Source organism: Pseudoalteromonas simplex (genome assembly GCF_015278155.1).
Classification (GTDB): domain Bacteria; phylum Pseudomonadota; class Gammaproteobacteria; order Enterobacterales; family Alteromonadaceae; genus Pseudoalteromonas; species Pseudoalteromonas simplex.
Map to the genome: position 1 here is coordinate 288358 of NZ_JADILN010000001.1, position 57671 is coordinate 346028.

At 41.8% G+C, this 57671-nt stretch carries 55 protein-coding genes and 1 pseudogene (2 of these 56 only partly in view); 33 read left to right on the forward strand and 23 right to left on the reverse strand.

The window, feature by feature from the left end; translation table 11 throughout:
• The 3 genes from IRQ78_RS01290 to IRQ78_RS01300 form a co-directional block, all read left to right on the forward strand.
• On the forward strand, nt 1-912 hold the 3' end of the coding sequence (locus IRQ78_RS01290; protein ID WP_194441137.1) for a DEAD/DEAH box helicase. Its footprint begins 2232 nt before the window's first position; 912 of the gene's 3144 nt are visible here — the last part of the coding sequence; its start codon lies off the left edge, out of view; its stop codon occupies nt 910-912.
• Between the two features lie 229 nt (nt 913-1141).
• Complete coding sequence (rmuC, locus tag IRQ78_RS01295; RefSeq protein ID WP_138599771.1) at nt 1142-2608, forward strand: DNA recombination protein RmuC; 1467 nt, start codon at nt 1142-1144, stop codon at nt 2606-2608.
• 1 nt (nt 2609) lies between these two features.
• A complete protein-coding gene (locus tag IRQ78_RS01300; protein WP_194441138.1) occupies nt 2610-3587 on the forward strand; it encodes a hypothetical protein in 978 nt (325 codons plus the stop codon).
• 71 nt (nt 3588-3658) lie between these two features.
• Here IRQ78_RS01300 and IRQ78_RS01305 read toward each other — a convergent pair whose 3' ends face one another.
• On the reverse strand, nt 3659-4363 hold the full coding sequence (locus IRQ78_RS01305; RefSeq protein WP_194441139.1) for a hypothetical protein: 705 nt from the start codon (nt 4361-4363) through the stop codon (nt 3659-3661).
• A 126-nt stretch (nt 4364-4489) separates the two neighbouring features.
• Here IRQ78_RS01305 and IRQ78_RS01310 point away from each other — a divergent pair.
• Nucleotides 4490-5064, forward strand: a pseudogene (locus IRQ78_RS01310) (DJ-1/PfpI family protein).
• Here IRQ78_RS01310 and IRQ78_RS01315 read toward each other — a convergent pair.
• On the reverse strand, nt 5059-5940 hold the full coding sequence (locus IRQ78_RS01315; RefSeq protein ID WP_194441140.1) for a LysR family transcriptional regulator: 882 nt from the start codon (nt 5938-5940) through the stop codon (nt 5059-5061). The pseudogene IRQ78_RS01310 and the gene IRQ78_RS01315 sit on opposite strands and share 6 nt — an antisense overlap.
• Nucleotides 5941-6040: 100 nt before the next feature.
• On the opposite strand from IRQ78_RS01315, the gene IRQ78_RS01320 reads away from it, so the two are divergent.
• The 5 genes from IRQ78_RS01320 (at nt 6041) to IRQ78_RS01340 (ending at nt 11840) form a co-directional block, all read left to right on the forward strand.
• Nucleotides 6041-6529: a DUF2938 domain-containing protein gene (locus tag IRQ78_RS01320; protein WP_194441141.1), complete on the forward strand. Its 489-nt coding sequence runs from the start codon at nt 6041-6043 to the stop codon at nt 6527-6529.
• 9 nt (nt 6530-6538) lie between these two features.
• Nucleotides 6539-7171: a thiopurine S-methyltransferase gene (gene tmpT / locus IRQ78_RS01325; protein WP_054553346.1), complete on the forward strand. Its 633-nt coding sequence runs from the start codon at nt 6539-6541 to the stop codon at nt 7169-7171.
• A 112-nt stretch (nt 7172-7283) separates the two neighbouring features.
• A complete protein-coding gene (locus IRQ78_RS01330) occupies nt 7284-8084 on the forward strand; it encodes a DODA-type extradiol aromatic ring-opening family dioxygenase (protein ID WP_194441142.1) in 801 nt (266 codons plus the stop codon).
• Nucleotides 8085-8341: 257 nt separating this feature from the next.
• Complete coding sequence (locus IRQ78_RS01335) at nt 8342-10672, forward strand: S9 family peptidase (protein WP_194441143.1); 2331 nt, start codon at nt 8342-8344, stop codon at nt 10670-10672.
• Between the two features lie 286 nt (nt 10673-10958).
• Nucleotides 10959-11840, forward strand: a complete 882-nt coding sequence (locus tag IRQ78_RS01340; protein WP_138599764.1) for an alpha/beta hydrolase — start codon at nt 10959-10961, stop codon at nt 11838-11840.
• 115 nt (nt 11841-11955) lie between these two features.
• Here IRQ78_RS01340 and IRQ78_RS01345 read toward each other — a convergent pair whose 3' ends face one another.
• Nucleotides 11956-12804: a LysR family transcriptional regulator gene (locus IRQ78_RS01345; protein ID WP_194441144.1), complete on the reverse strand. Its 849-nt coding sequence runs from the start codon at nt 12802-12804 to the stop codon at nt 11956-11958.
• A gap of 120 nt (nt 12805-12924) precedes the next feature.
• Here IRQ78_RS01345 and IRQ78_RS01350 point away from each other — a divergent pair, with 120 nt between their 5' ends.
• Nucleotides 12925-13587 (forward strand): FMN-dependent NADH-azoreductase, encoded by a 663-nt coding sequence (locus IRQ78_RS01350; RefSeq protein ID WP_194441145.1) that lies wholly within the window; start codon nt 12925-12927, stop codon nt 13585-13587.
• A gap of 70 nt (nt 13588-13657) precedes the next feature.
• Here the strand turns inward: IRQ78_RS01350 and IRQ78_RS01355 are convergent, their stop codons facing one another.
• A complete protein-coding gene (locus tag IRQ78_RS01355) occupies nt 13658-14116 on the reverse strand; it encodes a GyrI-like domain-containing protein (protein WP_138599761.1) in 459 nt (152 codons plus the stop codon).
• Between the two features lie 192 nt (nt 14117-14308).
• Between IRQ78_RS01355 and IRQ78_RS01360 the strand changes: the two genes are divergently transcribed.
• From IRQ78_RS01360 to IRQ78_RS01385, 6 genes are all read left to right on the forward strand, one after another.
• Entirely contained in the window at nt 14309-14935 is a 627-nt protein-coding gene (locus tag IRQ78_RS01360; protein ID WP_054553353.1) for a fused MFS/spermidine synthase, read from the forward strand.
• Nucleotides 14920-15810 carry a spermidine synthase gene (locus tag IRQ78_RS01365; RefSeq protein ID WP_194441146.1) on the forward strand — a complete coding sequence of 297 codons (891 nt, stop codon included), beginning with the start codon at nt 14920-14922 and terminating at the stop codon, nt 15808-15810. The genes IRQ78_RS01360 and IRQ78_RS01365 overlap by 16 nt, the downstream gene beginning before the upstream one ends.
• Entirely contained in the window at nt 15807-16283 is a 477-nt protein-coding gene (locus tag IRQ78_RS01370; protein WP_082389267.1) for a TlpA disulfide reductase family protein, read from the forward strand. Before IRQ78_RS01365 ends, IRQ78_RS01370 begins: the two co-directional genes overlap by 4 nt.
• Nucleotides 16284-16418: 135 nt before the next feature.
• On the forward strand, nt 16419-16895 hold the full coding sequence (locus IRQ78_RS01375) for a MarR family winged helix-turn-helix transcriptional regulator (protein WP_194441147.1): 477 nt from the start codon (nt 16419-16421) through the stop codon (nt 16893-16895).
• Between the two features lie 4 nt (nt 16896-16899).
• A complete protein-coding gene (locus IRQ78_RS01380; RefSeq protein WP_054553356.1) occupies nt 16900-17961 on the forward strand; it encodes an HlyD family secretion protein in 1062 nt (353 codons plus the stop codon).
• Nucleotides 17962-17974: 13 nt separating this feature from the next.
• A complete protein-coding gene (locus tag IRQ78_RS01385) occupies nt 17975-19009 on the forward strand; it encodes a DUF2955 domain-containing protein (RefSeq protein WP_194441148.1) in 1035 nt (344 codons plus the stop codon).
• A gap of 25 nt (nt 19010-19034) precedes the next feature.
• On the opposite strand, the gene IRQ78_RS01390 is transcribed toward IRQ78_RS01385, so the two are convergent.
• Both IRQ78_RS01390 and arfB read right to left on the reverse strand, forming a co-directional pair.
• On the reverse strand, nt 19035-19352 hold the full coding sequence (locus IRQ78_RS01390) for a hypothetical protein (protein ID WP_063703816.1): 318 nt from the start codon (nt 19350-19352) through the stop codon (nt 19035-19037).
• 135 nt (nt 19353-19487) lie between these two features.
• On the reverse strand, nt 19488-19901 hold the full coding sequence (gene arfB / locus IRQ78_RS01395) for an alternative ribosome rescue aminoacyl-tRNA hydrolase ArfB (protein WP_063703818.1): 414 nt from the start codon (nt 19899-19901) through the stop codon (nt 19488-19490).
• Between the two features lie 112 nt (nt 19902-20013).
• On the opposite strand from arfB, the gene IRQ78_RS01400 reads away from it, so the two are divergent.
• Complete coding sequence (locus IRQ78_RS01400; protein WP_138617192.1) at nt 20014-20571, forward strand: short-chain dehydrogenase; 558 nt, start codon at nt 20014-20016, stop codon at nt 20569-20571.
• Between the two features lie 45 nt (nt 20572-20616).
• Here the strand turns inward: IRQ78_RS01400 and IRQ78_RS01405 are convergent, their stop codons facing one another.
• Genes IRQ78_RS01405 through IRQ78_RS01420 form a run of 4 tightly spaced genes read right to left on the reverse strand, consistent with a single transcriptional unit; the run spans nt 20617 to nt 23020 of the window.
• Nucleotides 20617-21351, reverse strand: coding sequence for a phytanoyl-CoA dioxygenase family protein (locus tag IRQ78_RS01405; RefSeq protein WP_194441149.1), 735 nt, complete (start codon nt 21349-21351; stop codon nt 20617-20619).
• Between the two features lie 3 nt (nt 21352-21354).
• Nucleotides 21355-21936 carry a uracil-DNA glycosylase family protein gene (locus IRQ78_RS01410; protein ID WP_194441150.1) on the reverse strand — a complete coding sequence of 194 codons (582 nt, stop codon included), beginning with the start codon at nt 21934-21936 and terminating at the stop codon, nt 21355-21357.
• Nucleotides 21937-21955: 19 nt separating this feature from the next.
• A complete protein-coding gene (locus tag IRQ78_RS01415) occupies nt 21956-22318 on the reverse strand; it encodes a VOC family protein (RefSeq protein WP_054553363.1) in 363 nt (120 codons plus the stop codon).
• A 9-nt stretch (nt 22319-22327) separates the two neighbouring features.
• Nucleotides 22328-23020, reverse strand: coding sequence for an aspartate/glutamate racemase family protein (locus tag IRQ78_RS01420; RefSeq protein WP_054553364.1), 693 nt, complete (start codon nt 23018-23020; stop codon nt 22328-22330).
• Nucleotides 23021-23220: 200 nt separating this feature from the next.
• On the opposite strand from IRQ78_RS01420, the gene IRQ78_RS01425 reads away from it, so the two are divergent.
• The 3 genes from IRQ78_RS01425 to IRQ78_RS01435 are packed head-to-tail and all read left to right on the forward strand — an operon-like array spanning nt 23221 to nt 25495.
• Nucleotides 23221-23565, forward strand: a complete 345-nt coding sequence (locus IRQ78_RS01425) for a hypothetical protein (protein ID WP_206769705.1) — start codon at nt 23221-23223, stop codon at nt 23563-23565.
• Nucleotides 23562-25163 (forward strand): PepSY-associated TM helix domain-containing protein, encoded by a 1602-nt coding sequence (locus tag IRQ78_RS01430; protein WP_194441151.1) that lies wholly within the window; start codon nt 23562-23564, stop codon nt 25161-25163. The genes IRQ78_RS01425 and IRQ78_RS01430 overlap by 4 nt, the downstream gene beginning before the upstream one ends.
• Nucleotides 25160-25495, forward strand: a complete 336-nt coding sequence (locus tag IRQ78_RS01435) for a DUF3325 domain-containing protein (protein ID WP_054553366.1) — start codon at nt 25160-25162, stop codon at nt 25493-25495. The genes IRQ78_RS01430 and IRQ78_RS01435 overlap by 4 nt, the downstream gene beginning before the upstream one ends.
• Before the next feature lie 212 nt (nt 25496-25707).
• On the opposite strand, the gene IRQ78_RS01440 is transcribed toward IRQ78_RS01435, so the two are convergent.
• Nucleotides 25708-26241, reverse strand: a complete 534-nt coding sequence (locus tag IRQ78_RS01440; protein ID WP_166338198.1) for a lipocalin family protein — start codon at nt 26239-26241, stop codon at nt 25708-25710.
• A 104-nt stretch (nt 26242-26345) separates the two neighbouring features.
• On the opposite strand from IRQ78_RS01440, the gene IRQ78_RS01445 reads away from it, so the two are divergent.
• The 4 genes from IRQ78_RS01445 to ggt all read left to right on the forward strand — a co-directional run bounded on the left by IRQ78_RS01445 (nt 26346) and on the right by ggt (nt 30106).
• Complete coding sequence (locus tag IRQ78_RS01445; protein WP_138599750.1) at nt 26346-26795, forward strand: YaiI/YqxD family protein; 450 nt, start codon at nt 26346-26348, stop codon at nt 26793-26795.
• The gene (locus IRQ78_RS01450) at nt 26792-27334 is read left to right on the forward strand and encodes a DUF6942 family protein (RefSeq protein WP_194441152.1); all 543 of its coding nucleotides are present in this window, start codon (nt 26792-26794) and stop codon (nt 27332-27334) included. The genes IRQ78_RS01445 and IRQ78_RS01450 overlap by 4 nt, the downstream gene beginning before the upstream one ends.
• Nucleotides 27335-27453: 119 nt before the next feature.
• Nucleotides 27454-28266, forward strand: a complete 813-nt coding sequence (locus IRQ78_RS01455; protein ID WP_138617176.1) for a substrate-binding periplasmic protein — start codon at nt 27454-27456, stop codon at nt 28264-28266.
• A 142-nt stretch (nt 28267-28408) separates the two neighbouring features.
• Entirely contained in the window at nt 28409-30106 is a 1698-nt protein-coding gene (gene ggt / locus IRQ78_RS01460; protein WP_194441153.1) for a gamma-glutamyltransferase, read from the forward strand.
• A gap of 9 nt (nt 30107-30115) precedes the next feature.
• Here the strand turns inward: ggt and IRQ78_RS01465 are convergent, their stop codons facing one another.
• From IRQ78_RS01465 to IRQ78_RS01485, 5 genes are all read right to left on the reverse strand, one after another.
• On the reverse strand, nt 30116-30778 hold the full coding sequence (locus IRQ78_RS01465) for a class I SAM-dependent methyltransferase (RefSeq protein WP_138617169.1): 663 nt from the start codon (nt 30776-30778) through the stop codon (nt 30116-30118).
• A 9-nt stretch (nt 30779-30787) separates the two neighbouring features.
• Nucleotides 30788-34441 (reverse strand): AAA family ATPase, encoded by a 3654-nt coding sequence (locus IRQ78_RS01470; RefSeq protein ID WP_194441154.1) that lies wholly within the window; start codon nt 34439-34441, stop codon nt 30788-30790.
• Entirely contained in the window at nt 34438-35670 is a 1233-nt protein-coding gene (locus tag IRQ78_RS01475; protein WP_194441155.1) for an exonuclease SbcCD subunit D C-terminal domain-containing protein, read from the reverse strand. Before IRQ78_RS01475 ends, IRQ78_RS01470 begins: the two co-directional genes overlap by 4 nt.
• Before the next feature lie 69 nt (nt 35671-35739).
• Nucleotides 35740-35976: a hypothetical protein gene (locus tag IRQ78_RS01480; protein ID WP_054553375.1), complete on the reverse strand. Its 237-nt coding sequence runs from the start codon at nt 35974-35976 to the stop codon at nt 35740-35742.
• Between the two features lie 138 nt (nt 35977-36114).
• On the reverse strand, nt 36115-36348 hold the full coding sequence (locus IRQ78_RS01485) for a hypothetical protein (protein ID WP_054553376.1): 234 nt from the start codon (nt 36346-36348) through the stop codon (nt 36115-36117).
• 267 nt (nt 36349-36615) lie between these two features.
• On the opposite strand from IRQ78_RS01485, the gene IRQ78_RS01490 reads away from it, so the two are divergent.
• The 4 genes from IRQ78_RS01490 to IRQ78_RS01505 all read left to right on the forward strand — a co-directional run bounded on the left by IRQ78_RS01490 (nt 36616) and on the right by IRQ78_RS01505 (nt 41157).
• Nucleotides 36616-39054 (forward strand): M1 family metallopeptidase, encoded by a 2439-nt coding sequence (locus IRQ78_RS01490; protein ID WP_194441156.1) that lies wholly within the window; start codon nt 36616-36618, stop codon nt 39052-39054.
• Nucleotides 39054-39557 (forward strand): DUF6702 family protein, encoded by a 504-nt coding sequence (locus IRQ78_RS01495; protein ID WP_054553378.1) that lies wholly within the window; start codon nt 39054-39056, stop codon nt 39555-39557. Before IRQ78_RS01490 ends, IRQ78_RS01495 begins: the two co-directional genes overlap by 1 nt.
• A gap of 124 nt (nt 39558-39681) precedes the next feature.
• Nucleotides 39682-40299 (forward strand): HAD family hydrolase, encoded by a 618-nt coding sequence (locus IRQ78_RS01500; RefSeq protein WP_194441157.1) that lies wholly within the window; start codon nt 39682-39684, stop codon nt 40297-40299.
• 132 nt (nt 40300-40431) lie between these two features.
• Nucleotides 40432-41157, forward strand: coding sequence for a YebC/PmpR family DNA-binding transcriptional regulator (locus tag IRQ78_RS01505; RefSeq protein ID WP_054553380.1), 726 nt, complete (start codon nt 40432-40434; stop codon nt 41155-41157).
• A 360-nt stretch (nt 41158-41517) separates the two neighbouring features.
• On the opposite strand, the gene IRQ78_RS01510 is transcribed toward IRQ78_RS01505, so the two are convergent.
• Nucleotides 41518-43692: a malate synthase G gene (locus IRQ78_RS01510; protein WP_228482470.1), complete on the reverse strand. Its 2175-nt coding sequence runs from the start codon at nt 43690-43692 to the stop codon at nt 41518-41520.
• Nucleotides 43693-43922: 230 nt separating this feature from the next.
• On the opposite strand from IRQ78_RS01510, the gene IRQ78_RS01515 reads away from it, so the two are divergent.
• A complete protein-coding gene (locus tag IRQ78_RS01515) occupies nt 43923-45524 on the forward strand; it encodes an isocitrate lyase (RefSeq protein WP_194441158.1) in 1602 nt (533 codons plus the stop codon).
• A gap of 805 nt (nt 45525-46329) precedes the next feature.
• On the opposite strand, the gene IRQ78_RS01520 is transcribed toward IRQ78_RS01515, so the two are convergent.
• A complete protein-coding gene (locus tag IRQ78_RS01520; protein WP_194441159.1) occupies nt 46330-48351 on the reverse strand; it encodes a S9 family peptidase in 2022 nt (673 codons plus the stop codon).
• A gap of 162 nt (nt 48352-48513) precedes the next feature.
• On the opposite strand from IRQ78_RS01520, the gene IRQ78_RS01525 reads away from it, so the two are divergent.
• The 3 genes from IRQ78_RS01525 to IRQ78_RS01535 all read left to right on the forward strand — a co-directional run bounded on the left by IRQ78_RS01525 (nt 48514) and on the right by IRQ78_RS01535 (nt 50865).
• Complete coding sequence (locus IRQ78_RS01525) at nt 48514-48900, forward strand: VOC family protein (protein WP_194441160.1); 387 nt, start codon at nt 48514-48516, stop codon at nt 48898-48900.
• 526 nt (nt 48901-49426) lie between these two features.
• On the forward strand, nt 49427-49687 hold the full coding sequence (locus IRQ78_RS01530; protein ID WP_138600123.1) for a hypothetical protein: 261 nt from the start codon (nt 49427-49429) through the stop codon (nt 49685-49687).
• Nucleotides 49688-49884: 197 nt separating this feature from the next.
• Nucleotides 49885-50865, forward strand: coding sequence for a WD40 repeat domain-containing protein (locus IRQ78_RS01535; RefSeq protein ID WP_194441161.1), 981 nt, complete (start codon nt 49885-49887; stop codon nt 50863-50865).
• Between the two features lie 49 nt (nt 50866-50914).
• On the opposite strand, the gene IRQ78_RS01540 is transcribed toward IRQ78_RS01535, so the two are convergent.
• The 5 genes from IRQ78_RS01540 to IRQ78_RS01560 are packed head-to-tail and all read right to left on the reverse strand — an operon-like array spanning nt 50915 to nt 56013.
• Nucleotides 50915-51772, reverse strand: coding sequence for an aminotransferase class IV (locus tag IRQ78_RS01540; RefSeq protein ID WP_194441162.1), 858 nt, complete (start codon nt 51770-51772; stop codon nt 50915-50917).
• A gap of 2 nt (nt 51773-51774) precedes the next feature.
• Nucleotides 51775-52638, reverse strand: a complete 864-nt coding sequence (locus tag IRQ78_RS01545) for a glutamate cyclase domain-containing protein (RefSeq protein ID WP_194441163.1) — start codon at nt 52636-52638, stop codon at nt 51775-51777.
• Nucleotides 52623-53354, reverse strand: a complete 732-nt coding sequence (locus IRQ78_RS01550; RefSeq protein ID WP_194441399.1) for a 5-oxoprolinase subunit PxpA — start codon at nt 53352-53354, stop codon at nt 52623-52625. The genes IRQ78_RS01545 and IRQ78_RS01550 overlap by 16 nt, the downstream gene beginning before the upstream one ends.
• Nucleotides 53355-53360: 6 nt before the next feature.
• Nucleotides 53361-54158: a putative hydro-lyase gene (locus tag IRQ78_RS01555; RefSeq protein ID WP_194441164.1), complete on the reverse strand. Its 798-nt coding sequence runs from the start codon at nt 54156-54158 to the stop codon at nt 53361-53363.
• A gap of 46 nt (nt 54159-54204) precedes the next feature.
• A complete protein-coding gene (locus tag IRQ78_RS01560) occupies nt 54205-56013 on the reverse strand; it encodes a glycoside hydrolase family 3 protein (protein ID WP_194441165.1) in 1809 nt (602 codons plus the stop codon).
• Nucleotides 56014-56363: 350 nt separating this feature from the next.
• Here IRQ78_RS01560 and IRQ78_RS01565 point away from each other — a divergent pair, with 350 nt between their 5' ends.
• Nucleotides 56364-57671 carry the 5' end (the start) of an FAD-binding and (Fe-S)-binding domain-containing protein gene (locus IRQ78_RS01565; protein ID WP_194441166.1) on the forward strand. It continues 1566 nt past the right edge of the window, so only the first 1308 of its 2874 coding nucleotides appear in the window; it begins with the start codon at nt 56364-56366; its stop codon lies off the right edge, out of view.

Here is a 57671-nt window from a genome sequence, read left to right on the forward strand (position 1 = left end):
AATAACTTATTTGAGCTTAAATCTTTGCTCGACTTTGCAATGCCTTCTTTACTTGGTTCGCAAGCACATTTTAAGAGCTATTTTCAAACGCCTATTGAGCGTGATAACGACGTTGCCCGAGCTGATGAACTTAAGTCGTTGATCATGCCATTTATCTTGCGTCGTACTAAAGCACAGGTAACGCAAGAGCTCCCAGAGAAGACTGAGCTAGTTAAAGAGTTTGAATTTGAGAGCAAACAAAAAGAAATTTACTCAGGTATCACTGAATCTTTAGAACAGAAATTAGTCGACCTATTTGCACAGCAAGGTGTACAAAAAAGTAAGCTAGCCTTTTTAGATGCATTATTAAAGCTAAGACAAATCTGTTGTCATCCAAAATTGATCGATCCTAGTTCACAGGCTGGCAGTGCTAAGCTTGAGTGGTTATCAAAGCATTTGCCTATTATGCTTAGCGAAGGACGTAAGGTGATTATATTTAGTCAATTCACCATGGCACTTGATGTGATAGCTGAGCGATTAAATGAACTTGGCATCCGCTTTAGTATGCTTACAGGGCAAACGCGACATCGCGACCGTGTAATTGAAGAGTTTACTCAAGGTGATACATCCGTATTCTTAATCAGCCTTAAAGCCGGCGGCACCGGATTAAACCTAACTCAAGCCGATACAGTGATTCATTTTGATCCTTGGTGGAACCCTGCCGTTGAAAAACAGGCGACAGATCGTGCCTATCGTATTGGCCAAACTAACCCTGTGTTTGTTTATAAATTGATTATGGCTAACTCAATCGAACAAAAAGTATTTAAAATGCAGCAGCATAAACAAGCCCTTGTTGATGCATTATTTACCGAGAAATCAATGAGTTTTACTCAGTTTGATGAAGAACAAATGCTTGCACTGATAAAAAATTAAATTTTTTTAAAGTTTTTTTGAACTAATCAAATTTTGGGGCGTCTATTATTATGCTTGTTGTTAAATTGCAGTTTACATAAGCATTATGTTGATTTCCCATTTGGTTACTAAATTTTAGTAATGTTAGAGCCAGCTCACCTTGAGCTGGCTTTTTTTATGCCTAAACCCCCTACTCTGCTGAGCGCTAATTCGTTATGATGATGTGTCTTTAAGTTATTGAGTTTTCATTATGATTACAGAGCTAATTGCACAGATTAATTGGCAAAGTGGTGTGCTTGGTGCTGCTGTAGGTGCTGTTGCAAGTGGTGTTATTTTTGCCCTACAAAATAGTCGCTTAAAAAATCAGTTAACCGAACTTCAAAATAGCCAGCAAATCCTGCAAAATCATTTAGAACAAAAGCAGCTGCAACTTGAACAAAGCCAGCTTACACTTTCGCAGTTACAGCAAGATTACGCAGAACAACGTGATGAGTCTCAACACTTTAAAACCCGCTTTGTAGAACAAGAAAAACAAGCACAACAATATAGTCAGTTTTGGCGCAAGGTCGAAGCTGAGCTTGCTGATACAAAAGCTGCACTTAATCAGCGCGATGTTGATTTAAGTACCTTACGAAGCACCGTTGAGCAAAAAGAACTGCATTTTAAAGAGCAGCTTAGCCATATCAAAGAAAGCAAAGAGCAACTCAAAAAAGAATTTGAAAATCTCGCTAATCAAATCCTTGAAGAAAAATCGCAACGTTTTAAAACCTTAAATCAAGAAAGTATTGAGCAACTATTAAAACCTGTTCAGGGTGAGCTAAAAGGCTTTCGCGATAAGATGGAATTGATCCACGTCGAAGATCTAAAGCAGCGTGCAGCGCTAAAAACTGAGTTATTGCATTTACAGGCTAAAAGCCAAGCTATCACTGAACAAGCCGATAGGCTGAGCACCGCATTACAGGGGCAAAAGAAAACCCAAGGTAATTGGGGTGAGTTAATGCTTGAAAATGTACTCGACAGCGCTGGGCTGCGTGCTGGAGTAGATTATCAGCGAGAAGTATCGTTTAACACCGAAGATGGCCGTTTACGACCAGATGTTGTGGTGTATTTGCCTCAGCAACGTCATTTAGTTATCGATGCTAAAACCTCTTTAAACGCGTATACACGCTATGTAAATGCCGATACAGAGCTTGAGGCGCAGCAAGCGCTAAAAGAGCATGTTATGGCGGTGCAATCACGTATAAACGAGTTAGCAAGCAAAGCCTACGACAGACTACCCGGTATTAACTCACCAGAAGTGGTGATCATGTTTGTACCAATAGAGTCGGCTTTTGTTGAAGCGCTTAAGTACCAGAGTGATATTTATCAGCAAGCAATCGAAAAAAACATTTTAGTTGCTACGCCAACGACCTTATTGACTAGCTTGAATATCGTAAAACAACTGTGGCGTTTTGAAGAGCAAACTAAATACTCAAAAGAGCTTGCCGCTCGTGCAGAGCGTTTTTACAACAAACTCAATGGTTTCTTAACCAGTATGGAAGGGGTTGGTAAGCAATTAGACCGCGCCAAAGAAAGTTATGATAAAGCGTTTTCTCAGCTGTACCGCGGTAAAGGAAACTTGATTAAGCAGGCCTCTGAGTTCAAAGAGTTGGGGGTTTCTGTTCAAAAAGAGTTACCCGCGGAAACTGTTGAAAAAGCCCAATTAGAGTTAGATTAATATGCAGGTTTTAAAGCTTATCGGGTTTGTTATTCTCGCATCTGTATGTTTTGCAAGTAGTGTCAAAGCTGAAAATTATGATTACGACAGCCAACTTAATAAAGCGTTACACGCTAATAAACTCGTTGCGATTGGTGATGTTCATGGCAGCGAGCATGTTGTTACTAGGCTTATAAAATACTTAGATGAGCCTAGTAACTGGCAGCAGCTTGATGATCTTGTCGTTGAATTTGGCAATGCGCGGTATCAAGATTTAGCTGATCAATATTTGTTGAGCAAACAGAATATAAGCATTGATGACGTAAGGCACATTTGGCGCGACACCTTGTATTTTATGGCATGGCAATATGATGTTTATGAGCAATTAGTTTTAAAGTTAAAACAGCTTAATAGTACCCGTTTACATAAAGTTCGTCTCGTCCTTGCTGAGCCTGCAATGAACTGGCAAACCCTCTCTAAAGAGGATTGGCAAAAGCTAGAGCGTAGCCGTGAAACTGGCTATTTAGAGTCAATAAATCAGCATGTTGTCGCTAAGCAGCGCCGTGCAATCTTACTCTTTGGTGCATTTCACACCTTTAAGCAGCCAGTGGTTATAAGTACTCAAGCTTCGCCTTTTAATTCAGTTATTACATTACTTGAACAGCAAAAGCCAGGTTCCACATACACTGTTTGGCCAGCGATGAAAAACGATGGTATTGCATCATCATACCCTGCGGATAGCTTGATCCCTTTATCGGCTTATAGTTCGTTGAATAAGCCGTTAGCGTCAATGTCTAAGCGCTTTGCTACAAGCAATAGTGTTAGCCTTGCGGATGTTGCGGACGCTTATTATGTGCTAAAAAACACAGATAGAAATGCGCCATTAAGTGATGCGGTTTTAAATGATCAGGCATGGCATAAAGAATTAAAACGCCGTGCAGAAATAGTATCACCAAGAAGTGCTAAACAAATCCACTCTTGGCTTAAGCAACATCACTAACAAAAAGCCAACGCCATGTTGGCTTTTTTGTTATACCAATTCACTTAATTAAATATTATTGCGGATCGGTATTAATTAATAAGTTCAGCTGACACGATATCGTTAAGCATTAAAAAGTGGTTAAGTACAGACTCTTCAAGTTCAAATACCTGCGCTATTTTTTCGCCACTTGCTGACATTCCTGTTTGCGCACCTGCAAACTCGATATGTAGCCCTAAACGTTTTAGGGTTTGGGTATCATAACTATAAATAGCCGCATCACGTTTCTCGGTAATACCTGGCATCATCCCTATGATAGTAACCGCTTGTTCAACATTGATGATATCGAAAAATTGTCGCTCTGCAGTTTGCCATTTAGCTATATAACTAGCTACCTCGGGCGGCTGCTCCATGGGCACGTATAATGGCTGTAATGAGCCGCCATGCCAGCCAATAACGGCTTGTGCTTCAACGAGGACATGTGGACTTGCTGTAACGACATAATTGGCGCAGGAGGATGCACAAAGCTCACGCACTACAACATTGAGTTGATATTCATGAACTAAGCCTCCGAAATGGAGACCTGCCATCACATCACCACCTTGGCTATTAATTATTAAGGTGTTGATTTGTTGATCGCTATTTACTAATAATTGTTCAAACTTTTCAACATTTTGCTTTGATGTTTTGCCGTGAAAATAAATAGTGCCCGGCGATACTTCACTAATTTCAGCAACGCTTTGCTGTGTTGTTTTACAACCAACCAGCAGCACGCTCAATAATAATAAAAAACGCATTAACAATGCCTTGAAGTTTTGTTTGTATACAGTGCGCAATTTAATAATATGTCATTAACGAACTGCAAAAATGGCATAGTACGTTTTTTTACTTGAGAAATAAATCCACATAATAGGAACAATTGTATGAATATTGGAATTTACATCTATGATGATGCCGAAGTGCTCGATTTCTCAGGTCCGTTTGAGGTGTTTAGTACGGCTAAGCGCCTAGCGAATAATGACTGGCAAGTGAGTTTAATTGCCGAAAATAATAGTCCTGTTCTTGCCCGCGGCGGTTATAGTGTAAACCCCCATTACAGCTTTGCTGACTGCCCTTTGCTTGATCTGCTTGTTGTGGTTGGGGGTGACCATACACGAGAGCTAGAAAAAGCAGAGGTTATTACTTGGTTAAAACACACAGTCACTAACACCAAGCGTGTTGCGAGTGTTTGTACGGGGGCGTTTTTGCTTGCTAAAACTGGGCTTTTAAGCGGTAAAATGTCACGACTCATTGGCAAGATCAACCTGAGCTGGCTGCTATGTTTTCTGATCTCAACGTGATTGCAGAAACTCGTTGGGTCACCGACGGTAAGTTTATCAGCTCTGGGGGGATTTCTGCAGGCATTGATATGAGCCTAGCATTAGTCGCTGAGTTTATTAGTTACGAACACGCACTACTAACTGCTAAACAGATGGAATATAAATGGCAGACGTTATAATTTCTCAGTAATGTAGTCGGTTATAAACTGCTTTAGAAAGGCAGCCTTTTTACTCAGTAAACGTGCGCTTGGCCAGATAGCATAAATGTCGCGGTTTTCCCCTCGCCAGTGTGGCAGTACTTGAACTAACTGTTGAGATTTTAATTCATCTATAACCTCAAACCGAGGTAACAAGGCGATACCTTGCTCATCACAAACTAAGTATTTTACAAATCCAGTATCGTTAAAAGTGGTAGCAAATCGGCACATGTGAGTATAAGTTGCATTCGTTTGTGTATTGGTTAGCTGCCACTTATTTCGCAACGTGGTACCAATTAATCTATGTTGTTTTAAATCAGCAGGCTCTTCTATGGCAGATGCCGAATTAAGGTATGCTTTAGTGCTTACAAATAAGGTATCAACACTGCCTAACTTTTTCTGATGGAGCATAGAATCAGCCTGCGGCCCGACTCTTATTGCTAGATCAGCTTGGCTTTTACTCAGATCTTCAAGTTTATTATTAAGCAATAACTCAAGTTGAATATCAGGGTACTGTTTAGTAAATGCGAGCCACATCGGCTTTAAGAAACCATGACTAATATTCAGAGGTGCTAAAACTTTAAGCTTTCCTGATAATTGTGCTTTTTGATCATTGAGCTGGCGGTGAGTTTGTTCAAACTGCTCAATTAATTCAACATAACTTTGAAAATATACCTCTCCTGCTTGTGTTAACGTGCATTGCCTTGCTGAGCGAGTTAAAAGCTGCTCGCCTAGGCGTTGCTCAAGTCGTTGTAAGCGTCTCGATACTGTTGCGGTAGGCAACGACAAGCTCTCAGCCGCATTACTTAGGCCGCCTTGTTTAACAATCTGTATGAATAGGGCAATATCGTCAATCATGTTCTCATTTATGCAATCATAGTTTGTTTATCTTGCTATTTTTAGCATTTTTGCAATTAGATATCATGTCTTTTATTAAATCATTTAAGAGCATCTAATTATGAGTGTTAATGATATTTATGTGATAACTTTTGTAGGCATAGCGGCGACTTTGTTCATTGATCTTTATGCTTTTTTGCTGGCTAAAGTGTTTAAGATACCGTCATTAAACCTTTGTTTAGTTGGCCGTTGGGGCTTGGGTTTATTAGCTGGAAAGTTTAAGCACCTGAATATAGCAACTAGTCCAGTTAAGCAGTTTGAGTGCGTGTTTGGCTGGTGTTTACACTACTTTATTGGTGTTTTATTTTCGTTTCTATTTATATTATTGGTCGGTATTGCTTGGCTTGAACAGCCCACCTTAATCGCTGCATGTATATTTGGATTAGCTAGCGTATCTATGCCATTTTTTGTTATGCAGCCCGCTTTAGGGATGGGGATAATGGCTACGAAAACAGCAAACCCACTTCAAGCCCGCTTAAAAAGTGCTGTAACTCACCTACTTTTTGGTGTCGGAATATATTTATCAGCTCAATTCATTCAATTTATTTAGGAGTATGTAATGGACGCAAAGCATTGGCATCAACGTTGGGAAAATAACGAAATTGGTTTTCATGAAGGAGACGTTAACCGTTATCTAGATCAGTTTTTTACTAACTTAAATTTACAGCAAGGCGATACTGTTTTTGTGCCACTGTGCGGAAAAACTCACGACATTCATTATTTGCTCGCGCAAGGTATGCGTGTTGTTGGGGCAGAACTTAGTGAGATAGCCATTAAGCAGTTATTTGATGAGTTAAAGCTAGAACCCGAAATTAGCCAACACGGCGAACTATTACGTTATCAAGGCGCAAATCTAACCGTTTGGGTAGGTGATATTTTTGCACTTACCGCGAATGAACTTGGCACTATCAACGCGGTTTATGACCGTGCTGCCTTAGTTGCGCTGCCAAAGCCCATGCGCATTCGCTATACCCAGCATTTACTAGAGTTGACCAATAGAGCTAAACAGTTAGTGGTGGTCTTTGAGTATCAGCAAAGTGAGTTTTCGGGTCCGCCGTTTAGTGTGGTCGCCGATGAGCTACATCAGCACTACGATGCTTTTTATCAACTAACATTACTGTGCAAAGAACCTCTCGAAGGTGGCTTAAAAGGGCAAGTCCCGGCTATGAACGTAGCTTGGCATTTAAGTTAGTACTTACAAACTAGTGGTGTGTAAATTCACACCCTAGTTGTGCGTTTTTGTCGCTAGTTATTCTACCTCTGTGCGTGCACTATAGTGATTACTGCATTTAAGGAGTACATTTATGCAAAAGCCACGCGTTTTATTTGTTTCACATGGCGGCGGTCCTATGCCTTTACTTGGCGATCCAAGTCATGCTGATATGGTTACTTGTTTGCAGTCTATTGCTGCAAAAATTCAAAAGCCGTCAGCTATTTTGATGGTGAGTGCGCACTGGGAAGCGAACCCAATTAGCATCACTTCGAGCGCTGCTCCTGAGCTAATTTATGATTACTATGGTTTTCCTGAGCCTGCTTACAGTATTGAGTACCCAAGCCCAGGTGAACCAGCCCTTGCCGAAAAAGTACATCAAGCATTGGCAAAGGCTAATATCGATAGCACTTTAAACCCATCTCGTGGCTTTGATCACGGTATGTATGTGCCTTTGAAGATTATGTATCCAGAGGCAGATATACCTTGTGTGCAATTGTCGTTACATCCAAGCCTTGAGCCAAACTTACACCTAGCGATAGGTGAGGCTTTACAACAGCTTGATTACGATAATTTATTGATCATTGGTTCTGGCTTTACTTTTCATAATATGCGCGCATTTTTCACCCCTGAAACAGCTGAAATTAAAGCGCAAAATATGGCTTTTGAGCAATGGTTAGTCGATGTCTGTGGCAATACTGAGCTGAGTGAACAGCAGCGACAAGCTAAGTTATTAGAATGGCAAATGGCCCCTGCGGCGCGTTTTAGTCACCCTCGTGAAGAGCACTTATTGCCGTTACATGTTTGCTATGGTGCGGCGATGCGCCCTTGTAGTGATATCTACGAACTACGTATTGCCAATAAGCAAGCCAGTATGTTCTTGTGGGACGATTAAGTTTAAGTTCAACCCCCCTGATAACACGATAAAGGCTCAGATTTTATAAGTTTATTTTGGTACGCTAGGTAATACCAATCTGCAATAATACGTAATCATTTTGAGGGATTAAACCTGTTGCTACCTGCGTTAAAAATTTCTGATTTAGAACAACTAAATAACGAAATTTTTGCCTTGTTATCAACGAGGTTTTATTGCCTCAAAATAGACCACTAAATTAAGCGAATTGGTATAAGTTAAAACCTAGGAACAACAAAATGAACTTAATAAAAACATCAACCCTTGCGTTTGCTGTGGTTGCGGGTTTAGGTTTGCAGGCATGCTCAACGACAGAGCAAGCGAGCACCCAATCAGCAACAGTGAACGCAACGGCTAATCCGCTCTCGCTTGAACAAATTTATAAAGAAAAAGACTTTAAAGCTGAGCGTAGTACCTATTTTACGTGGCTCGATGATGGTACTGGTTATACGGTACTTGAAGAGCGCGAAAGCGATAAAAACAACCAAGACGACAAAGCTGAAGACGATGAGCACGGCGTAAAAGGCAATGATATTGTATTTTATAACGCCGATGGCACGGGTCGTAAGGTACTTGTTAGCTACGAAAAATTAATTCCCAAAGGTGATAAAGAGCCACTCACCGTTGAAAGCTACCAATGGTCTAAAGATGGTAAATGGCTGATGGTTTTTACCAATGGCGAGCAAGTGTGGCGCTCACGTAGCCGTGGTGATTTTTGGCTTTTAAACCTCGAAACTGATTCGCTATATCAGTTAGGTGGCGAAAACATCGAAGCGAAAAAGCTGATGTTTGCTAAGTTCTCACCTGATAGCTCAAAAGTAGCTTACGTGCGTGATAACAATATCTACATGGAAAAAGTGGGTAGCAAGGCTGTGACTGCCTTAACCACTGATGGTAACGACACCATTGTTAATGGTAATTTTGACTGGGTATACGAAGAAGAATTTACTATTCGTGATGGTTTCCGCTGGAGTCCAGACAACAAATCAATTGCCTATTGGCAGCTTGATACCAGTGGCGTTAAATACTTCACCATGATCAATAACACCGATGATCTCTACCCTACCCTTAAAGAGTTTCCGTATCCAAAAGCTGGCGAGATGAACTCAGCGGTTAAAGTGGGTGTGGTCAGTCTTAGCGACAAGAAAACCCGTTGGGCTGAACTAGGTGGCGATAATCGCGATCGTTATATTCCACGTATTAGCTGGGCAGGCACAGGTGAATCTTTGATGATCCAAGATCTTAACCGCCCGCAAAGCCACAATAAGGTTTGGTTATTCGACTGGCAAAAACAGCAGCTGACTAAAATTCTTGAAGATAAAGACGATGCCTTTATTGAGTGGTTTTATAAAGCAAACTGGTCAAAAGACGGTAAGTTCTTTATTTGGCACAGTGAGCGTGATGGCTGGCGTCATTTGTACCGTGTATCTCGCGATGGCAAAACGGTTGTTGATTTAACACCGGGCGAGTACGACATCATAGATATGTTAGCGCTCAACGAAGATAAAAACGTTATGTACTTTACTGCATCACCGGATGATCCAGGCCAGCGTTATTTATTCCGTACCTCGCTTGATGGTAGCACTAAACCGGTGCGCGTAACGCCTGCGTCATTCGATGGCTCAAGCAGCTATTACATGTCTAAAGACACCTCTTGGGCGATGCATACCTTCTCTAAATTTGGCACCCCACCAATGAAAGAGATCATCAAAGTAAGCGATCACAGCAATGTGAAAACCTTAGTTGAGAACAAAGCATTAAAAGAGAAATTAGCGACTGAGCAGTTACCGACTCACGAGTTCTTTACGGTTAATGCGCGCGATGGTGTTGAGCTTGATGGTTACATCATGTTCCCAGCGAATATGGATAAAAGTAAAAAATACCCAATCGTTTTCTATGTTTACGGTGAGCCGTGGGGCTCAACAGTACAAGACCGCTGGGAAGGTAACAGTTACTTATACAAGTCGTATCTAACTCAGCAAGGCTTTATTGTTGCCTCAGTTGATAACCGCGGCACGCGCGCACCAAAAGGCAGAGATTGGCGTAAGTCTATCTACAAAAAAATAGGCTCTATTACCGTACGTGACCAAGTTGACGCCCTCGATGCAATGGCAAAACGTTGGGATGTCATTGATACCGACCGTGTTGGTGTATGGGGTCACTCAGGTGGTGGTAGTTCAACGCTTAATTTGTTATTCCGCCACGGTGATAAATATAAAGTTGGGATTGCCTCAGCCCCAGTGCCAGATATTCGCTTGTACGATACTATCTACCAAGAGCGCTATGCAGGTAACCCAAATACCGATCCTGAAAGTTACGACAATACGTCTCCGATCAGCTTTGCAAAAGACCTGCAAGGTAAGTTGCTACTGATCCACGGTACCGGAGATGATAACGTTCACTACCAAGGCTCAGAGCGCTTAATTAACGAATTAGTTAAGCAGAATAAACAGTTCGAGTTTTTTTCTTACCCGAACCGTTCTCACAGCCTACGAGAAGGTAAAGGCACTACCTTGCACTATCATACTATGATGGCTAACTTCTTCGAAAAGCATTTACTTAACAAGTAAATATGCTCTATAAAAAATACCGCAGCTTAGAGGTTAAGCTGCGGTTTTTTTATGCAAACTGTAAACCCCCGTTACACAAGATAGCGATTAGATGAAAGCTATCAAATGTTTGAAGTAAATTATCAGTGCTAGCAATGGCGGCTGCGAACTATTGGCTTATCTAATGAATATCCTGTATTACAGTCAAGTCGGTGAAAGGAGTTAACTAATACTCTGTTACAATTGTCTTATTAACTAATTTTTGTAATTGAAGTAGTGTCATTAAGTTATTGATTAAGGCTATAAAATGGCATTACTAAAATTTAGATTTCAGTATTTAGCTTGGTTTATTACATTTGTTTTGCTAGCTACAGGCTTGTATTTCGCGGTGAAATACCAACAGCATTATAGCTCACGCTTTATTGATGTAGATATCAAGTCCAATGCGCTTTCAGAAATGCGCAGAGTTTTCATTCGCTTGCCCAAAAACTACAACCCTAACAAAGCTTATCCGCTCATAATTAAAACTGACGGCAACTTTAACCTTGATACTTGGGATGACGCTTTAAGTATTCTTGAAAGCACTGATGACATGCATGAGGTTATATTAGTGTCCATCCCGAACCTGTTTTGGCATGACACACGGAATCGTGATTTAGTGCCACCTTACGCCCGTAAGGATGTGGCGATAGAAGCGCGCCCAATTAACCAAAATCAACGAGAAATATTTGGTAAAGCTGATGTGTTTTTAAAGTTTATTGAAACAGAGCTAATACCCTATTTAGAGGGAACATACCGTATTAGCGGGCAGCGCACGCTAACAGGTTTTTCAGCGGGAGGTAGCTTTGTGTTATATACCATGGTTACTAAACCAGAGTTATTTAATGCATACTTTGCTTTTAGCCCAGCGGCTTGGTATGACGATAATGTTGTTGTAAAACAGTTCAGTAAAAACTTACCTAATACAGTAGGCAACACTCACTATTTTTATGTCACATTAGGTGGTGATGAGAATCCAATCATAACTGGTGCATTCAATGGTTTAGTGAATGCTCTTCAAAAGCATGCACCAAACGACCTTATCTGGCAGCACCACATCAACAAAGGTGCTGACCATGAACAAAACGCAAAACAATCCGTTCGCAGTGCGCTAGATGGGGCTTTTAATCATTTTGATATGGCTCAGTAATGACGAAAAACAAAGCTACAAATAGGCGTTAAACCAATTAACTAACTCTGTTTCTAGCTGCTTTTTATGGTTCATTAAAAACTTTATAATTTAAATGATGTTTACTTTTACATTTTTAAGTTAGTAACCGCTCAAGCCATTCAATCACAGCGTTATGTGCTGATGTTTCGAAGCGAGATTTTTCGGGAATGTAGTAACACAGTTTTGATTCAACTTCTTGGTTATTAAACGATGTTAGTAACCCTGCATCTAGGTAAGGTTGTACTAAGGTTTTTGAGCAAAACACTACACCTTTATTGGCGAGCACCTGATTTATACCAAACAGCTCTTGATCGAATGTTTTTACCTTGAAACATGAATCACTTAGATTATTTACTTTTAGCCACTGCGTTAGAGGTGGGGCTGGTAGGGCATTATTTTTCCATTGGCTGGTGTATAATGTAACCTGTTTATCAAGCCAAGGGGCGCTTTGTTGTGTGTTTGCCGCAAACATATCAAAGCGCTCATATTTGATGATATCTTCTTTGTTTACTTCCTCACTATTTCCTAGCCGAACAGGCAAGGTATGCAGTTGCTTATCTAAAGTTTCACTGGTTGATATATCGAGCTGTAAATGTGGTTTTTCGCTATTTAGCTCATCTAAAGCGGGTATTAACCTTAGGGCTGCTAGAGACGATGTTGTGGTGATGCGTACTTGATTATTTGCTTGGCTCAATTGTTCAATTGCCGTAAAAATAAGTTTAAAGCCGCTAGTTGTGTTTTGACTCAGGTACTCGCCTGATGGAGTTAAGGTAATCTTTCTCACTTCGCGATGAAATAAATCTGTATTCAAGCGGCTTTCTAGATTTGCAATGTGGTGCGATACCGCTGTAGGCGTAATCGCAAGCTCAGCGGCGGCTGCTTTAAAGCTACCTAATCGCGCAGCTGATTCAAAGGCTTTTAAAGCTTGTAATGATATATGCATATTTGAACCCACCTAAATTTATAGATGAGTATAACTTACTTATAGTGAATAATAACTCGTTTGTTAAATAGCCTTCATTTATTGATGATACCAACACATTAACTAATGAGGTATTTACTTATGAGCACTCTATTACACATTGATGCTAGTGTACGTTCGGCTAAAAATGCAAACCCTAACCACGACTCAATCTCTAAAAATATTGCTAAGAAATTTGTAAATCACTTACAGCAAAATAATGCTATAGCTGAGTATATTTATCGTGATGTTGGAATGAATCCACCTTCATTTATTAATCAATCTTGGATTGGTGCTGTGTTTACGCCTGCCAATAAGTTAACGCTAGAGCAAAAAGAAGTACTGGCCGAATCAGATGAATTGATAAATGAGTTGGTTAAGGCTGATACCATCGTGATATCAACGCCTATGTATAACTATGGCATGCCTGCACAATTAAAAGCATGGTTTGATCAAATCGTTAGGATCAATAAAACGTTTGATTTTGACTTGCAGCGGGGAGATTTCCCTTTGCAACCCTTGTTAACTGGTAAACGTTTGCTGGTTATAACCTCAACGGGTGAGTTTGGCTTTGAGGCAGGTGGTATACGCGAGAGTATGAGCCATTTAGTGCCGCACATTAAAACCTTGAGTAAGTATTTAGGTGCTGAGCACATTGATGAAATAGCCTGTGAGTATCAAGAATTTAACGACCAAAGACACCAACGCTCTTTGACTAATGCCTATGCTAAAGCAGAGCAATTAGCGCTGAGATACGCCAATTAATATACACAACAAAGCCGCAACAAGCGGCTTATTTTGTAATGGGGCTTTACACTAAAAAATGGGTTTAGTGTTATTCAACCGAAATGAATACCTCAACTTCGTCACTGTTTTTATAAAACTCATAGTCAGTTTTATATGCTCGAATGTGCGGGCACTGTTCATTACTAAAGTACTGCCAAACTTGACCCCAAACATCGATAACGGTTTGTGGCATTGCCCCTTTGCCGCTAAAGCGAAGGTAGTTACCTGTGGCGAGTGTCGTTTGTTCTATCTCTGATGACGTGACTTGCAGATCAGTACACGCAAACACATCAAACTCCCCTGTGACATCAGATTCATAATGAGTGTACACGCCATAAACTTGGCTCGATGGGGTTAATTTGGGCGCTATGTCTGTATAAAACTGCTGCCATAAGCCAGCGATTTTGGCACCTTCACCACTCATTTCATTCATATTACAGGTACGAACTTTGAGGCCAAATAAGATCGTAGGGTTGTCTATATTGATTTTCGTTACTTGCTGATCCATTGCATTTATCCTTGTTAGTTTGCTCCCAGTAAAATACCAGAGCATGTGTACTTTAACCTAGCCTTTTTAATTATTTATTTTAAAAAAGACTATATTTTGTCAACGGCCTTTACAGCTTAAAAAACAGTCATGGCATCCTTATCTGCATCAGGTTAAGATGGGTAAAATAACAACAAAATCAGCGGGTGTTTAATGAATAAAATCAATGCGCTTATCTACTTTTTAGCCTTTAGTAGTGGCTTTTGTATTATGGGAATTGAGCTGTTAGGCGGGCGAATTTTAGCGCCATATTTTGGTAGTAGTGTGCATATATGGGGCAGTATTATCACCGTCTTTATGTTGAGCTTATCTATCGGCTATTTACTTGGCGGCAAGCTCTCTACTCGCAATCCTTCGTTAACTAAATATGGACTCATTTTCTTTGTAGCAAGCATTATGGTGGTGCCAATTGTATTGTTTGCTGAGCCAATTATGACCTTTATTTTCACCCATATTGAAGACAGTCGCTACGGCTCGTTATTGGCATCAACGGCGTTGTTTTTTATTCCTACAACAATACTCGGCATGATCTCACCTTACTCAGTGCGATTATTGGTTACCGATCATGAAAAAAGTGGCCAGGTTGCCGGTGGTTTGTATTTTGTGAGCACCCTAGGAAGCGCCCTTGGCACGATTATTACCTCTTTTTATATGGTGCTAGCGTTTGATGTTAACGACATCATTAAAACCTTTGCAGCGGTTTTAGGCGCGCTTGGTTTGCTTGCAATTGTTGTTAGTCAAATTAAAACAAAGGAGCGTGCTGTATGTTTAGAATCTTAATGCTTTGTTTACTCATGACATTGCCTTTTAGCAGCTTAGCCGAAGTAATACATAAAGAGCGCTCGCTTTATCGCAATATTTTAGTGGAGAAGACTGGCGATTTACTGTGTTTAAAATTCAACGAAAAAACCCGTAAAAGTACGCAAAGCTGTATGTATGAGAGTAAGCCTAAAAAGCTGGTGTTTAATTACACCAAAATGACGTTCGCAAGCTTACTATTTATTAATGATCCTCAAAATGTACTGATCATAGGTTTAGGGGGAGGTTCACTCTCTAATACCATTCATGAGCTTTACCCTAGCGCTCATATCGAAAATGTCGAAATTGATCCTGCGGTGATAAAAGTTGCCCGCGATTATTTTAACTTTATAGAAACCGATAACGTGACGTCAAAAGTGCAAGATGGGCGTATTTTCATTAAGCGCGCCGCACTTAAAAAACAAAAGTACGATTGGATTATTCTTGATGCCTTTAATGGCGACTATATCCCTGAACATCTACTCACTAAGGAATTTTTTGCAGAAGTAAAAAGTGTTTTAGCTGATGGTGGAATTGTCGCTGCAAATACCTTTTCATCAAGCAAGTTGTACCAGCATGAGTCGGCAACTTACTTCGATGTGTTTGGTGACTTTGTGAATGTTGTGACCGATGAAAATTCTAATCGCATTATTTTAGCGGGCTTCGAGACTATGCCTAGCCAGAAGCTTTTAATTGAGCGCGTCAACAAACTCGCAAATAAGTTAACCCCTTACGATGTTGATTTGCAGTTACTTAGCGAGCATTTGTTTTATACTAAGGGTAATCAAGATTGGCCAGCGGATACCAAGGTGCTCACTGATCAATATTCACCAGCGAATTTATTAAATTACCAATGATCAAATACGCCTTAATTGCATTTCTTTTCATTACGAGCTCTGCTGCTAAGGCAGAGCGTCTTTCGAGCCCTCCTTTAGCTGCAAGTCAGCAGCAATTGTCTAAACTACTGAATCAATACAAAGGGCAAGTCGTGTTACTCGATTTCTGGGCGTCTTGGTGCAGCCCGTGTCGACGGTCGTTTCCTTGGTTTATAGCCATGCAGAGCAAGTATCAACAGCAAGGGCTTAAAGTGATTGCTGTAAACATTGATGTTGAGCGTAGTGATGCCGATGCTTTTTTAACTGAGTTTGCAGTGAACTTTAATATTATTTACGACCCAGACGCTGTTATTGGCAAGCAATATCAACTCAAAGGTATGCCGAGCAGCTTTTTAATTGATAAGGAAGGCATAGTACGGTTCCAACACACAGGATTTGTTGCTGATAAATTAGACCTCTATGAAAGTCATATCAAAGAGTTAATCGCTAAATAGTGTTATCTAGCAGATAACTTTTGCAGTTGTTCGCTTTTATCGAACAAAGCTATCTATTTAATTAATTGCACTAATATTTACTTAGCATGCTAACTACATTAAAATACTTAGCATGCTAAGTAAATGGAGCGCATCATGTCTTCCACTCCCCCTTTTCACGAAACTCTTGATTTAACATTATGCGGCAGTATGGGCCGTGTGCATCGTTTATGTCGCGATGCTGTCACTTTGGCGGTTGAGCCTTTGGGTCTTACCCAATCTCGCTGGACCGCGATGATGCACCTGTTTCATTTAAACCAAGGTTGTACGCAACAAGAGTTAGCAAATAGCTTAGGCATTGAAATGCCTTCACTCACTCGTACGATTAAGCAGCTTGAGCAACAAGAGATTATTGCTCGCAAAGCTGACGCTGAAGATAAACGCAGTAAACGTCTGTACTTTACTGAGCAAGGTCTACAATTGTTAGACACATTGCAGGTGATTATTGCTGATGTGAAACAGCATCTTTATGCCGACTTAACCACTGATCAACTCGATACCATGGCGCATGGTTTAATTCAGATGGAACAGAATGCTCGCCAGTGTATCCGCCATTATTCAGGAGATAAGTAACGTTATGACACCAGATCAAAAGTTTGCCCGTTACGTAAAAATCTCTTTAGCGGGTTTTATTGTTTTATTTTTATATTTTGTGATTGCCGATTTGTATATGCCTGTTACACCGCAGGCCCGTGTGTATCACCCAGTGGTGCAAGTGACCCCGCAGGTAAGTGGTCGCGTGACTGACGTACTTGTCACCAATAATCAAGCCGTCGAAAAACAGCAAGCCTTGTTTAAGATTAATGACGAGCCTTTTGAGCTTGCCGTGCAACAAGCTGAACTTGCATATGATGATGCAAAACTACAAAACCAACGTTTAGATAGCAGTGTGAAGGCAATAGAAGCACAGCTTGCAGCTGCTCAAGCTAAGCTGCATGAACAAACATTACTGTTCGAACGTGGTGAGTCGTTATTGAAAAAGCGCTCTATTTCAGAGCAAGAGTACGAAACAATCAATGCGAACTATCAATCAAGCAAAGCCAATGTGGCTGCAATTGAAGCCCAGCTTAGCGAGGCTAAATTAGCGCGCGGTAAAATGGGGGATGACAATTTAGCGCTTCGTCATGCTCAAAACCAGCTTGAACAAGCGAAGCTAAACCTGTCTTACACCACAGTGACAGCTGATACCGACGGTAAAACTGCAAACTTACAAGTAACACCGGGTACGTATGCTAATAAAGGCCAACCGCTAATGGCGATTGTTGCTAATAAGGCTGATTTGGTTGCTGATTTTCGTGAAAAGTCGTTAGTTCACGTGCAAATTGGTAGTACTGCAAAAGTCAGCTTTGATGCGCTACCGGGCAAAGTGTTTACAGGCAAAATTATTAGTTTTGAAGCCGGTGTGAGTGATGGTCAGCTTAACGCGAACGGTTTACTCAGTGCGACTGAAAGCAGCAACCGTTGGGTACGAGATGCACAGCGTCAACGTATCCATATTCAACTAGATGAGCACCAGATGCTGGCTAAATTTCCAAGTGGTGCGCGTGCAACTGTACAACTTCTGCCTGACTCTAGCATCGGTAGCTGGTTTGCAAGTATGCAAATTCGCTTCATTAGTGTTCTGCACTTCATTTACTAAGGCTGGGTGAGTTATGTCAGTATTGCAACTCGATGGTAACGGCTTACGCCAAGCGCTACGCATTGCTACGGGCTCAGCACTAGGGTTTACACTGGCAAAATTGATGAACTGGCCTAATGGCATCTTTTTTACTGTTTACCCTATGCTATTGCTCGGCTTAGTGCCTGTGCTTAACATGCATATTATTCGTCAGTTTTATGCAGGCGCGGTGTTCAGTGCGCTGTTCGTATTGGTTGTACAAGGTTTGTTTTCACACCTGCCTGTTGTTATGACAATGATGTGCTTTATCGCATTTGCTTTTTTGTTTTATCAAATGAGCCGTGGCGCTAATTTTTTATTTGGCGCCACAACGGTGGTGAGTTTGTCTATTCAATTGCACTTTTCGACCTACACTGGCAGTGGAGTGAGTATTTATCCGTTGATCATTAGTAACGCTGTTGCCGTTGTGGTCACAGTGGTGTTCTCGATGCTAATGCATGGTTTATTTCCTGATGTAGCACCACGCCAAGGTCGGGTAATGCCAGAAAAAGCAAAAGAAAGTGTGCGTCATGAAGTATTACTTTGCTCAACTGTAGCTACCTTGTCATTCGTTGTTTTTCAGGTCTTTGATTTACAAGATTCAATCTCTGCTCAAGCGGCCTCGGTACTGATATTGTTTTCGTTGTGCTGGAAAGCGGCAGGTATGGCGGCATGGCAACGTGCTATAGGCACCTTAATTGGTTGTAACTTAGCGTTAGTGGCACAGTTATTTTTGTATAACCATACCGATATTTTAATATTTCCTGCGTTAATTCTGTGGATTTTGACCTTTATCTTTAGTCGTTATCACATAATTGGTGGCGGTATTCCGGGTGTAGGCTTTGGTATTATCACCACATTTGGTATTTTGTTTGGCCAGTCATTAGGGCCGGGACAAGATCTCGTATACAGCGCTCTGTATCGTTTTTCGTCAGTGTCTGTGGCAATACTATTGAGCTTGTGTGCGGTGTATATAATGCATCACCTCTTAAATCGCTTTGAAATGACAAGGCATCATACGTTTGATTAAAAATAAAAATGCACAAAAAAGGGAGTTAATCAGAACTCCCTTTTTTATTATTTGGTTCGAAAATGGTGGGTAAAGACTTAAGTAAATCGTCTTGTTTCTTTACAACACTCTGTACACAGGTTTTTGAGGCGACATCTGCAACCCAAGCCCCCCATTGCGAACTGCCAGGTTCTTCACCTGGAGTTGCCCACCATCTGGCTTTATAAAGAATCTCGTTATAACAGGTTTCACTACCTTGGGGATACGCGTTTCCGGCTTGCCATGAATCTACAGCAAAGCCCGACATAGGCAAAGCTGACAGCGTTATCATTGCAGCGGCAACAATGCGTGATTTCTGGCCCATAAGCGGCTCCTTCATTAGTGGTGAGTTTGTATGACTATTATAGTCGCGGTAGGATTAACCATCAATTAACTTTGTTAACAAGTTACACTTCTTTACAGTTCTGCTTATTTTTGACACGATCTTCTGATGTGAAAGTTAGAATTTTACGTTTTTTCTTAATACTTTTGTTTGTCCCCTTTTGGTTTTACTATCCATGCGTTTTCTCTGAGAACTTTTGCTTGGTTTTGTCGCTCTGCGCGCCTTTTGTACTTGTGTGGCATTAACGATTAATTCTTTCAAACGATTAAGCGCATCCTCTTTGTTCATCTCTTGCGTGCGATGACTTTGCGACTTAATAACAATAACGCCCTCTTTGGTAATTCGAGAATCATTCAAATTAAGTAAACGTTGTTTGTAAAAGTCAGGTAACTTTGAGCGTTTAATATCAAAGCGAAGGTGAATAGCTGTGGCCACTTTGTTGACATTCTGCCCGCCCGCGCCTTGCGAGCGGATCGCACTAAAGTCGAGTTCCCATTCATCAATTGTGACGGTATTAGAAATAATTAACATCAGGTTCAGTTAGCTATGGTAAAAAAGGTATTGTAACATTTGTAATTGGCTAAACATAATAGCTCGACTATTTGCGCCGGTTGCTAACCATTTTGAAAGAAAGGAGATCACGATGAAAGCACTACTTATTTCTATGAGTCTACTTGCGATGAGTTTTTCTAGCTTCGCAGAAGATATTTCTGAAAATCAGCTACAGCGTTACATTAAAGCCCTTCCTGCAGTCGTTAATTGGTCACAAAGCCAATCTGAGTTAGATACTGTAAACCTTGGTGGTATGCTAGGTAGTTCTGATGGTGTTGATAGTTCGGCAGTGATGTCTGCATTAGGTCACATCAAAGAGCATGAGCTTTATACTGAGTTTGCAGCCCTTACCAAACAATATGGTTTCACACCAGAGCAGTTAGTCACGGTTGGCTCAGAAGTATCAATGGCGTATTTAGAAAATCTTAAAGCGGGTATGTCTGAAGAGAACAAGCAGCGTGTAAACCAAGCAATGAGTGGTTTACAAAGCCTTACAGCATCATCATCTGATGCGGGTACTCGCTCAATGGCTGGTGCTTTAGAAGGTATTAAAGCAAGTACTGCAACAGCAGATGTTAGCGAAAGTAACGTTAACTTAGTTAAGCAGTATATGCCGCAGTTAAAAGAATTGTTCGCAATGTTGCAGTAACTGCAAAACGAAAAGAAAGCGGCTAGGTAGCCGCTTTTTTTACGCTTACTCGAATACCACAGCGTTTTTTAGATGCAGCTTTTGTTCTGCAGTTGGTAAAAATCCAGTTTGTACAAACTCGTTAAGGCTTGGATGACGTTCAAAGTATAAAATATCAAGGGCGAAACGATTCATGCCGTACAAGCCCCGATGGATCATGTTTGCCGAAAATATCAGTAAGTCACCTTTTTTGAGTGCCACACTTTTACCACGAACGAGTGAGTCACTATTTCGAGCGCCCTGCTGTTCTAATCTAACTGTTAACTCTTCATCTGAATCCCAGTCTTTATGACTACCCGGTATAAGTTCTATTCCTGGTTCATCTTCAAAAGCAACGCGGCAATGTAGTACTTCAGGGCCGTTAAGAGCTACTTTTTGCGCATCAAGCTCTAAGTGATACTGCATATCGCGATGCCAATAATTTGCCTGTTTAGGGTTGTAAGGGTTAAAGAATAGTTGAGTATTCATAAACTGAGGACCAGCAACAATACCTTTAACCTGTTTCAATAGTGTGTTGGCGCTGACAAACTCAAAAAGAGTAAACTTTTCCTCAGCACTTAAACATGCAGCGCCAGTCAAACCTGAGCTATTAATACCTCTAGATTGATAAAAAGATTGGTTTTCTTGCAACCAGTGTTGATGAAATTTATCGAGAATTGGCCTTACATTGCTAAGCTCACTTTCTGTGTAAAGGCCCTTTACATGGTAGTAGCCGTTTTCAGCAAAAAAGTTATTTTCCATTTTCTACCTTGCTAAAATTGCACGTATTTTACTATTAAGCTCAGGCAATACTTGTTGCTCAAACCACTGATTTTTCTTTAGCCAGATATTATTGCGAGGGCTTGGGTGAGGAAGTGGCAAGTAATTTGGCCAATATTCACGCCACGATTTTACTAACTCAGTTAAGGGTAGCTGCTTAGTGTGAGGCAAATGATATGCCTGCGCGTACTTACCTAAGATAATGGTGAGCTCAATATTATTTAGTTGTGCTAAGAGCTTTTCACGCCATGCAATCGCGCACTCTTTTCTTGGCGCTAAATCACCTGATTTTCCTTTGCCCGGGTAACAAAAGCCCATCGGCAAGATAGCAAAATTGCGTTCATCGTAAAACTCATCGCTCGTTACACCAAGCCAAGAGCGAAGCCTTTGCCCGCTTGCATCATTAAAAGGTTTGCCACTTTCATGCACTTTAATTCCCGGTGCTTGACCAGCAATTAAAATGCGAGCCTGTGGATTAAACTGAATAACGGGCCGCGCTCCGAGTGGTAAATGAGGTTCGCAGATCACGCATTTACTAACTTGTTTTAATAATGATTGAGTACTCATGAGTTAGTAAAAATATGATCTATGCTTGTTTTGACCAAACTGCTAACTCGTTACCACTTGGCTCTGTGAAGTGAAACCGACAGCCTCCAGGAAAATCAAACAAGGGCTTAATAATTGTTCCACCATGTTTTTCTACCTGCGCTTGCGTCTCTTTAATATTATTTGAATAAAGCACCAGTAGCGCGCCGCCATTATTGGTTAAGCTAGCTAATGGGGCTTGATAAAACCCGCCATCAAGCCCCGCAGATTCAGCGCTAAAGGCCGTGTATTCAGGGCCATAGTCGGTAAATTGCCATTTAAAAACCTGATGAAAAAATGCCTTTGTTGCGGCTAAATCTTTAGCAGCAAATTCAACATAATTTAGGCTATGGTGGTTCGACATGGTGAGCTCCTAATTTAAACTATTCTCAAGCGCCATCGCGCAATGAAGTGCTGTACTATCAAGTAATGGAATCGATGTATCTGCTTGTTGAACTAATAAGGCTATTTCGGTGCAACCAAGAATAATGGCTTCAGCACCTTGCTGAGTTAGATTATCAATAATGGTTAAATACTCGGCTTTAGATTGTGGGCTGATGATGCCTTTACATAGTTCATCATAAATCACACGATGCACTGTTTCACGCCCCTGTGCATCAGGGATTAACACGTCTATGGCGAATTTATCTGCTAAACGCTGCTTGTAAAAGTCTTGTTCCATAGTGAACTGGGTACCCAACAAAGCCACTTTTTTAAAGTTATGTTGGATCAGGTTTTCACCAACTGCATCAGCAATGTGTAATAAAGGAATTGCAACCGCAGCTTGTACTTGCTCAGCTAGTTTATGCATCGTGTTGGTACAAATTAATAAATAATCCGCGCCCGCGGCTTCAACTTGCTTAGCGGCCTTAATGAGTATCTCGGCCATCTGTGGCCAATCTTGTTGCTGTTGAAGCATAGCTATTTCGGCAAAATCGAGGCTAACGAGTACTATCTTGGCACTATGCAGCCCCCCAAGTTTGTTTTTAATGCCTTGATTTAAAAGCTGGTAGTAACTTTGTGTAGACTCCCAACTCATGCCACCGATTAAGCCTATTGTTTTCATTGCAGCTCCCTTTTATTTACTTAACACCATATGATATTGCACAGAACAAAGCTAGCAGATCATTATTTTACTAACAGATCGACTTAGTTGGTTCAGTTTCACTATTTAATACGTGCATGCAAATGATAACTACTATCTTTTCTGTTTGTCGGCGATATAATACGGGGTTTTCTTCTCGTGTTATTTTTTAAGGGATTATCATGCATTCTCAATCATTAGATGCAGTGACTACCAATCGCCCTAAAAATACAGCTAAAAAGCGCTCTGTGAGCCTATCTTATCGTGTTGCTGTGTTTTTGCGTTTCGTTGCAGCCATCATTGGTGGTTACGCCTTTACCAGTGTGCTTATTTCATTACTAGCTGTGTTATTACCACTTAATAAACTCGACAGCGTGCTGTTAACCACGACTCTATCGGTATTTTTTTACTGTTGTGTGTTTATTTGGGTGTTTGCAGTTAAGTCTTTAAAGACTGTTTGGATCACTATTTTACTAACAACTGGTGGGCAATTACTGGCCCTTTCATTAATTAAGGGATGGTTATGAAAGAGAGCTTTTTCCGCTCAATGACTTGGCTTCATACCTGGGTTGGCTTACTAGTATGCTGGTTATTGTTCTTAATATTCTTTGCTGGCACCATCAGCTTTTTTAAAGATGAAATCACTATTTGGGCTAAACCCGAAACACACAATGTGCAGCATCAAGCACTACGGGTTCAGTCTCAAGCCGAGCAAATTAATTATGTGTTTGCGCAATTACAGCAACAGGCACCTAATTCATTATCTTGGCGGATAAACTTACCTGAGCCACGTAACCCTGTTTTAAGCTATGGGTTTGCTGAGCCTAAACTGCCAGGCCAGCGCCGAGCACCTTTCAACTATACACATCTAGACCCTAATACCTTAGAGCAATTACCCGAACCTCGGGAAACTAAGGGGGGTAACTTTTTCTATCGCTTACACTTTGATTTACATTACATAGATGTATTTACTGCACGGATAATTGTTTGTTTAGCCTCGTTATTTATGTTGGTAGCGCTTATAACAGGCATCGTGATCCACAAACGTATTTTTAAAGATATGTTTAGCTTTAGAGCAAACAAAGGCAGCCGAAGCTGGCTCGATGCACACAATGTTTCGTCAGTGCTGGCACTGCCATTTCATATTATGATTACCTACACGGGGATTATCACGCTTATATTTATGCTGTTCCCCTACCCTGCCGAGACTGTATATGAAAATGGCTTAAGGCAAATGTTTGATGAGGCATTGCCTATTAATAAACGTGCAAAGCCCAGTGAAGAGCAGCGCCCTATGGTGGCAATCAAAGATGTGTTAGATCAGATTTATACTAAGTCACCGAATGCCGACATTAGCTATGTGTTTGTAAGAAATGCCAATACAGCGACCTCACAAATCGTGGTTTATTTGGCAACCGGCAAAGAGGTTGTAGATAACGGACCACGCTACTTATTCAATGGTGTAACGGGCGAGCTTGAAGCGAGTTCTGGCGAAGATTGGAGCGCTTCGGCGCAGTTTTATGACTCAATGACGGCATTACATAGTGGTCGCTTAGCGGAGCCTTTACTGCGTTGGTTATATTTTTTCTGTGGCGTAGCTGGCTGTGCCATGATCGCTACAGGCTGCATTATGTGGGCAAAACGCTTACGCGAGAGGCTCAAAGCAGACCAAAAACCAAGCTTTGGTTTAAAGCTTGTTGAAAGTCTTAATTTAATAACTTTAATGGGCTTACCGCTAGCAACTTCAGCGTTCTTCATTGCTAATCGTTTATTGCCTTTAGAGTTAGCTGGGCGTGCCGATAAAGAAATACTCGTGTTTTTCTTAACTTGGCTTGCGGTGGCGCTTTCGGCTGTGAGCAGTATAGAAAAACGCCACTGGCGCTATAATGCATGGCTCAATGCAATAGCTTGCTTTCTCGTGCCCGTGGTAAATGCACTGACAACAGATGGTAATTGGATCACGTATTTACTAACTAATCAATGGGCCTTATTCGGTGTTGATAGTGCGTTTATTTGTGCTGGCGTATTGTTTTTACTACAAAGCAAAAAAATAGCTAGTCACAAAGCTGTTATTAACAAGGCAAAACCAAGTAAAAATAGGGTGTTAAAGGAGCAACAAGGATGATGGAGTTACTGCAATTTAGTCTCTGCTTTTTAGGGTTTAATTGTTTTGCGCTGGCAAAATTCAATCATTTTCGTGATGTATTTAAAAAGAAATTAACCGAAAAACAACGAAATAGCTTTTTAGCCAGTGGCTGGATCAGTATTTTACTAAGTTTGGTACTTTGTGTGCTGTCTGATGCTGGGTACGGCGCATTGCTGTTTTGCGGCTATATGGCTTTAAGTGTGCTTATGCTCATGATTTTATACAGTTTTACTGTTTCATGGGTAAAGCATGTCAGTGTATTTACTATGTCTATTTTACTGTTGAGTGGCTTTTCGGTGATGATTTTGTAGTTTAGTTAGTAAAAAACTGATCTGATAGCAATTTGCAATAATGCTTAATTGATCAAATTTGTTTAAAAAAATGGGTAGGCAATGCCTACCCTAGCAGGGGATTAAATTGGGGGATCACATGTTGCTTCAATTTAACGACGCTAAGTTTGCCTAGCATCCATTACAGTTGTGTTGCACATTCGTGATAGTTTAAAGACAGTTGTAAAGCCCCTTTACAAGCTATTATGGTCAACATAGATAAGTTCATCTGTTTTAAAGCCATATTCTTTTGCAGTGTTTATAAAGTCCTGCATTTGCTGTTTTGTCACGGTCGGTGTGCGCGACAAAAACCATAAATACTCTTTGTTATAACCTGTGATATAAGCGTATTGATAATTTTGCTTATCTAATTCAAACACCACGTAAGAGCTGTAAAATGGTCCAAAGAATGAGACTTCTAAGTGGCCTATGTTTTGTTGCTCTGCAAACTTCGCTTTACCTTCAGCTTGCTGCCATTCTTTATCTTCAGCGCTGTAACCCTTGTTGATAACCTTCACACTGCCATCTGGGTTAATTGAGTATTCGGCGGTAATGCCCTCAAGGCCGCGTTCAAATGAATGATCTAAACGTGCAATTTCGTACCATGTTCCTGTGTATCTGTTTAACTCAAAATTATCGACGGGTTTGATGTTGTCTGGCACGCCTGTACATGCAGATAAAATGACTGTGATACATAAAACCCCGATTAATTTTAATGATGTTTGCACGTTTTTACTCCCTTTAAAAATTAAACAAATTAATACGTTAATAGCACTAATTTAGTTCAATTACGGTAAACTATTAATGTCTAAAATTAAAGATTGAGAACAGCATGAAGATTTGGGTTGATGCAGACGCCTGCCCCGTCGTTATTAAAGAAATATTGTTTCGTGCCGCAGAGCGCACACAGACCTTTACCACATTAGTGGCGAACCATGCGATGCGAGTACCACCCTCAAAGTTTATTAGCCGTTTGCAGGTATCTTCGGGTTTTGATATTGCCGACAACGAAATCGTTAAACGTATTGAGCCGAATGATTTGGTGATCACTGGTGATATTCCCTTGGCTGCAGAAGTCATCGAAAAAGGCGCACAAGCGCTTAATCCGCGCGGTGAATTATATACGACCGAAAATATTCGCTCACGTTTAAACGTTCGTGATTTTATGGAAACAATGCGCTCAAGTGGCGTTGAAATGGCCGGTGGCCCACCGCCGTTAAGCCAAGCAGACCGCCAAAACTTTGCAAATAATCTTGATCGAATCCTCGCTAAACAGTTATGAGTGTCGTTAATAGTGCGCCACTGCAGGGTTTTGGTGATGATGCGTTTAAAGTCGCTGTTTATATAGAAAAGCGCCCGCCGATGCCTGCTTGGCAACAGCTTGATCATTTGCATGCAATGCAACCCGGCCAAATAAACGAAATAAACCAAGCATGTGGAAATGGTTGGCGCAAAGTTTTTAACGTGTATGGCAAAGTGCTGTTTGCACTACCAAGTGAGTATTATAATTTCGCTAAAAAAGCAGCTGATTGGCAGAGCTATCGCGATGAACAACTGCTGCAAGCACACAGCCAAACTACATTACTGTTTAGTCCGCCGATATTAGGCAAACCAGAGCAATTGCATATAATTGCAGGGCGAACACATGCTAAACAGCTTATAAATGACGGACTTTTGCATTGCCAATTAACTTGGCTTGATGATGAATTTGCTATTAGTAAATCAGATAAAGTGATTGTCTGCCCGTATTTTGACTATCGCCAGTTAAGTAATATTAAAATTGCACGACTTAGCCAGCTTGTTGCCGATATTTTTTCTTAGTTTCTAGTTTATTGCGTTATTGGGTTAGCAAACTAAGCTTTAAATACTGTAGAGCTCAATAGGAGTTTAGATGAAAACTCTGATCGAATTGTTAAAGTGTGAAAAATGGAGCTAAACCGATGTTTAAGCATTTACCAATAGTGAGTTTGTTTACAGCTAGCTCTGTTATGGCGAGTGCTGAACAATTGACTTTATATACTGAAGTGTTCCCACCCTATAATTTTGTGGAGCACAATCAGCTCACTGGTATTAACACCAAAATCATGGAATCTTTGTGCGAAAGAGCCAAGTTGAGTTGTACGTTTAGTGTATTGCCTTGGAAGCGCGCAATGTCACTAACCCTTGCCCAACCGAATGCAGGAATTTACTCTACTTCACGTACCGCAAAGCGAGAAACTCAATTTTACTGGGTTGGCCCTTTGGTATCTGGGCATTCATGTTTCTATCGCTTAAATGATCGAAACGACATTAAAGTAACGAGTACACAGTCGTTGCAAAACTACACCATTGGCGTATCTCGTGGTGATGTATATCAAACCGTTCTTGCTGATTTTAACCTTACTGAAGGCCAGCAATTTTTAACTTACTCAAAAAAGTTTGAAGAGCTAAAAATGTTTAAGCAAGGTAAGCATGATTTACTGATTGGCTCCTCTCTCACTCTTTCATCACAGTTGATGAATGTAGGTATGAGCCCAGACCAAGTCACACCGGTATTTGAGTTAAAGCACCCTGCTTTAGTGGGTAATTATTTAGCACTTAACAAAAACACATCGCCGGAGGTAGTTACTAAGCTGCAACACGCCCTCGATACCATGAAGCAAGAAAACCTGATTGACCCTTTTGTTGATCAGTTTGTCGAAGAGGATAGGCACTCTCATGGCGAAGCATCCAAAGTATCAGAGCAGTGCTTAAATGGCTCTGCCATTTATTAAACTGGAGTGATTTTAGGTAAATTAGCCGCTATTTTTCTTATTTTTGAAGTCAATCGCGATTTTTCGCGCTCGAACGCAAAGCCATTGCCTCATCTTAAATTGCTTTTTATAGTGATAAAAATAACAAAAAGGGCAAAAAACTATGAAACCAACTCCACTCTTTAAAAGTTTAGTGCTAGCAGTATGCTTAGGCGCAACAGGCGCTGCTCAAGCTTACGATCGCATCACAGGTCATAATTTTGCTAGTCGTTCTGAAGTCATCGCACAATCAGGGATGGTTGCAACATCACAGCCGTTAGCTACGCAAGTAGGCTTACAAGTTTTAAAAGACGGCGGTAATGCTATTGATGCGGCTATTGCAGCAAATGCAGTACTAGGCCTAGTTGAACCAACAGGATGTGGAATTGGCGGCGATTTATTTGCCATTGTTTGGGATAACAAAAGCAAGCAACTTTACGGTTTAAATGCCTCTGGTCGTTCACCACAAAGCTTATCTTTTGATACTTTAAAAGCACAAGGTGACTACATTCCTGCTTATGGGCCATTGCCTGTGTCGGTACCTGGTGCGGTAGATGGTTGGTTTGAGTTACATAAAAAGTTTGGCAAAACACCAATGAAAGCCTTACTCCAACCTGCTATCGACTACGCTGAAAATGGCTTCCCTGTGTCTGAACTGATTGCCTATTACATGCAAAAAAGTGTGGCTGCGCGTGGTAAATACCCAGGCTTTAAAGATGTATATATGCCTGATGGGGCAATGCCAGAAAAAGGAGAGATCTTTAAGAACCCTGCCCTTGCAAACACCTATCGTAAAATTGCCAAAGGCGGCCGCGATGCTTTTTACAAAGGCGATATTGCTAAAGAAATTGGTCGCTACATGAAAGAAAACGGCGGCTACTTATCGTATGACGATTTAGCTGCCCACCATAGTGAATGGGTTAAGCCTGTGAGCGCCGATTATAGAGGGTATACGCTTTGGGAATTGCCACCAAATGGCCAAGGTATTGCTGCACAGCAAATTCTGAATATTCTTGAAGGTTACGATATCAAAGCTATGGGCTTTGATAGCCCAGAATACGTACACACCTTTGTTGAAGCGAAAAAGCTCGCGTTTGCAGATCGTGCAAAGTATTACGCCGATCCAGCATTTAACACCATTCCCGTACAAACACTTATTTCGCAGCAATATGCTGACCAAAGACGCAAACTGATAGACCCTAATAAAGCTGCAAAACGTGACCACGCAGGCCCAGTAGAAGGCGATACCATTTATATGACGACCGCCGACAAAGACGGCAACATGGTTTCGCTTATTCAAAGTAATTACCGTGGCATGGGCTCAGGTATGACACCTGCAAAATTAGGCTTTGTATTGCAAAACCGTGGCGAAATGTTCGCCCTTAAAAAAGGCCACATGAACCAATATGAGCCAGGCAAACGACCATTTCATACAATCATTCCAGCGTTTGTCACCAAAGATGGCAAGCCATATATGAGTTATGGCGTAATGGGCGGCGCAACACAGCCACAAATGCATGCTCAAATACTTATCAACATGATTGATTTTGGCATGAACCTACAAGAAGCCGGTGATGCACCACGTATTCTGCACACAGGTTCATCGCAGCCAACCGGCGAGATCATGGAAGACGGTGGTTTTGTTAGCTTAGAGTCAGGTTTTTCGATGGAAACCCGCCGTGAGTTAATGAAAAAAGGCCACACCTTACAAGACGCGGTTGGCCCATACGGTGGTTATCAAGCAATATTGAAAGACCCAAAAACCGGCGTTTATTACGGCGCATCAGAAACCCGTAAAGACGGCCAAGCCGCGGGATATTAGGCTTAGGAGCTAACTCCCAACCACATACCCAGCAAAACCAAGCACTTTAAAGTACTGTTTAGGGGTGCTGAAGCGGGTTTCATTCATTAACTCTGAAAAACGAATTCGGTCTAATGGGTAAAACTCGTGCTCTAGGTTGTGGCGCATGCGTTCTACGCCGACTTCGGTTAAACCTAACTGCGTACAGAGCTGTAGTTGAGATTCGCGCTCAAAAGCGGTTTCTGGGCGCATTAAATCGGCAATGTATAAGTTGCTCGATTTTTTAAGTTTGCTGTGAATCGCTTTTAATAGCGCTTTTTTATCGCCGTTATCTTCAACAAAGTGCATTACCAGTAAACACAGTGCGGCGTCACATTGAGTGTCGATGTCGTTGATATCACCGCAGTGTACTGTTACGCGATCGCTAATGTTATGCTGGCCAAACTGTTGCTCGGCAATATCGAGCATGTCTTGTGAAATGTCTTGAGCAATAAATTGCCAGCTTGGTTTTAGCGCCGCTAATTCAATGATTTCTTTACCTGTTCCGGCACCAATCACTAAAATGCACGCTTCATCGCTCAGCGTGGCTGCAAGTTGTGCCGCGGTTGCTTGATGTAATAGCTCATAACCTGGAACTAGGCGCAAAATGCGTTCGTCGTAATGATTTGCTTCTTCGTGGTTAAAAGTTGGCATGCTAATCCTTTAAATAACTGAGATGGTCGAATAACCACCTGGTTTTTTCGCCACATGCACTTGCGTGGCAACGCGTTCGGTCATTTCTGATACGTGCGAAATAACCCCTACTTTGCGGCCTTGTGCTTGTAGTGAATCAAGAGCATCCATCGCGATGCTTAACGTTTCACTGTCCAACGTACCAAACCCTTCATCGATAAACAAAGAGTTTATTTGCACTTTATTCGACGACAACGAGGCAAGCCCTAGCGCCAGTGCTAACGATACCAAAAATGACTCACCGCCCGATAATGTATTAACAGAGCGCTGCTCATCGGCCATGTCTTTATCGATAATTGCGATATCGAGCGTTTGCCCTATGGCTGTTAATTTGTAGCGTTTATTTAGTGTCTGTAAGTGACTATTCGCGTAGTGCAGCAGTATTTTTAAGGTTTGCGTTTGCGCTAAATTACGCATGGTTTTGCCGCTGGCATCCCCTAAGACCTTATTGAGTAAATGCCAGTGCTCATAGCTTTTTTGCTGCTCAACCAATTGCTTTTGTTTATCAGCCAGCGCTTCGCTATTTTGTTGATGGGTTTTAAGCTCAGTCGCAACTTGCAATAATGCGTTATTTTCTTGTACTTGTTGCTCTGTGGCTTGATTAAGCTGTAATTGCAGCTGATCTTCACCGAGAGCTGGCTTGTCTTTTTGGTGCTGAGCCAGCGCCTGCTGTCGCTGTTTTAAAAGAGCCTCAGCGTCTTTTAAGCTGCTCTCGGCGGTGTGGTAATCTGCCAGAGTTTGTTTAATTTCAGCGGGACTTATCGTTAATAGCTGACTAACTGCTTGCTCATCCAAACTTGGGTGCTGCGCTTTAAAATCATTAAACCAAAGGCTAAATCGCTCATTAAGCGCCGCTTGCTCTGCGGTGAGCTCTTTTTCACGCTCGTCAATATTGGCGATTTGAATGGCTTGTTCGTCACGCGCCTTCACCGCATTACTATGGGTTGCTTGGGCAAGTTGCAGTGCCTGCTGCGCTGAATCTATCGCCTTTTCAAGCTCTGCTATAAACTCATCTACCGATATCGCCGCGTTACTAAATAAGCCCTCGCGCTTTGATTTTATCTGCGTGAGTTCGTTTTGAGTTTGGCTTAGTTGCTCGTTGCACTGAGTTAAGGAGGTATGTGCTTCGTTTAGCTGCGGCGTTACATGTGCAAGGTGCTGCTCAATGGCTTTGAAGCTAGTTTTAAGCTCATCAGCCGTTTGCAGCGAAGCTTGATAAGCCTCAACGTGCTCTGCAATGTTCTCTAAAGAAATGCTTTGTGTATTGAGTGCCTGCCACCAAGGTGCACTGGCGAACTGTTGATTCAGTGTCGTGTAAAGCTGCTGATGCTCATCATTGAGCTCGGTTAAACGTGTTTGCTGATTATTCAGCTGTTGCTGTAATTCGTTTAATTGCTGCTCTTTGCTATGTAGCGCTTGCCCTTGCTGATTATACTCAGTTTGCTTAGCCGCAAGCGTGTTTTGCAGCTGCTGTTGCTGTTCAAGAGCTTTGTAGTATTGCTGTTTTTGCAGGCTGAGCTGTTGTTGACGCTCGTTTAACTGATCTTCGGTTAAATCATTTAGCTCAGTACGATTAGCTGCCATGGTTTCTTTGAGGTTCTGTTGTTGAGCGCTCAGTTCTGAGATTTGCCCAGTTAACAAGCTTATCTGTTGGCTGCATGCCGCCAGCTCATTACTTTTAGCTTGCTGTAATGCTTGCTGAGCTTTTAAGTGCTGTTTGGCGTTAGTTAGTTGGTTGGTAAAGTCGTTAATAAGTTGACTAAATTGCTCGTTAACCATTTCTTTATGCATAAAGGGGTGCTCTTTTGAGCCACATACTGCACACGGCTCCCCTGCCTTTAAAGTGGCGCGTAACTGGCTAACCCCTTCACTGGCTCTTAACTGCACTTGCTGTAAGTTTTGCTCACAAAACGAAACCTGCTGCTGTGCTTGCTCTGCACCTTGCTGCGCATCTTTTAATGCTGTTTGTAGTTGCTGCTCCGTTTGGCTTAAAGTGTTTAGCTGGGTTTGCCAATTTTTTAACTGCTGCTGATTAGTTTGCCATACTTGGCGCTTTTCAATCAGGTGTTTAATCGCATCAAGCCTAGCGTCGATATCTGCCATTGATTGGGTGTTTAAACTCGATTTAAAGGCGGTATCTTGCTCATTTAGGCGCTTAATTTCTTGCTCAAGGGCTTGGTATTGAGTTTTACACTGCTGCGCAGCTGCTTGCTGCTCATCAATTTTAGGTTGAAGAGCTTTTACGTTTTGCTGTGATTGGCTAATTGTGTGCAGTTGCTGGCTAAAGCGGCTTAACTCACTTTTAAAGAATGACCAGTCTTTTGCTAATGGTTGCCATTGTGCATGTGTTTCTAAATAGCTATTTATTTGCGCTTGTTGATCGAGCTGTTTTTGCTGCTCTGCTTTATGGCTGTTTAGTGTATTAGTCAGCTCTTGATGATGGTGCTTAGCTTTCTCTACTTGTACTTTTTGCGCCGCTGCTTGCTGGTTTAATACAGCAAGTTGCTTATCTAACTCTCGGGCCTGGCTAATAATAGGCTGCGCGTCTTTTTGTGCTTGCTTTGCTTGGTTTAGTTGCGCGGTTTGCTTCTCAAGCGTTTGCTCAGCGTCTTTGATCACTGTTTTATGATCAACATTTAAAAGCTGCTCACGGTTTTTAATAAGTTGCCCATGTTGAGCAGCAATCGAAGTAACGCGCTCGCGGTTATCTTTTATTTCTAGGCATTGCTGGGCTTGTTTCGCTTCAGTGGCTTTTTCAGCAAGCGCGTGCATTTGTTGCTGTAATTCTTGCTTTGCTTGCTCTGCCTGGTTTAGCTGTTGTTGCTGCTGAGATGCTTGCTTGTACCACCCTTGGTACTGTTCAAATTGTTTTATTTGCTTTTGCAACTCAGCAAGTTTAGCTTCAAGCGCTTTTTGTTCTGCTTGTTTCGTTTCGACCTGTTCAGGGCTTAAAACCTGATAATTACTTAAACTTAACTTTAACTGCTCTAATGCTTGCAGCTGCTCACGATGGCGTTCAAAAATCCGCTGACCAATACGGCTAAATTTATCGGTGCCTGTTAAGCATTCAAGTAGTTGCGCACGCTCATCTCCGGTCGCTTTTAAAAATGCCGCAAATTCATGTTGCGCAAGAAGGACTGCTCGTGAGAACTGCTCAAAGCTCAAACCGATAATACGCTCGATTTCTTTACCTGCCGCGCTTCGATCGGCGATTAGGGTTTCATCGGGTAATGAGTGCAGGCTATGTTGTGCAGGTTGTAACTTGCCATCGGCTTTATTACGCGCTCGGCTAAAGCTTAACCTTGCTCGGTACTGTTGTTTATCTTGGCCAATAAAGTCGACTTCTGCATAGCCCTGCCCTGCCCCGCGGCGTAATAAGTTTCGCGAGTCATTGAGTTTGATATTGTCGCCGTTAAAGTCAATTTTATTGCCTGTATCGCCGCGTAACCTTGCTGTTTTGTTATAAAGTGCTAAGCAAATGGCATCGAGTAATGTGCTTTTACCGGCGCCGGTATCACCGGTGATGGCAAACAACCCTGCTTCTTTTAAAGGCGAAGCGCTAAAGTCGACTTCGGCGTCTAAGATAGAGGCTAGTTGGTGAACACGAATCGCTAAAATTTTCATAGTAGGTCCTCTGCATTCAATTCATCGATCACTTGGCTTAGTAAGCTTTCTAATTCTTTTGGCACCGCCTGCCCTGCCATATCTTTATTGTTTGCAAATGCTTGCTCTAAAAGTGAATGTGGATTTAGCGCTTCAATTTGCGAGACATCTTCAAATAGGGTTTGTTCATCGTCTTGCTGGTTGCTTTGCTGACGTACTCTTTCAATGCCACAAAACTTAACCTGCTTACCTTCAAGGGCTTGTTCTATTTGTTCTCTGAAAGTGGTGTCAGTGTCATGGGCGCTCAATTTAACCCGCAGATATGGCGCTAAATCTTCATCTGTTAAATCGAGCTGTTTTATAAGCTCACAGAGTTCGTTCAGTGGCACACAGTCTTTTTCTGGTAGTAACATGACTTTACAGAAGCTAGGAATGTAAAGGGGGTTTACAGAAGTACCTGAGTCAGTAAGCTCGACTATTACAACTTGATGTTGGTAACGCCTTTCAGAAAATGACATCGGCATTGGCGTGCCACTGTAGCGAATGGTCTCTTTCTTCGCGACGCTTTGAGCCTTATGAAGATGCCCTAGTGCGACATAATCAGGTTGATCAGTAAATATGCTTGCCGATATCGCATCTTCACCACCAATAACTAAATTACGTTCAGAATCAGATGAGATGTCTCCACCTTTTGCATGCAGGTGGCCCATAGCAATTAATGGCGCGTTTGGTAATTCGCTTGCTGCTTGTAATGCATCTTTGTAGGCAAGAGCAACGGCCTGATTGTATGTTAGCGGTTGCTCTTGTTGGCGGTTATAACTGCTTAAATCACTGCTACGTAAAAATGGCATGGCGACAACATTCGCATCGCCATTTTTTGTACTGATTGGCAGTACAACTTCATGAGGAACATTGCTATCAAAGCGGCCAACAACATAGGTATCAAACTGAGCCAATAAAGGCTTTGCCGCCATAATACGATTTGCTGAATCATGGTTACCAGCAATAATCACTATGTGTAAGTCAGGGCAATGCTGCTTAGTGGTTTTAATAAATTGGTAGAGTTGGTTTTCTGCGCTGGCAGGTGGCGTTGCCGTATGATAAATGTCACCCGCAACCAGTAGTAAGTCAATCTTCTCTGACACAAGCGTATCGGTTAACCAAGCTAGAAATGCTTGATGCTCATCGAATCGGGAATGCTCGTAGAATTGTTGGCCTAAATGCCAATCAGATGTATGAAGGACTTTCATTAAACGCTCTTATTATTTATTAAGAGCGTCAATATACCTAAGCTGAGCCAAGATGCCCAGCCTGGTTTGTTAACTTAAGCTATACCAAGCAAAAACCACCATTGGCAAAGCTAACAATGCCATTATCATAGGTACTTTAAGCGCTTTAGTTTGCTTAGCTTGTAAAATCTTAAGGGCATTTGTTTCATTACATGCCGCTACTTTGTCGATATAAAAATACCCTGAATCTAGGTACTGTTTACAATTTTGTTCGTCCGCTGGAATTGCAATTAGTTCTTGTTGTTTTTTTAGGATATAGAAATCCATACGCTCACCGAATTCTATGCTGATTACCAAACATTTTGGGGGTTAAAATGCATGCTGCGTAGACCCCAAAATCAAAAAAGTGGGCGATTTTAAATATAAATGGCAGTAAATTTCAATAGCAAATGCTACAAAAATTACTTAATTGCAAAAAATAATTATGGATAGGGTCAAAATAACCAAAGAAGATGACCAAATTAGCCATTTGTTAGCTCTTTTAATCTCTGGTTTTGTTCGTGATAGGGCGTCTGATTCATCACATGCATTGATGACCTCAACAAACTTAAAACCACGTTCTTGGTACTCGTTTAAGATTGATTCTTGCGCAGGAATGGCTGCTAAACGAGAGTCTTTTTTTACAATATAAAACTTCATCTAATCACCCTTTCATCATTAACTAGAATTTAAGTCGATTACCTTCTCTTTAACTGTAATGCTTTGGAATGAATTAGTGCTGAATTAAAATTAATCAGTTTTTGTAAACCCCCTTTACAAGATATTAATTAAAAAAAGCAACAATTAATCTTGATTAGTAATAACCGATGAATACTACCGGAAAAATACCGCAATTTATCGTGATAATGTTGCAACTTTGTTTTTAGTTTGCGATGTTACGGTTGCAAACTAATTACAGGATAAACAATGAAAAAAGCAGTTCTCAAATTGAGTGCTTTGGTATTGCCTTTAGCAGTATCTTCAGCTGTTATGGCGTCATCTGTTGAGCAAACTAAAGGCTCATTCGTTGACAAGTTCCGTCAGCTAGATGAAGCACTTCCAACTCCAAACGTATACCGTAGTGCGGCCGGTGAGCCTGCTGAAAATTATTGGCAACAGCAAGTAAACTACGACATCGATGTAAAGCTTGATGAAAAGAAACGCCGCTTAACAGCAAGCCAAACTATCGAATACAAAAATAACTCGCCGCACACCTTAAAGTATCTTTGGTTACAGCTAGACCAAAATATCTTTAAATCTGACTCAATTGCTGAAATGACATCTACTTTCAATGGTAAAACATTGCAAGGTGATCCTCAGCCAAAATCAACTAAACTGAGCTTAGGTCAGCTACGTCGTCAGCAATTTCTGGCCGACAACGAGCTGGGTTATCAAATCGCCAATGTTAAAGACGAAGACGGAAAAGAGCTTAAAGTTACTGTAGTAGATACCTTAATGCGTATCGACTTAAACGAGCCGCTTAAACCGGGAAAAGACGTTGAGTTCAGCATGGACTTCGCCTTTAACATTGTTGAAGAAGACGCCGTTGGCGCGCGTTCAGGTTATGAACACTTTGAAGAAGATGGTAACGATATCTTTTTATTAGCGCAGTGGTTCCCTCGTCTTGCTGCATACACTGATTATGAAGCGTGGACTAACAAAGCTTTCTTAGGCAGCGGTGAGTTCACACTTGAGTTTGGTGATTACGATGTAGAAATTACAGTACCTGCTGACCATATCGTATCGGCAACGGGTCAGCTTGATAACCCAAGCAGCGTTCTGACTAGCACACAGCGTAAGCGTCTTGAACAAGCTGAAGATGCTAAGCGCCCTGTTTTCATCGTGACTGAAGAAGAAGCGTTAGAAAACGAAAAAGAAGGCACAAACAAAACGAAAACATGGCACTTTAAAGCTGAAAATGTACGTGACTTTGCGTGGGCTTCTTCACGTAAGTTTATGTGGGATGCAAAAGGCTACCATCAAGGCGGTAAAGATCAGCCGTTAGTAATGGCGATGTCTTTTTACCCTAAAGAAGGTGGTGACCTTTGGAAGAAGTACTCTACTGAGTCAGTAGTTCATACAATGGAAGTGTATTCACGCTTCTCGTTTGACTACCCTTACCCAGTTGCTCAATCTGTAAATGGCCCAGTAGGCGGTATGGAATACCCTATGATCACCTTCAATGGCCCGCGTACAGATCTACAAGAAGATGGAACTCGTACCTACTCGCAAGCAGAAAAACGCTTCTTGATCGGTGTGGTTATCCATGAAATTGGCCACATTTACTTTCCTATGATCGTCAATTCTGATGAACGTCAATGGACGTGGATGGATGAAGGCCTTAACAGCTTCTTAGATGGTGTTGCTGGTCGCGAATGGGACCACACTATTCCTTGGGGTGTTGAGCCTCGCGACATCGTTGAGTACATGAAGTCTGAAAACCAAGTGCCTGTTATGACACAGTCAGACAGCGTATTACGTTTAGGCCCTAATGCTTATACTAAGCCTGCTGCTGCACTTAACATTTTACGTGAAGTGATCCTTGGCCGTGAGCTATTCGACTTTGCATTCAAAGAATATGCACAGCGTTGGAAATACAAGCGCCCTACTCCTGCTGATTTCTTCCGCACTATGGAAGAAGCGTCAGGTGTTGACCTTGATTGGTTCTGGCGTGGTTGGTTCTACACCACAGATCACGTTGATATCTCGCTAGACAAGGTTTACCAACTTCGTTTAGATACCAAAAATCCTGATATCGACTTTAATCGTTTACGTGATATCGAAGCTGACAAGCCAATGCCGTTATTCGTAAAACGTAATAAAGAAGAAGGTAAAAAACTGTGGGTTGAAGAAAACCCAGATGTAACTGACTTCTACGACGAAAACGACCGCTTCACAGTAACTAACAAAGAGCGTAACGCGTATAACAAATTCCTTAAAGGATTAGAGCCTTGGGAGCGTAAAACGTTTGAGCGTGCAATCAAAGAAGATAAAAACTACTACGTACTTGAGTTCTCAAACTTAGGTGGTTTAGTCATGCCTATCTTGTTAGAGCTTACTTATGAAGATGGTACGAAAGAAGAGCAGTACATTCCGGCTGAAATCTGGCGTCGTAACCACAAGCATGTACAAAAGCTAATTGTTACAGAAAAAGGTAAAAACCTAGTGTCTGTTACAGTGGACCCTCGCTGGGAAACAGCGGATGTTGATGTAGAAAACAATAACTACCCGCGTCGTATTATTCCATCACGTATTGAAGTGTACAAACGTGAGAAGAGTAAAGCGAAAGTCAGCCGCGATATCATGCAAGATATTAAAACTGAGCTGAAAAAAGGCGACGAAAATGATGCCCAGGAGCAACAATAATGCGCTTTATAGCCATTATTTTTGCTCTATTACTGAGTGCGCCAACCATGGCGCACCAGTTAAAAGCGTCTGTGACTACCGTGTTATTTAACAAACGCACCAACAATATTGAGCTGATGCATCGTTTTTATTTACATGATACAGAGCACGCCGTTGAATATTTGTTTGACGGCAATGCTGATATCTTAAGTAATAAAGAAGATCAGAAGCGTTTTGCTGATTATGTTGAGTCACATATTGCTCTACAAACTTTAGATGGCAAGCCGCTTGAGCTTAAAGATGTGGGTGCGCAAGTTGATGGTAAATTCTTTTGGGTTTACCAAGAAGTCATGATCCCTGAGGGAATTCATGGTATTCGAATGAGCAACGGAGCACTTCGCGACCTATGGCCAACACAAGTGAATATGGTAAATATTGAGGGTAAAGGTAAGGTAAAAACGCTGACCTTTAGCCAAGATGATACTTGGCTTGAGGCTAGATTTGAGCCGGTCAATCCAGAGTAATAGCAGTCCTAAAGGATTAAAAAAGTTACTTTTTTAATCCTTTGATCCTTTAATAAACCCATTTCGTAAACTATCTTATTAATGGGCATCAACATTTTCCCACTTCTCATATACAGGGATTTATATGACTATCCATGACAACAATATCCGTGGCGTAATCTTTGACTTAGATGGTACTTTGGTTTCATCGGAGTTGGATTTTTCACTGATCAAAGCACAGGTAGGCTGTCCTGTTGAGAATGACTTACTTGCTTACATTGCTTCGTTACCTTCGCCTTACATGCGTGAAGAAGCGATGAATATTGTTCATCAGCATGAACTTATTGATGCGCAGCATGCGCATTTATTGCCAGGCGTTGCTGAGGCAATTAAGAGGCTGAAAGAAAATAACATCCCGATGGCGATTGTGACTCGCAACTACGACCGTGCAGCTGCCATTAAATTAAAGAATAACCCCTTACCAATAGAAACCGTGTTGACTCGCTCTGATGCGCCTGCTAAGCCTGATCCAAGTGCTTTAAATGCGATTGCGACATTATGGGAGCTTGATCAGTCTGAGTTACTGTATGTCGGCGATTACTTATTTGATATACAAGCAGCTCACAATGCCAACATGCGTGCTTGCTTGTACGCGCCAGATGAAATTCCTGAGTATGCAAATCAGGCCGATTATGTAATGCATCATTTTTCAGAACTACCTACTTTGGTTGACTCATTCCAAGAAAATAAAGTGTTATGTTAAATAGCTTTGTTTTTTATTTTTCCTGAGATTTATTGTTAGTTTTTTATTTTTCAAGATGCCCTAGTACTAGCCCAAGCGGTCATGAGTTGCTAAAATATCGGCAATTATCAAATGTATTCATAGAGGCATAAGATGGGCAGAGCATTTGAAGTCCGCAAAAACGCCATGGCTAAAACAGCCAATGCAAAAACTAAAGTAAATTCTAAGTATGGTAAAGAAATCTACGTTGTTGCTAAAAATGGCGAACCAGATCCAGAAGTAAACCAAGCGCTAAAACGTATTATTGAGCGTGCAAAAAAAGACCAAGTTCCAGCACACGTAATCGATAATGCAATCAAAAAAGCAGCCGGTGGAGCAGGGGAAGACTACTCTCCAGCACGTTACGAAGGCTATGGCCCGGGTAACTGTATGGTTATTGTGGACTGTTTAACTGATAACCCTAACCGTACTATTAAAGATGTACGTTTACCGTTCACTAAAACAGATTCAAAAATTGGTACACCGGGCTGTGTAGCGCATATGTTCGACCACTTAGCTGTTTTAGGCTTTGAAGGTGATGACGACGAAGTTGTACTTGAAGCGCTAATGATGGCTGATGTAGACGTAACAGATGTAGAAGTAGAAGACGGCAAAGTATCTGTATTCGCTCCACATACTGAGTACTACAAAGCAAAAACAGCTCTTGAAGAAGCATTTGAAGGTATTAACTTTGAAGTAGACGAAATCACGTTTGTTCCACAAGTTCATACTGACATCACTGATCCAGATGATATCGCAAACTTTGAAAAGTTTATTTCTATGCTTGATGACTGTGATGACGTGCAAAACGTTTATCACAATGCGATTGTTAAAAACTAATTTTTAAAAAATTAGTACGTATTAGTACGTAAAAAGGGGCATTTGGTAACAAATGCCCCTTTTTTAATAGATTTTCATTATGCCATGAATGGTGGCTATTCACTGTCGTTATGAGTTTATACCAATACGCTTAATTTAGTGGTCTATTTTGAGGCAATAAAACCTCGTTGATAACAAGGCAAAAATTTCGTTATTTAGTTGTTCTAAATCAGAAGTTTTTAACGCAGGTAGCGACAGGTTTAATCCCTCAAAATAATTAAGTATTATTGCGGATTGGTATCAGTTGATATTAGTCAAAAAAAAGCAGCCCTAGGGCTGCAATGAACGACACATGAAACTCGAAGGGGAGTTGTGTAGTGGCTAATTTAACGATTTATACTTTATACGGAACGCATGCAATAATGGTTCAGTATAGCCACTAGGTTGTTTAACTCCCTCTAATACAAGGGCTAAAGCTGCTTGATAAGCAACACTTTGTGCTAAAGTTTCGGCTGAATCAGCCATATTATTGTAGGCCGGATCACCTTCATTTTGACCATCAACAACTTTCGCCATACGTGCCATGGTTTTTCTAATTTGCTCTTCAGAACAAACGCCATGATACAGCCAGTTGGCCATATGCTGGCTTGAAATACGCAGTGTGGCACGGTCTTCCATTAAACCGACATGGTTGATGTCTGGTACTTTTGAGCAACCAATACCTTGGTCAATCCAACGCACAACATAACCTAAAATACCCTGAGCGTTGTTATCAAGTTCGGCTTGAATATCTTCTTTGCTTAAGCTGCTGGCATCTTTCATAAGCGGCGGAGTGAGTAAGCTGGTAAGGCTTGCTTCTTTGCGGTCCATAAGCGCTCTTTGGCAGGCAAATACATCAATATCATGATAATGCATGGCATGCAGTGTTGCAGCAGTAGGAGAGGGCACCCAAGCGGTATTTGCCCCACTTTTCGGGTGACCACTTTTTTGTTCCATCATTAACGCCATTTTATCTGGCATTGGCCACATACCCTTACCAATCTGTGCTTTACCACTAAGGCCAGTTGCAAGACCAATATCTACGTTGCGATCTTCGTATGCGCTGATCCAAGGTTCAAGCTTAATAGCGCCTTTTGGCAGTACTACACCTGCTTGCATTGAAGTATGAATTTCGTCACCAGTGCGGTCTAAGAAGCCGGTATTGATGAATACAACACGCTTTTTAGCTTCGAAAATACAGGCTTTTAAGTTAGCTGAAGTACGACGCTCTTCATCCATAATACCCATTTTAATGGTGTTTGCAGGCAAGCCTAACAGCTGCTCAACGCGGGTAAACAGGGTATTAGTGAAGGCAACTTCTTCTGGACCATGCATTTTTGGCTTAACAATATTAATACTCTTAGCCGTTGAATTTTTAAGGCTACCTGTAGCTTTTAAGTCATGAAGTGCAGCGGTGCTAGTGATAATGGCATCCATAATGCCTTCAAACACGTCATTGCCCTCACTATCTTGGATAGCTGGATTAGTCATTAAGTGGCCAACATTACGTACAAACATCATGCTACGACCTTTTAGCGTGATTGTTTCGCCATTTACACCTTGATATTGGCGATCTTCTGCTAAACGGCGTTCAATGGTTTTACCTTCTTTGTTAAATGCTTCTACTAGGTTTCCTTGCATTAAACCAAGCCAGTTTTGATAGACGTTTACTTTGTCTTCGGCATCAACGGCAGCAACGGAATCTTCACAGTCCATAATCGTTGTAAGGGCTGCTTCTAGTAGTACATCTTTAAGGCCTGCTTTATCTGCTTGGCCTATTGGGTGATGATGGTCTATTTGTAGCTCAATATGTAAGCCATTATTTTTCAATAAGATAGCGCTTGGATTTTGCGCTTCACCTTGGTAACCAATAAGTTGTTCAGGGTTTGCTAGGCGAACCTGACTACTATCACGTAATGTGATTAAAAGCTCATTATTAACCACTGCATAGCTGGTGCTTTCGATGTGTGAGCCGTTTGCTAAAGGCAGTGCTTTATCAAGGAACTGGCGGGCATAAGCCATGACTTTAAAGCCACGCACAGGGTTGTATGTAGAGCCTTTCTCAGCGCCGTCGTCTTCACTTAATACATCTGTGCCGTATAGCGCATCATACAGTGAGCCCCAGCGCGCATTTGCGGCGTTTAAGGCAAAGCGTGCATTACTCACTGGCACAACAAGCTGTGGCCCAGCTGTGTTTGCGATTTCAGGCTCTACTTGCTCTGTTTCTATGCTGAAACTAGCTGGCTCAGGAACAAGGTAGCCAATGTCTTCAAGGAATGCTTGATAGTTAGCAGCATCCCATACCGGCTGCTGCTTATGGTAGTCATCAATCTTTGCTTGTAGTTGTTCGCGTTTTTCTAAAAGCGCACGATTGATAGGTGTTAGTTCATTGACGATATCAGCAAAACCTTGCCAAAAAGTGTCTGTGCTAATGCCTGTTCCTGGTAAAAGTTGCTGTTCAACAAACTGTGCAAGTTGTTGATCAACGCTTAAACCGTTAAGTGAGAGAGTGGTCATAATAATGTCCTTTAAACGAGCTTAAATTGATCATTCATGGCTCAACCATATCGTAAAAAAGGCTAATAAGCAGGTTATTTGCCATTCACTAAAAATATAGTGGCAATAACAACTATAAATTTACTAAATCCAAAAAATCCGCCTAATGTTGAATTAAGCGCTACGAAGCAAACGCCAAGTAGCCACTCTCACTAACAAAAAATAGATAACCCGTTCGAAGGATTTTTATTATGACAACATATCAACGCGAAACCGATAACTTAGCTACTTTATGTCAATCACAAGGCAAAACGTGGCAGTCAATCAACCCAGAATACGCAAGCCGTATGCGTTTACAAAACCGTTTTCGTACGGGTCTAGACATTGCTCAATATACTGCAGACATTATGCGTGCAGATATGGCAGCTTATGATGCTGACCACAGCCAATACACACAATCACTAGGTTGTTGGCATGGTTTTACTGCACAGCAAATGATGATGGCAATTAAACGTCATAATAAAACAACTAAACGCAGCTATGTATACCTAAGTGGCTGGATGGTTGCGGCACTTCGCTCTGAGTTTGGTCCATTACCTGACCAAAGTATGCATGAAAAAACGTCTGTTCCAGCGCTAATCGAAGAAATCTACACTTTCTTAAAGCAAGCTGATGCACGTGAGCTTGACCACCTTTACAAAGACCTAGACGAAGCGAAAGCAAACGGCGGTGACGTTCAAGCAGTGCTAAATAAAATCGATAACTTCGAAAGCCATGTTGTGCCAATTATTGCTGATATCGATGCGGGTTTCGGTAACGAAGAAGCAACTTACCTACTTGCTAAAAAGATGATTGAAGCGGGTGCATGTGCTATCCAAATCGAGAACCAAGTATCTGACGCAAAACAATGTGGTCACCAAGCTGGTAAAGTAACTGTACCGCATGAAGATTTCCTAGCAAAAATTAACGCGGTTCGTTACGCATTCTTAGAGCTTGGCATTGATAACGGTATTATCGTTGCTCGTACTGACTCATTAGGTGCAAGCCTTACTCAAAAAGTGCCAGTATCTAAAACTCCTGGCGACCTTGCTAGCCAATACACGTCGTTCCTTGAAACAACACTAGTAAACAGTGTGGATGACTTAAACGAAGGCGACACTGCAATGAAGCTGAATGGTCAGCTTTGCAAACCAACACGTTTAGATAATGGTTTATACCAGTTCCGTGAAGGCACAGAGAAAGACCGCGTAGTTCTAGACTGTGTAACTAGCTTACAATCAGGCGCAGACTTACTGTGGATTGAAACAGAAAAGCCAAACGTTAAACAAATCGCTGAGCTTGTAAACCGCGTTAAAGAGCAAGTACCCAATGCTAAGCTGGTATACAACAACTCACCGTCGTTCAACTGGACACTTAAATTCCGTGAGCAAGTATATGCTGAGTGGCAAGAGCAAGGTAAAGACTTATCAGCTTACCCAAGCATCGATGACAATAAGGCATTAATGGCGCCAGAAATGGATGACACAGAGCTTGCAGCGGCAGCAGACGTACTTGTGCAAAACTTCCAAAAAGATGGTGCACGTGAAGCGGGTATCTTCCATCACCTAATCACGCTACCAACTTACCATACTGCGGCGCTAAGCACTGATATTCTATCAGAAGGCTATTTCGGCGACCTAGGCATGCTAGCGTATGTTCGCGACGTACAACGTCAAGAAATCCGCCGTGAGCAAGCATCAGTGAAACACCAAGACCTAGCAGGTTCAAACATTGGTGATACTCATAAAGAGTACTTCTCTGGTGAAAATGCGCTTAAAGCCGGTGGTGAAGCAAATACCATGAACCAGTTCTAACCAAGTTGTAATGTAGTTTCTTTTATAGCTATTCAATAATGTTGTTAGGGGCCTTCGGGCCCTTTTTCGCTTTTTAGCTATCAGCTTTCAGCCGTCAGCCATCAGACTCGCATCTCTCACCTCGCATCTCGAACCTCGAACCTCGCACCTCGTATCTCGTATCTCGTATCTCGTATCTCGTATCTCGTATCTCGTAGTTCGGATCACTCTTTAACCAAGTCTTGGATCAGCCATTTACTAGCTTTATAAAAATACAGATCACGCATTTACCAGCCTAAGAATTTTAGATCAGGATTTAACTACCTCCGCCGTATAAGCCTTAATTTAGGGCCTATTGCCTAATTACAGCCTCTAGAATGGTTTAAATTGGCTCATATAAACGGCAATTTAATGTTGTTTTGTAGAATCTAGCGATTTACAAACCGATTTTTTATTAACTCACTCAAGCCATAAACCGATTTTTTACCAACTCAACACCCTTACAAACCAAAATTTTACTAACTGAAGCTAGGTTTCTAGCGGCACAAACCGATTTTTTACTAACTCAAGTTACTGATTTTGGCTATAAACCGATTTTTTACTAACTGCTTTTGGATTAATGTCCGATATTTGAGAAATGTATGTAAGGAGTTACTCATATTTTGACTGTAAAGGGGGTTTACAGAAAAGAGAGCTGTCAGCTTTCAGCCGTCAGCTATCAGATTGAAATTCAAAAGTTAGAAAATAGCAGCGGGTTTATCCCGCGTTATGGTTTATATATGGCGCGGCATAAAGCCGCACCTAAACTATTGCTCGCAACCCGCAACTACTTACTATGTTTATCAAACCACCATTGAATATAGCCGACTTTGGTCATCAGGTTTGATGGGCGCGCGGTAATACCATGTGAGGCATTAGGAATACGCACCATCGCTGTATCAACACCTTGTAGCTTTAACGCTTGGTAAAATTGCTCGGTTTCAGAAATCGGCGTGCGATAGTCTGATTCACCAGTTAACAGCATAGTGGGTGTTTTTACATTGCCCACATAGCTAATTGGAGAGCGCTTCATATAATGCTCAATATTGTCCCATGGTTTACCTGGGAACCAATAGTCAGCAAAGAAAGGGTAGAAATCAGCAGTTAGTACAAAGCTGATCCAATTGATAACAGGTTTAGCAACAACAGCGGCTGCAAAGCGGTCTGTATGACCCACAATCCATGCAGTTAAAACACCGCCACCTGAACCGCCGGTGACAAACAACTTACTCTCATCAATAAAGCCCTTATTGATGACAGCATCAACACCTGTCATTAAGTCATCAAAGTCATTACTTGGGTAGTTATGATGAATTGTTTGCGCAAACTCTTTACCGTATGAGTCACTGCCGCGCGGGTTCATATATAGCACAACATTACCTTTGGCTGCGTATAATTGAACTTCAGGACTAAAATGAGGGCCGTAGTTTGCAACAGGACCGCCGTGGATTTCTAAAACAAGTGGGTACTTTTTGTTTTTATCAAAACCCGGTGGGTAAGCAATCCAACCTTGAATGGCCAAACCGTCGTGGCTTGATTTAACCCAAATTTCTTCAACCTTAGCCAGCTCTTTGTCGCCCAGCGCATCTTCGTTTAATTGTGTTAAACGTGCCGTTTTACCACGCTTAATTAATGCTACATCTGCTGGACGCTGGGTATCTGCAAGTGTGAATGCAACTTCACCATCTTCGCTCACATCAAAGTCACCACCTGAATATGGGCGACCAAAGGCGACACTACCAATCTCTGAGGTAATCACCTTATGTTTACCACTACGCGGCTGGTAAGCTAGATGAGTTTTACCTTCACTATCGTAGCTAAAATAAAGACCTCTGCCGCTATCATCCCATTTAATGCTTTCGACACTACGGTCTAAATCAGCAGTGAGTACTGAGGTTTTACCTGATTTTAAATCAAGTAAATAAATGTCGTTATTTTCATAGTTAGTTTTTTTGTCGTCGTAGCCTGTGTATGCAAGGTAACGACCATTTGGCGAGACTTTAGGGCGTGAATCTGGGCCTTTACGGTCTGTTATTTGGGTAATTGAACGATCCGCTAAGCTAAGTTTATAGATTTCAGATTCAGTTGGGTGTAATTCATTGTCTTCATAGCGATTAGCCGAAAAATAAAACGCATCGCCTTGTTCGTTAAAGCTAATAGCACCACCATGATCAAAATCACCAGAACTCAATTGACGTGCATTGCCGCCCGTTGCACTGATGATAAAAAAGTGACGATAACCTTTTTCAGAGTAGCCACCGCCATCGGCACGGTAATAGGTATCGTCAATATATTTAGCTGGCTCTGCCCACTTAGCGCCTTCTGGCTTACCCGGTAAAGACACTGGGCTTGCTGATTTTGCTGGCACAAACTGGCTAAACACCAATTGTTTGCCATCTGGTGTCCAAGTTAATCCGCCAGGGCTTTGCGTTAGGTTACTAATTTTTGCTACGTTACCGGTTTTTAACCATTTTACATAGATTTGGCTGCTACCATCTCGGGTAGAAATAAACGCTAAACGAGTTTCATCTGGTGACAACACCGGAGAGTAATCCATATGCACGCCAGACGTTAGCGGTAGCATGGTTTTACCATCTGGGTTTACTGACCAAATATTACTGACTTTACGGTCGCTTTTGATATCCATGCGATTACGCACAAAGTAAATTGTATCGCCATTTTTTGTCATTTCTATTTGGTTGGCGTATTCAAGATCAAAAACATTTTCAAGTTGAAAGGTATTGCTAGCTCCTGCATGGCTGTAAAAGCTGGCTGCTGCAAGCAGTGCTAAAGACGTTTTAAACTTCATTTTATTTCCTTGTTAGTGAGCAGAAATTAGGGCGTGTTAACCTGTTATAAAGTAACAACCATCAGAAATATAGTCCATTGCGATGAATGGAGAAATCAATAGACAGATGGTCATTTCCCTTTTATGTTGAGTACAGACACTTTTAAACGTAAGGAGCACACAATGATAGGTTACACCATGTTAGGCACTAACAACCTAGCTAAAGCAGTAAAGTATTACGATGAATTGTTCGCCACTTTAAACGCCGAGCGCTTTTTAGAAACTGACCGCTTTGTCGCATGGAGCACAGGTCAAGATAAGCCCGGTTTTGCGGTTACCAAACCTTATAACGATGAAAAAGCCACAGTAGGTAACGGCACTATGATTGCTCTGGCAGTAGAAACCCCAGCCCAAGTAGATGCCTTTTATAAAAAAGCCATAGAACTAGGTGGCACAGACGAAGGCGCCCCCGGTCCACGTGAAATGCCCGGCTTTTATGCGGGATACTTTAGAGACTTAGACGGTAACAAACTTAATGTGTTTTGTTTTACGCATGGGGGAGGGGAGTGAGCGAGGGAAAGTGAGCTGTAAGCTTTCAGCCGTCAGCTATCAGATTGAAAGTTAACAGGCGCTAGGCTCTAGGAAACAGGGCCTAGCTTATGTAGCTTTATGCCGCGTAACTCTTAACTCTTCTTTGCGCTATGCTCACATGGCACGCCAGTAACATCGCATACCTACCGGCTCTTCGCGCGAAATAAATTTCACGCCTACAAGAAAATTGTAGGGTAATCTTAAGCTGTGATTAGGAAGTTGTTGTTCGGCGCTAAAGCACCTCCTACCTCACATCTCGGTCCTCGCATTTCGCACCTCGAATCTCATACTTCGCATCTCGAATCTCGTACTTCGCACCTTAAAAACACACATCACAATACGGTTGTATTTATTTTAGGAAATAGTTGTCTTTTTCACTATTTATTGGTGAAAATATCAACTATGCTTTTGTGTGAATAATCCATTTTATTGATTTATATGAGGTTACATTGTTGGTTCGATAATTGCTCCAGTCTTTTTACCAACACTTTTAAAGGAAATAAAAATGAAAAATACGCTAACGCTTACCCTTCTTGCTGTACTGCTTTTAGTTCTGTATTCACAGTTCACAGAATTAGCCTATAAATTTGGTTTTGCTGAGCTCAAACTAAATGCGGTTTTGGAAAACAGTGAACATATGAAAGTAAAGTGTGATGCATACTCACTAGGCTTTTTTGATGAAATAAAACTTCAAAATAAATTTCAAAAATGCATCAATGATTATGAAGCCAAAGGCTACGAAATCGTGAGCAGAACAGACCAATAATTGTTTTGAGTAAGCGCCATGCTCGCATGGCGCGCCGCTGCACCGCACAACTGCCAGCGCTTCGCGCGAAATAAATTTCACGCCTACAAAAACTGATGGCTGACGGCTGAAAGCTGACAGCTAGTTCCCCTACCAACTTCCGCTTATTTTCATTACACTGCGCCAATACAAAAATAATTATAAAATTGAGAATAATCATGACGTCGAAACTGTTTAAACCTCTGTGCTGTGTATTTGCACAGAGCCTTTTGGGCTGTGGTGGAGGTGAGGTGTTTACTGCCCCTGCTAGTAGTGAGTTTGCCCATGGCAATGAGCTACTAAGTGCTACGGCACTAACCGAGGATGCTAGTCACGCGTTAGTGGCAACCCAATCTGAGGTGTGCGTTTGGGATAATCAGTTAAAAGCGCGTCTATACGATTGTATAACAGGGCAGGGCGCTGAACATGTTGAGCTTGTGGGCTTTAGTGCTAACAAATCTCGTTTTTTCCTTTCAAATCGATTATCGGTGATTTTATACGATACTCGCACTGGGCGTAGTATTGGTACTTGGCTCACCGGGCAAGAAATCGCAAGAGACATCGCTATTTCAGCCGTAGGCGATACGTTGGTTATCGCTTATCGTAGCGGCAAGGCTGAGGTAATAAATACTCGCACAGGTGATACTAAGCGTTTTGATATTCATCGCTTAGATATTAATAGCGTGGCGTTATCGGCTGATGGGCAGTGGGCGTTTACCGGCTCAAGCGACAAGTACGTTAAGCTTTGGTCAACAAGTGATGGCAGCACTCGCTTTGAAGAGCGTTTAGCGACTAGAGTGAATCACGTTTCTTTAAATAAAACAGCAAGCTTGGGCTTTGCAATTGACTCGGTTGATGATCGTGTATTCTTTGATTTAGCCAATAAAAAAGAGTTATCAGAAGTGGCCTCATACTCTAACTTTATTGAGTTCACCGCATCGCAATTTATTAATCGAGATAAATGGCTATTAACTGGGTCGCCAAAAATGAAGATGCGTTTATATCGCGTTGCAGATGGTGAACTAATCGCTGAGTACGAAGCTAAACAACAGCGCCAGCGAACGTCAGTACTGAGTGTGGCTTACGATGGTAAGCAGCTATATTCAGAAACCAGTGACGGCCTATTGCAAGCTTGGCCTTATAAAGCAAATAAAAGCTAAAACAAAAACGCCTACTTGCAGTAGGCGTTTGTTTTTGAGTCCGATTAAATTAGTAATCAAACTTATGCTTGGTAAACAAGCTTTGCACTTGTTGCCAAACTGCACCAGGCTTACCATCGCCAACTAACTTGCCATTTACTTTTACAACTGGGCCAACTTCTTTAGTGGCGCTAGTGATCCATACTTCGTCGGCATCAAGTAACTCGTTTTTACTAATAATGCGCTCTTGCACTTTAAAGTTACTGTAACTGTGAAGAATATTGAGGATTAACCAGCGGGTGATCCCCGGTAAAATTTGGTTATCAAGTGGTGGCGTACTGATCACAGCATCTTTAACAATAAACACGTTACTTGAACTAGCTTCGGTTATTTCTTCTAAGCGGTTAAAAAGAATGGTTTCTTTGTTGCCCGCTGCTGCACCGTGCTGGTAATGGATCACATTGCCAAGCAGTGCCGTTGATTTAATATGGCAACGTTGCCAGCGACGGTCTTGCTCAAGTGATACGGTGTAAGTTGTTGCATTGTCGATATCGCTTTTTGGCTCTGCCGGAATTTCAAAAGCAAATGCAAATACGGTCGGGGTAATATTAGTTGGGTAGCCGTGGGCTCGTTTAGTGTCGGCGCCGCGGCTAACGTGCAAATAAATCCCTAGATTATCACCTTGGTTTTTCTCGCATAAATCATTACAGATTTTACGCCACGTATCGGCACTGTAATCGAGCTTAATTTCAAGTTCGTTTAAACCGTTATTCATACGCTCAATATGTGCGCCAAAGCCAAGCATTTTGCCTTGGTATGATGGGATCACTTCATAGATGCCATCGCCAAATAAGAAGCCGCGATCCATGGGTGAAATCTTTGCTTCATCAGCGCCAAGGTATTCACCGTTTAGGTATACCGTGCCCATTGTTAAACCTCATTCTCTGTCGTAAAGCCGCCAATTTGGCGAAGCCGAGTTATTAATTGTTGACCATGCATTGCATGCAGGCCGTCTTCGGTGAGCTCATTTTTATGGGTGACGCCATCGACACTACCGCGCTCACTTAGGTAATGTAAAATGTTGAGTGGCTCAATATCAGCCAACAAATCAGTGTTATGCCAGCGACTTAAAAAGGCAATGAGCCCGTATGCTGCCCAGTTAGATACATCGGCGAGTAACAGCTCATCACAGGTTGTTAAACAAGGAGTGATGTTTAGCGCTTGCATATGCTGTGCAAGGTTACCCATGCCTATTTCGTTACCGCCATCACCAATTGCTATGGTGGGGCAAGGTGCTTCTGTCACAAAAAAATCAAAGCAGCCGCAATGCTCCGAAATATCAATACCGCGCATATTATAATAACGCTGATGCTCGTTAAGCCCCGGGCGTTCTATTGATAAAACACACTCAGGTTTTAGCTGCGCAAGGGCTTTAATGCTAAAAGTGTGTGCATTATCAATGCTATTTATAGGTAGCTCAAAACAGTTAAAGTCATTTTTCAGGGCACTGTAAAGGGGGTTGCCAGTAACCAAAATAGGCTGTTTACCAAGCTTTTCGAGTACCTTGTAAAGTGCAATTGCACCAACCGGACCATCAGTCTCGAAGGTATTGTTGACCGCAAAGCCCGTACCTATCAACACAGTACCTTGTGCTTTATAAAGGTATTTTGCTGCGCGTAAATACGTACCCGTTAGTTGTTTTGCGTATAAATGCAGCATACCACGTGGGTTTTGTTCAACCATCATGGTTTCAATGTGTTGGCTGAGCGCAGCGTCGCTTAGGCTTGCTGACATAGTGCTTTGATCTCTTGAATGAGTGCAATACCCGCTTCATTATCGCCATGTACACACAGGCTATCGGCATTAAGTGCCAGCTGCTGACCACTTCGCGTTGTAACTGTGCCATGTGCAACTAACTGTTTAACTTGCGCCATTAGCGCCGCTTTGTCGTGTAAGCTGCCCGCTAAAGAACGTGCAACAAGCTTACCTTCGTCTGTGTATTGACGGTCGGCAAACGCTTCTAAAATGAGTTCTAGTTGAAGCTCGTTTGCTTGTACTTTGTGTTTGGCAGCTTGGTTGGTAGCTAAAATCATTAATTTTAATGGCTTTGCATAACTTGCCACTGCGCGCATAACGATATTCAGCGTTTGCTCGTCACTCATCATGTCGTTATACAGTGCGCCATGTGGCTTAACGTATTCGAGCGTTAAACCATGTACTGCAGCCATACCATCAATTGCAGCAATTTGATAATGCAGGCAATTGGTCAGCTCTTTTTCGCTCATAGCCATTGAGCGGCGACCAAAGCCTTGTTTATCAGGGTAACTTGGGTGCGCGCCAACCATTACTTTGTGCTGCTTGGCGAGGGTTAGGGTGTTTGCCATCACATCGGCATCGCCAGCATGAAAGCCACAAGCAATATTTGCCATATCAATATGTGGCATAACTTGCTCATCTAAGCCCATTTTCCACATGCCATAGCTTTCACCAAGGTCGCAGTTTAATTTCATCGTCATTTATAACGCTGCCATTTTACTATTTGGAATATCAGTGATCAGCATGTGTCCTGGACTATGCGTGATACAAAAATCAGGAGCCGCGTTGGCAATCGCGACTTGTGGAGTAACACCACAGGCCCAAAATACGGGCACTTCGCCTTCTTTAATGGTCACCGCATCACCAAACTCAGGTTTGTTAATATCTTTAATGCCAATTGCAGCAGGGTCGCCAAAATGCACTGGCGCACCATGTACACTTGGAAAGCGGCTGCAAATTTGGATAGCGCGAATGGCATCGGCAGGTTTCATCGGGCGCATACTCACAACCATATTGGCGTGGAAAATTCCCGCACTCTGGCACGCCATATTAGTCACATACATAGGCACATTCTTTTGCTCGCTGATGTTTCTGATTTCAAGACCTGCGGCAATCAGCGCTTCTTCAAATGAGAACGAGCAACCAATTAAAAAGGTGACTAAATCGTCGCGCCAATGATTCGTAATATCGGTAACCTCTTCAACCATTTGGCCATGTTTGAAGACGCGGTAACGAGGTAAATCGCTACGAATATCAATGTCTTCACCAACACTTGGCATATCGGCAACGCCCGGTAAGCGACTAGAGGCAATAATTGGGCACGATTTTGGGTTTGCTTGACTAAACTGCAAAAAATCAAACGCGTACTGTTTGGGTAAAATGACTAAATTAGCCTGCACAAAGCCCGGTGCAAAGCCCGATGTATTACCACTGTAATCTCCTGCGCGAACCATTTTTCGTATAGCTGCGGGAGTGGTTAATGATGCATTTTTTTGCATATACCGATCCTTACCAAATGCTTAACTGATAGTTTTACAATAACACTCAGTTCAGATCATTAATAGTAACGGGTAGCTGTCCTTTTGCAGGAGCTTTTCCTAGTAATACTTTTGCCAGTGCTGTGAAAGCTGGCCCTGCAATTTTCTCATCAGTATCTACATCAATATTGTAAGCATAAGTAGCAAGTACAGCGTCGCTAAATTTCCCGAATTGGGCAATATCGTAAGGGGCACGTAAGCTTACAAATATAGTCTTCTTATGGGCTAATTTTGCTTGTTTTAGCAATGACTCTAATGCCGCAGATTGGTCGGCTTTAGCAATTGCAAACTCCGGGTTGTCAGCTAAGTCATCCATCCCACCGACTTCAACAGCACTTTGTTTTGGTGACGCATTGGCGGCAATGATTATATCCGATTCGTTAATTTCTTTTAATGTTGCAAGCGGCTCATAACCTTGCAAACTTGTGCAGCTAAAGCTGATTAACTTATCGGTGTTGTCAATTAACGCCTGCTGCAGAGCATAGCATTTACGGGTATCTGGCATAATAATATGCACTTTGCTGCCCGATTTAATGCTAAGCGGTAGAGTGCTTTTCTCGTTTTTCACTTCGGTGATAGCAGCTAATGCTAATTCGGCTTCTACTTTTCTATGGCTTTGATCACCGAGTAAAAGCTGCGCTTTTTTGATGGCTGCTTTGTCATCAAGCAACGAAGTGAGCTTAAACTTTTCTTTAAGTTTTAAAATGCGTGTAGCAGAAGCACTCATTTCGTTGGCATTTAACGTGCCGCGTTGTACTTCTTGTTCTAATCGCTCAATCAGGGCTTCAAGCACAGCTAAGTCTTTAGGGCTTCTGATTTCGATTGGCATCAGAGCAATATCAACACCCGCTGCAAAGGTATTTACGACCGCTTCAATTGGTTCAAAAAAGTGGCTGATCCCCGCCATATCAAGAGCATCTGTGATCACCACACCTTGATAACCAAGTTCGTCACGTAATAAGTCGGTGATGATTTTGCGCGACATCGTTGCAGGCTTGATCATGGTTTTGCCTTCTTTACTGACAAACGTGCTGTCGTCGAGGGCGGGGTATTGGATATGTGCAGTCATGATCATACCCGGTTGTTGGTTTTTAATAATTTCTTTAAAAGGTGGTAAGTCTTGCTGCCAAATGGTTTCTTTATCATGCATTACTTTTGGCAGACCTGTGTGGCTATCTACATTGGTATCGCCATGCCCCGGAAAGTGCTTTAACGATGAAATAACGCCGTTGTTTTCAAACCCAGCTACTTGGGCACCACCTAGTTTTGCAACCAATTGCGGATCTTCACCGTAAGAGCGCACGTTAATAACGGGGTTATCTGGGTTCATGTTTACATCAACCGTGGGTGCATAGTTAACATTAACACCCAGTGCCAATAGCTCGTCGGCAATAATGCGGGCAGACTCAGTTGCGAAGTGGGTACCATGTTCTTTATAGGTCGCGCCAATCGACATGTTACCGGTAAACGATGTACCTACATCACGAGGAATACGGGCAACTCGGCCGCCCTCTTGGTCTATCGAAATAAACAGCGGTAAGCCTAACTCTGACTTAGCGGCGGCTTTTTGTAGGTCATTGTTAAGTTTGATCACTTGCGGCACAGTATCGATATTTTCTGCAAATAAGATCACCCCACCAATGTTATGTTTAGTGATGATATTTGCTAAATCGGCCGGCAGTTCTGTCACCGGTGTACGGCATTTTTGCTCACCCGGGTCTTGCTCGCAGTAATAACGTAGGTCAAGCATGAGCTTTTGCCCTAACTGTTGTTTTAAAGTTAATGCAGACTCAGCAAATGATGATTGTAATGGCATGAAACATCCTAATCCGATAACCAGTGACGATAGTGCAAACTTATTTAACACAGCAAGCTCCAAAGCAAAACGCTTATTTAGTTTTTAGAATAAATTATTCTTGATGTTAATGGGTTTTTAAATATAAATACAGTATTTTTTTGCTACCCTAGCGGTTTTTGAGTCCGACTGCAAAAAGCTAAGTTAGATCACCAAATAGGGCTAATAAGCTTAAGTAACCAAACCTTTATACTGATGAAAAGTGTGGCAAGTTGATAATTTATCAATTTAATGGGTCGCTTTTTAGTACAATTTAAAGTAATAATATATTCCATAATCATCAGCGTAAATATGACAAGCCTGGGGGCGAGATGGCTTTAACTCGATTGCACGCATTTAAACAGCAAATTAAACCTTTTTTACCAGAGTCTGCATTAATAGAAGATTACTCGCGCCGTTATGCGTACGGGACTGACGCTAGCTTTTATCGATTAATCCCTGAGTTAATTGTATTAGTGAGCAATCAAAATCAAGCACGGCAAGTGATCATTACTGCCAACGAGCTACAGGTTCCCATTACTTTTCGCGCCGCTGGCACGAGTTTATCTGGGCAAGCAATTACCGATTCGGTATTAGTTTTATTGTGCGATAGTTGGAGCAAGTTTGAGATTATTGATGACGCCGAGGCAATCCGTTTACAACCGTCGATCATTGGTGCTCGAGTAAATCAAGTATTAGCCCCGTTTGGTAAAAAAATTGGCCCTGATCCTGCTTCAATTAATAGCTGCAAAATAGCCGGAATGGCGGCAAATAATTCATCGGGTATGTGTTGTGGGGTGGCGCAAAACAGCTACCACACAGTAAAAGATATGACCCTCATTTTTGCCGATGGCACTGTGCTAGATACGGCTGATAGCCAAAGCTGTAATGCCTTTTTACAAAGCCATAGTCTTTGGGTTGATGAGCTAATGAGCCTTGTTGATAGGGTAAAGCAAAACCCCGATTTGAGTGAGCGCATCGCCCATAAATACCGTTTAAAAAATACCACGGGTTATGGTTTAAATGCACTGCTGGATTTTTCTGATCCAATCGAAATCATTAAGCACTTAATTATCGGCTCTGAAGGCACCTTAGCTTTTATCGCCGATATCACTTACCACACCGTGGTTGAGCATAAGTACAAACACACAGGTTTCTTTATTTTTGATGACATTAGCAAGGTGTGTGAGCTGGTGCAAAGGCTGAGTGGAGTTGATGTTGCGGCCGTTGAGCTGCTAGATAAACGTGCCCTGATGTCGGTATCTGAGCATGCCATAATGCCAAAAGAAGTGGCCAGCTACCCTGAGCAGTCAGCGGCACTGTTAATCGAGTTAAGAGCTGAAAATGCACAGGCTCTCGATGTGCTCACTAAGGTCACCGAACAACTTCTTGCTGAGTTTAAGCAAAGCCAACTGGCAGCGATTGAGTTTTCAGCAGACAGCGCCCGTAATGCGGCACTTTGGAATATCCGCAAAGGCACCTTTCCTGCGGTTGGTGCAGTGCGCGAAACTGGCACTACTGTGATTATTGAAGATGTTGCCTTTGCTCTTGATAAATTAGCTGAGGGCGTAAATGCGCTGCATCAATTATTTATCAAATATGGTTATGATGAAGCCATTATTTTTGGGCATGCCCTTGCC

Bases quoted from the DNA above. Each gene is read 5' to 3' on its own strand.
- rmuC (WP_138599771.1), top strand. From the start codon at position 1,142: ATGATTACAGAGCTAATTGCACAGATTAATTGGCAAAGTGGTGTGCTT.
- IRQ78_RS01300 (WP_194441138.1), top strand. From the start codon at position 2,610: ATGCAGGTTTTAAAGCTTATCGGGTTTGTTATTCTCGCATCTGTATGT.
- IRQ78_RS01305 (WP_194441139.1), bottom strand. From the start codon at position 4,363: ATGCGTTTTTTATTATTATTGAGCGTGCTGCTGGTTGGTTGTAAAACA.
- IRQ78_RS01315 (WP_194441140.1), bottom strand. From the start codon at position 5,940: ATGATTGACGATATTGCCCTATTCATACAGATTGTTAAACAAGGCGGC.
- IRQ78_RS01320 (WP_194441141.1), top strand. From the start codon at position 6,041: ATGAGTGTTAATGATATTTATGTGATAACTTTTGTAGGCATAGCGGCG.
- tmpT (WP_054553346.1), top strand. From the start codon at position 6,539: ATGGACGCAAAGCATTGGCATCAACGTTGGGAAAATAACGAAATTGGT.
- IRQ78_RS01330 (WP_194441142.1), top strand. From the start codon at position 7,284: ATGCAAAAGCCACGCGTTTTATTTGTTTCACATGGCGGCGGTCCTATG.
- IRQ78_RS01335 (WP_194441143.1), top strand. From the start codon at position 8,342: ATGAACTTAATAAAAACATCAACCCTTGCGTTTGCTGTGGTTGCGGGT.
- IRQ78_RS01340 (WP_138599764.1), top strand. From the start codon at position 10,959: ATGGCATTACTAAAATTTAGATTTCAGTATTTAGCTTGGTTTATTACA.
- IRQ78_RS01345 (WP_194441144.1), bottom strand. From the start codon at position 12,804: ATGCATATATCATTACAAGCTTTAAAAGCCTTTGAATCAGCTGCGCGA.
- IRQ78_RS01350 (WP_194441145.1), top strand. From the start codon at position 12,925: ATGAGCACTCTATTACACATTGATGCTAGTGTACGTTCGGCTAAAAAT.
- IRQ78_RS01355 (WP_138599761.1), bottom strand. From the start codon at position 14,116: ATGGATCAGCAAGTAACGAAAATCAATATAGACAACCCTACGATCTTA.
- IRQ78_RS01360 (WP_054553353.1), top strand. From the start codon at position 14,309: ATGAATAAAATCAATGCGCTTATCTACTTTTTAGCCTTTAGTAGTGGC.
- IRQ78_RS01365 (WP_194441146.1), top strand. From the start codon at position 14,920: ATGTTTAGAATCTTAATGCTTTGTTTACTCATGACATTGCCTTTTAGC.
- IRQ78_RS01370 (WP_082389267.1), top strand. From the start codon at position 15,807: ATGATCAAATACGCCTTAATTGCATTTCTTTTCATTACGAGCTCTGCT.
- IRQ78_RS01375 (WP_194441147.1), top strand. From the start codon at position 16,419: ATGTCTTCCACTCCCCCTTTTCACGAAACTCTTGATTTAACATTATGC.
- IRQ78_RS01380 (WP_054553356.1), top strand. From the start codon at position 16,900: ATGACACCAGATCAAAAGTTTGCCCGTTACGTAAAAATCTCTTTAGCG.
- IRQ78_RS01385 (WP_194441148.1), top strand. From the start codon at position 17,975: ATGTCAGTATTGCAACTCGATGGTAACGGCTTACGCCAAGCGCTACGC.
- IRQ78_RS01390 (WP_063703816.1), bottom strand. From the start codon at position 19,352: ATGGGCCAGAAATCACGCATTGTTGCCGCTGCAATGATAACGCTGTCA.
- arfB (WP_063703818.1), bottom strand. From the start codon at position 19,901: ATGTTAATTATTTCTAATACCGTCACAATTGATGAATGGGAACTCGAC.
- IRQ78_RS01400 (WP_138617192.1), top strand. From the start codon at position 20,014: ATGAAAGCACTACTTATTTCTATGAGTCTACTTGCGATGAGTTTTTCT.
- IRQ78_RS01405 (WP_194441149.1), bottom strand. From the start codon at position 21,351: ATGGAAAATAACTTTTTTGCTGAAAACGGCTACTACCATGTAAAGGGC.
- IRQ78_RS01410 (WP_194441150.1), bottom strand. From the start codon at position 21,936: ATGAGTACTCAATCATTATTAAAACAAGTTAGTAAATGCGTGATCTGC.
- IRQ78_RS01415 (WP_054553363.1), bottom strand. From the start codon at position 22,318: ATGTCGAACCACCATAGCCTAAATTATGTTGAATTTGCTGCTAAAGAT.
- IRQ78_RS01420 (WP_054553364.1), bottom strand. From the start codon at position 23,020: ATGAAAACAATAGGCTTAATCGGTGGCATGAGTTGGGAGTCTACACAA.
- IRQ78_RS01425 (WP_206769705.1), top strand. From the start codon at position 23,221: ATGCATTCTCAATCATTAGATGCAGTGACTACCAATCGCCCTAAAAAT.
- IRQ78_RS01430 (WP_194441151.1), top strand. From the start codon at position 23,562: ATGAAAGAGAGCTTTTTCCGCTCAATGACTTGGCTTCATACCTGGGTT.
- IRQ78_RS01435 (WP_054553366.1), top strand. From the start codon at position 25,160: ATGATGGAGTTACTGCAATTTAGTCTCTGCTTTTTAGGGTTTAATTGT.
- IRQ78_RS01445 (WP_138599750.1), top strand. From the start codon at position 26,346: ATGAAGATTTGGGTTGATGCAGACGCCTGCCCCGTCGTTATTAAAGAA.
- IRQ78_RS01450 (WP_194441152.1), top strand. From the start codon at position 26,792: ATGAGTGTCGTTAATAGTGCGCCACTGCAGGGTTTTGGTGATGATGCG.
- IRQ78_RS01455 (WP_138617176.1), top strand. From the start codon at position 27,454: ATGTTTAAGCATTTACCAATAGTGAGTTTGTTTACAGCTAGCTCTGTT.
- ggt (WP_194441153.1), top strand. From the start codon at position 28,409: ATGAAACCAACTCCACTCTTTAAAAGTTTAGTGCTAGCAGTATGCTTA.
- IRQ78_RS01465 (WP_138617169.1), bottom strand. From the start codon at position 30,778: ATGCCAACTTTTAACCACGAAGAAGCAAATCATTACGACGAACGCATT.
- IRQ78_RS01470 (WP_194441154.1), bottom strand. From the start codon at position 34,441: ATGAAAATTTTAGCGATTCGTGTTCACCAACTAGCCTCTATCTTAGAC.
- IRQ78_RS01475 (WP_194441155.1), bottom strand. From the start codon at position 35,670: ATGAAAGTCCTTCATACATCTGATTGGCATTTAGGCCAACAATTCTAC.
- IRQ78_RS01480 (WP_054553375.1), bottom strand. From the start codon at position 35,976: ATGGATTTCTATATCCTAAAAAAACAACAAGAACTAATTGCAATTCCA.
- IRQ78_RS01485 (WP_054553376.1), bottom strand. From the start codon at position 36,348: ATGAAGTTTTATATTGTAAAAAAAGACTCTCGTTTAGCAGCCATTCCT.
- IRQ78_RS01490 (WP_194441156.1), top strand. From the start codon at position 36,616: ATGAAAAAAGCAGTTCTCAAATTGAGTGCTTTGGTATTGCCTTTAGCA.
- IRQ78_RS01495 (WP_054553378.1), top strand. From the start codon at position 39,054: ATGCGCTTTATAGCCATTATTTTTGCTCTATTACTGAGTGCGCCAACC.
- IRQ78_RS01500 (WP_194441157.1), top strand. From the start codon at position 39,682: ATGACTATCCATGACAACAATATCCGTGGCGTAATCTTTGACTTAGAT.
- IRQ78_RS01505 (WP_054553380.1), top strand. From the start codon at position 40,432: ATGGGCAGAGCATTTGAAGTCCGCAAAAACGCCATGGCTAAAACAGCC.
- IRQ78_RS01510 (WP_228482470.1), bottom strand. From the start codon at position 43,692: ATGACCACTCTCTCACTTAACGGTTTAAGCGTTGATCAACAACTTGCA.
- IRQ78_RS01515 (WP_194441158.1), top strand. From the start codon at position 43,923: ATGACAACATATCAACGCGAAACCGATAACTTAGCTACTTTATGTCAA.
- IRQ78_RS01520 (WP_194441159.1), bottom strand. From the start codon at position 48,351: ATGAAGTTTAAAACGTCTTTAGCACTGCTTGCAGCAGCCAGCTTTTAC.
- IRQ78_RS01525 (WP_194441160.1), top strand. From the start codon at position 48,514: ATGATAGGTTACACCATGTTAGGCACTAACAACCTAGCTAAAGCAGTA.
- IRQ78_RS01530 (WP_138600123.1), top strand. From the start codon at position 49,427: ATGAAAAATACGCTAACGCTTACCCTTCTTGCTGTACTGCTTTTAGTT.
- IRQ78_RS01535 (WP_194441161.1), top strand. From the start codon at position 49,885: ATGACGTCGAAACTGTTTAAACCTCTGTGCTGTGTATTTGCACAGAGC.
- IRQ78_RS01540 (WP_194441162.1), bottom strand. From the start codon at position 51,772: ATGGGCACGGTATACCTAAACGGTGAATACCTTGGCGCTGATGAAGCA.
- IRQ78_RS01545 (WP_194441163.1), bottom strand. From the start codon at position 52,638: ATGTCAGCAAGCCTAAGCGACGCTGCGCTCAGCCAACACATTGAAACC.
- IRQ78_RS01550 (WP_194441399.1), bottom strand. From the start codon at position 53,354: ATGAAATTAAACTGCGACCTTGGTGAAAGCTATGGCATGTGGAAAATG.
- IRQ78_RS01555 (WP_194441164.1), bottom strand. From the start codon at position 54,158: ATGCAAAAAAATGCATCATTAACCACTCCCGCAGCTATACGAAAAATG.
- IRQ78_RS01560 (WP_194441165.1), bottom strand. From the start codon at position 56,013: ATGCCATTACAATCATCATTTGCTGAGTCTGCATTAACTTTAAAACAA.